At 74.3% G+C, this 56,000-nt stretch carries 51 protein-coding genes (1 of these 51 running past the window's edge); 23 read left to right on the plus strand and 28 right to left on the minus strand.

Annotated features, from left to right (window positions below; all coding sequences use genetic code 11):
- Nucleotides 1-626: hypothetical protein (locus tag ACFWIC_RS16255; protein WP_380519078.1), on the minus strand; the 626-nt coding region annotated here is incomplete at its 3' end.
- Nucleotides 627-964: 338 nt separating this feature from the next.
- Between ACFWIC_RS16255 and ACFWIC_RS16260 the strand changes: the two genes are divergently transcribed.
- From ACFWIC_RS16260 to ACFWIC_RS16275, 4 genes are all read left to right on the plus strand, one after another.
- Complete coding sequence (locus ACFWIC_RS16260; protein ID WP_380362828.1) at nt 965-1,690, plus strand: NUDIX hydrolase; 726 nt, start codon at nt 965-967, stop codon at nt 1,688-1,690.
- Nucleotides 1,691-1,804: 114 nt separating this feature from the next.
- Nucleotides 1,805-2,200 (plus strand): hypothetical protein, encoded by a 396-nt coding sequence (locus tag ACFWIC_RS16265; RefSeq protein ID WP_380519081.1) that lies wholly within the window; start codon nt 1,805-1,807, stop codon nt 2,198-2,200.
- An 83-nt stretch (nt 2,201-2,283) separates the two neighbouring features.
- On the plus strand, nt 2,284-2,853 hold the full coding sequence (locus ACFWIC_RS16270; protein WP_380519084.1) for a hypothetical protein: 570 nt from the start codon (nt 2,284-2,286) through the stop codon (nt 2,851-2,853).
- A 99-nt stretch (nt 2,854-2,952) separates the two neighbouring features.
- Nucleotides 2,953-3,282: a trypco2 family protein gene (locus ACFWIC_RS16275; protein ID WP_380519087.1), complete on the plus strand. Its 330-nt coding sequence runs from the start codon at nt 2,953-2,955 to the stop codon at nt 3,280-3,282.
- 58 nt (nt 3,283-3,340) lie between these two features.
- On the opposite strand, the gene ACFWIC_RS16280 is transcribed toward ACFWIC_RS16275, so the two are convergent.
- The 4 genes from ACFWIC_RS16280 to ACFWIC_RS16295 form a co-directional block, all read right to left on the minus strand.
- A complete protein-coding gene (locus tag ACFWIC_RS16280) occupies nt 3,341-4,216 on the minus strand; it encodes a hypothetical protein (RefSeq protein WP_380519090.1) in 876 nt (291 codons plus the stop codon).
- A 155-nt stretch (nt 4,217-4,371) separates the two neighbouring features.
- Nucleotides 4,372-5,409 carry a TolB-like translocation protein gene (locus tag ACFWIC_RS16285; RefSeq protein ID WP_355399899.1) on the minus strand — a complete coding sequence of 346 codons (1,038 nt, stop codon included), beginning with the start codon at nt 5,407-5,409 and terminating at the stop codon, nt 4,372-4,374.
- A complete protein-coding gene (locus tag ACFWIC_RS16290; protein WP_380519092.1) occupies nt 5,406-6,959 on the minus strand; it encodes an MFS transporter in 1,554 nt (517 codons plus the stop codon). The genes ACFWIC_RS16285 and ACFWIC_RS16290 overlap by 4 nt, the downstream gene beginning before the upstream one ends.
- Nucleotides 6,960-6,964: 5 nt before the next feature.
- Nucleotides 6,965-7,852: an alkaline phosphatase family protein gene (locus ACFWIC_RS16295; protein WP_380519095.1), complete on the minus strand. Its 888-nt coding sequence runs from the start codon at nt 7,850-7,852 to the stop codon at nt 6,965-6,967.
- Nucleotides 7,853-8,517: 665 nt separating this feature from the next.
- On the opposite strand from ACFWIC_RS16295, the gene cobC reads away from it, so the two are divergent.
- Nucleotides 8,518-10,131 (plus strand): Rv2231c family pyridoxal phosphate-dependent protein CobC, encoded by a 1,614-nt coding sequence (gene cobC / locus ACFWIC_RS16300; protein ID WP_380519097.1) that lies wholly within the window; start codon nt 8,518-8,520, stop codon nt 10,129-10,131.
- 110 nt (nt 10,132-10,241) lie between these two features.
- Here cobC and ACFWIC_RS16305 read toward each other — a convergent pair whose 3' ends face one another.
- Nucleotides 10,242-10,724: an SRPBCC family protein gene (locus tag ACFWIC_RS16305; protein ID WP_329948674.1), complete on the minus strand. Its 483-nt coding sequence runs from the start codon at nt 10,722-10,724 to the stop codon at nt 10,242-10,244.
- A gap of 156 nt (nt 10,725-10,880) precedes the next feature.
- On the opposite strand from ACFWIC_RS16305, the gene ACFWIC_RS16310 reads away from it, so the two are divergent.
- Nucleotides 10,881-11,354 carry a carboxymuconolactone decarboxylase family protein gene (locus tag ACFWIC_RS16310; RefSeq protein WP_329880745.1) on the plus strand — a complete coding sequence of 158 codons (474 nt, stop codon included), beginning with the start codon at nt 10,881-10,883 and terminating at the stop codon, nt 11,352-11,354.
- A 129-nt stretch (nt 11,355-11,483) separates the two neighbouring features.
- Here ACFWIC_RS16310 and ACFWIC_RS16315 read toward each other — a convergent pair whose 3' ends face one another.
- The 3 genes from ACFWIC_RS16315 to ACFWIC_RS16325 all read right to left on the minus strand — a co-directional run bounded on the left by ACFWIC_RS16315 (nt 11,484) and on the right by ACFWIC_RS16325 (nt 13,779).
- On the minus strand, nt 11,484-12,629 hold the full coding sequence (locus tag ACFWIC_RS16315) for an RNA polymerase sigma factor (RefSeq protein ID WP_380519173.1): 1,146 nt from the start codon (nt 12,627-12,629) through the stop codon (nt 11,484-11,486).
- Nucleotides 12,630-12,637: 8 nt separating this feature from the next.
- The gene (locus ACFWIC_RS16320; protein ID WP_329948673.1) at nt 12,638-13,045 is read right to left on the minus strand and encodes a YciI family protein; all 408 of its coding nucleotides are present in this window, start codon (nt 13,043-13,045) and stop codon (nt 12,638-12,640) included.
- 197 nt (nt 13,046-13,242) lie between these two features.
- Nucleotides 13,243-13,779: a hypothetical protein gene (locus ACFWIC_RS16325; protein ID WP_380519100.1), complete on the minus strand. Its 537-nt coding sequence runs from the start codon at nt 13,777-13,779 to the stop codon at nt 13,243-13,245.
- A gap of 247 nt (nt 13,780-14,026) precedes the next feature.
- On the opposite strand from ACFWIC_RS16325, the gene ACFWIC_RS16330 reads away from it, so the two are divergent.
- A complete protein-coding gene (locus ACFWIC_RS16330) occupies nt 14,027-14,689 on the plus strand; it encodes a hypothetical protein (protein ID WP_380519102.1) in 663 nt (220 codons plus the stop codon).
- A gap of 149 nt (nt 14,690-14,838) precedes the next feature.
- Here ACFWIC_RS16330 and ACFWIC_RS16335 read toward each other — a convergent pair whose 3' ends face one another.
- Nucleotides 14,839-16,440: a hypothetical protein gene (locus ACFWIC_RS16335; RefSeq protein ID WP_380519104.1), complete on the minus strand. Its 1,602-nt coding sequence runs from the start codon at nt 16,438-16,440 to the stop codon at nt 14,839-14,841.
- A gap of 350 nt (nt 16,441-16,790) precedes the next feature.
- On the minus strand, nt 16,791-17,657 hold the full coding sequence (locus ACFWIC_RS16340) for a helix-turn-helix transcriptional regulator (RefSeq protein WP_380519106.1): 867 nt from the start codon (nt 17,655-17,657) through the stop codon (nt 16,791-16,793).
- Between the two features lie 122 nt (nt 17,658-17,779).
- Between ACFWIC_RS16340 and ACFWIC_RS16345 the strand changes: the two genes are divergently transcribed.
- The 3 genes from ACFWIC_RS16345 (at nt 17,780) to ACFWIC_RS16355 (ending at nt 19,964) form a co-directional block, all read left to right on the plus strand.
- Complete coding sequence (locus tag ACFWIC_RS16345; protein ID WP_380519108.1) at nt 17,780-18,814, plus strand: hypothetical protein; 1,035 nt, start codon at nt 17,780-17,782, stop codon at nt 18,812-18,814.
- Nucleotides 18,815-19,025: 211 nt separating this feature from the next.
- A complete protein-coding gene (locus ACFWIC_RS16350) occupies nt 19,026-19,436 on the plus strand; it encodes a phage tail protein (RefSeq protein WP_329948697.1) in 411 nt (136 codons plus the stop codon).
- Between the two features lie 96 nt (nt 19,437-19,532).
- Nucleotides 19,533-19,964 carry a GNAT family N-acetyltransferase gene (locus ACFWIC_RS16355; protein WP_329883478.1) on the plus strand — a complete coding sequence of 144 codons (432 nt, stop codon included), beginning with the start codon at nt 19,533-19,535 and terminating at the stop codon, nt 19,962-19,964.
- Nucleotides 19,965-20,094: 130 nt separating this feature from the next.
- Here the strand turns inward: ACFWIC_RS16355 and ACFWIC_RS16360 are convergent, their stop codons facing one another.
- The 7 genes from ACFWIC_RS16360 to ACFWIC_RS16390 all read right to left on the minus strand — a co-directional run bounded on the left by ACFWIC_RS16360 (nt 20,095) and on the right by ACFWIC_RS16390 (nt 29,357).
- Nucleotides 20,095-21,807: an alpha/beta fold hydrolase gene (locus tag ACFWIC_RS16360; protein ID WP_380519111.1), complete on the minus strand. Its 1,713-nt coding sequence runs from the start codon at nt 21,805-21,807 to the stop codon at nt 20,095-20,097.
- The gene (locus tag ACFWIC_RS16365) at nt 21,804-23,102 is read right to left on the minus strand and encodes a serine hydrolase domain-containing protein (RefSeq protein WP_380519113.1); all 1,299 of its coding nucleotides are present in this window, start codon (nt 23,100-23,102) and stop codon (nt 21,804-21,806) included. The genes ACFWIC_RS16360 and ACFWIC_RS16365 overlap by 4 nt, the downstream gene beginning before the upstream one ends.
- 187 nt (nt 23,103-23,289) lie before the next feature.
- Nucleotides 23,290-24,390, minus strand: coding sequence for an LLM class flavin-dependent oxidoreductase (locus tag ACFWIC_RS16370; RefSeq protein WP_329883479.1), 1,101 nt, complete (start codon nt 24,388-24,390; stop codon nt 23,290-23,292).
- A gap of 486 nt (nt 24,391-24,876) precedes the next feature.
- Nucleotides 24,877-25,899, minus strand: a complete 1,023-nt coding sequence (gene glnII, locus ACFWIC_RS16375) for a glutamine synthetase GlnII (RefSeq protein WP_329876257.1) — start codon at nt 25,897-25,899, stop codon at nt 24,877-24,879.
- A 169-nt stretch (nt 25,900-26,068) separates the two neighbouring features.
- Nucleotides 26,069-27,190: an SCO1860 family LAETG-anchored protein gene (locus tag ACFWIC_RS16380; RefSeq protein WP_380519115.1), complete on the minus strand. Its 1,122-nt coding sequence runs from the start codon at nt 27,188-27,190 to the stop codon at nt 26,069-26,071.
- Nucleotides 27,191-27,471: 281 nt separating this feature from the next.
- Complete coding sequence (locus ACFWIC_RS16385) at nt 27,472-28,149, minus strand: uracil-DNA glycosylase (RefSeq protein WP_329876261.1); 678 nt, start codon at nt 28,147-28,149, stop codon at nt 27,472-27,474.
- Between the two features lie 116 nt (nt 28,150-28,265).
- Complete coding sequence (locus ACFWIC_RS16390) at nt 28,266-29,357, minus strand: amidohydrolase family protein (protein ID WP_380519118.1); 1,092 nt, start codon at nt 29,355-29,357, stop codon at nt 28,266-28,268.
- Between the two features lie 96 nt (nt 29,358-29,453).
- On the opposite strand from ACFWIC_RS16390, the gene ACFWIC_RS16395 reads away from it, so the two are divergent.
- The gene (locus tag ACFWIC_RS16395) at nt 29,454-30,554 is read left to right on the plus strand and encodes a pyridoxal-phosphate-dependent aminotransferase family protein (RefSeq protein WP_380361603.1); all 1,101 of its coding nucleotides are present in this window, start codon (nt 29,454-29,456) and stop codon (nt 30,552-30,554) included.
- Between the two features lie 185 nt (nt 30,555-30,739).
- Complete coding sequence (locus tag ACFWIC_RS16400; RefSeq protein ID WP_380519121.1) at nt 30,740-32,383, plus strand: phosphonate degradation HD-domain oxygenase; 1,644 nt, start codon at nt 30,740-30,742, stop codon at nt 32,381-32,383.
- A 109-nt stretch (nt 32,384-32,492) separates the two neighbouring features.
- On the opposite strand, the gene ACFWIC_RS16405 is transcribed toward ACFWIC_RS16400, so the two are convergent.
- Nucleotides 32,493-33,278, minus strand: a complete 786-nt coding sequence (locus tag ACFWIC_RS16405) for a GntR family transcriptional regulator (protein ID WP_329876269.1) — start codon at nt 33,276-33,278, stop codon at nt 32,493-32,495.
- A gap of 340 nt (nt 33,279-33,618) precedes the next feature.
- On the opposite strand from ACFWIC_RS16405, the gene ACFWIC_RS16410 reads away from it, so the two are divergent.
- From ACFWIC_RS16410 to ACFWIC_RS16435, 6 genes are read left to right on the plus strand one after another with little or no spacing between them, the layout of a single operon-like run.
- Entirely contained in the window at nt 33,619-34,788 is a 1,170-nt protein-coding gene (locus ACFWIC_RS16410) for an ABC transporter substrate-binding protein (RefSeq protein WP_355399863.1), read from the plus strand.
- A gap of 52 nt (nt 34,789-34,840) precedes the next feature.
- Nucleotides 34,841-35,821, plus strand: a complete 981-nt coding sequence (locus ACFWIC_RS16415) for an ABC transporter permease subunit (RefSeq protein WP_355399861.1) — start codon at nt 34,841-34,843, stop codon at nt 35,819-35,821.
- Nucleotides 35,809-36,648, plus strand: coding sequence for an ABC transporter permease subunit (locus ACFWIC_RS16420; protein WP_329948660.1), 840 nt, complete (start codon nt 35,809-35,811; stop codon nt 36,646-36,648). Before ACFWIC_RS16415 ends, ACFWIC_RS16420 begins: the two co-directional genes overlap by 13 nt.
- A gap of 47 nt (nt 36,649-36,695) precedes the next feature.
- Complete coding sequence (locus ACFWIC_RS16425; RefSeq protein WP_380519125.1) at nt 36,696-37,775, plus strand: ABC transporter ATP-binding protein; 1,080 nt, start codon at nt 36,696-36,698, stop codon at nt 37,773-37,775.
- Between the two features lie 41 nt (nt 37,776-37,816).
- Entirely contained in the window at nt 37,817-38,563 is a 747-nt protein-coding gene (locus ACFWIC_RS16430) for an HAD family hydrolase (RefSeq protein ID WP_380519127.1), read from the plus strand.
- Between the two features lie 6 nt (nt 38,564-38,569).
- Complete coding sequence (locus ACFWIC_RS16435) at nt 38,570-38,890, plus strand: DMT family transporter (protein WP_380363690.1); 321 nt, start codon at nt 38,570-38,572, stop codon at nt 38,888-38,890.
- A gap of 123 nt (nt 38,891-39,013) precedes the next feature.
- Here ACFWIC_RS16435 and ACFWIC_RS16440 read toward each other — a convergent pair whose 3' ends face one another.
- Nucleotides 39,014-39,367, minus strand: coding sequence for a hypothetical protein (locus ACFWIC_RS16440; RefSeq protein ID WP_329876283.1), 354 nt, complete (start codon nt 39,365-39,367; stop codon nt 39,014-39,016).
- Nucleotides 39,368-39,662: 295 nt separating this feature from the next.
- Here ACFWIC_RS16440 and ACFWIC_RS16445 point away from each other — a divergent pair, with 295 nt between their 5' ends.
- Complete coding sequence (locus tag ACFWIC_RS16445; protein ID WP_380519129.1) at nt 39,663-40,655, plus strand: AraC family transcriptional regulator; 993 nt, start codon at nt 39,663-39,665, stop codon at nt 40,653-40,655.
- 377 nt (nt 40,656-41,032) lie between these two features.
- On the opposite strand, the gene ACFWIC_RS16450 is transcribed toward ACFWIC_RS16445, so the two are convergent.
- Nucleotides 41,033-43,033, minus strand: a complete 2,001-nt coding sequence (locus ACFWIC_RS16450; RefSeq protein ID WP_380519175.1) for an ice-binding family protein — start codon at nt 43,031-43,033, stop codon at nt 41,033-41,035.
- Between the two features lie 525 nt (nt 43,034-43,558).
- On the opposite strand from ACFWIC_RS16450, the gene ACFWIC_RS16455 reads away from it, so the two are divergent.
- Nucleotides 43,559-43,990, plus strand: coding sequence for a hypothetical protein (locus ACFWIC_RS16455; RefSeq protein ID WP_329876294.1), 432 nt, complete (start codon nt 43,559-43,561; stop codon nt 43,988-43,990).
- A 93-nt stretch (nt 43,991-44,083) separates the two neighbouring features.
- Here ACFWIC_RS16455 and ACFWIC_RS16460 read toward each other — a convergent pair whose 3' ends face one another.
- Nucleotides 44,084-45,058, minus strand: a complete 975-nt coding sequence (locus tag ACFWIC_RS16460) for a formylglycine-generating enzyme family protein (protein ID WP_380364563.1) — start codon at nt 45,056-45,058, stop codon at nt 44,084-44,086.
- Nucleotides 45,059-45,161: 103 nt separating this feature from the next.
- Complete coding sequence (locus ACFWIC_RS16465) at nt 45,162-46,622, minus strand: sulfatase (RefSeq protein ID WP_380364561.1); 1,461 nt, start codon at nt 46,620-46,622, stop codon at nt 45,162-45,164.
- A gap of 551 nt (nt 46,623-47,173) precedes the next feature.
- On the opposite strand from ACFWIC_RS16465, the gene ACFWIC_RS16470 reads away from it, so the two are divergent.
- Entirely contained in the window at nt 47,174-47,869 is a 696-nt protein-coding gene (locus ACFWIC_RS16470; protein WP_380364559.1) for an HAD family hydrolase, read from the plus strand.
- Between the two features lie 215 nt (nt 47,870-48,084).
- Here ACFWIC_RS16470 and ACFWIC_RS16475 read toward each other — a convergent pair whose 3' ends face one another.
- From ACFWIC_RS16475 to ACFWIC_RS16490, 4 genes are all read right to left on the minus strand, one after another.
- Nucleotides 48,085-48,768, minus strand: coding sequence for a phosphonatase-like hydrolase (locus ACFWIC_RS16475; protein WP_329876300.1), 684 nt, complete (start codon nt 48,766-48,768; stop codon nt 48,085-48,087).
- 11 nt (nt 48,769-48,779) lie between these two features.
- Nucleotides 48,780-49,901: a TIGR03364 family FAD-dependent oxidoreductase gene (locus ACFWIC_RS16480; RefSeq protein WP_329948653.1), complete on the minus strand. Its 1,122-nt coding sequence runs from the start codon at nt 49,899-49,901 to the stop codon at nt 48,780-48,782.
- Nucleotides 49,902-50,117: 216 nt separating this feature from the next.
- Entirely contained in the window at nt 50,118-50,630 is a 513-nt protein-coding gene (locus ACFWIC_RS16485; protein WP_329876304.1) for a pyridoxamine 5'-phosphate oxidase family protein, read from the minus strand.
- A 153-nt stretch (nt 50,631-50,783) separates the two neighbouring features.
- Nucleotides 50,784-51,479: a phosphatase PAP2 family protein gene (locus ACFWIC_RS16490; RefSeq protein WP_380361239.1), complete on the minus strand. Its 696-nt coding sequence runs from the start codon at nt 51,477-51,479 to the stop codon at nt 50,784-50,786.
- Nucleotides 51,480-52,124: 645 nt separating this feature from the next.
- Here ACFWIC_RS16490 and ACFWIC_RS16495 point away from each other — a divergent pair.
- A complete protein-coding gene (locus tag ACFWIC_RS16495) occupies nt 52,125-53,861 on the plus strand; it encodes a GAF domain-containing protein (protein ID WP_329948652.1) in 1,737 nt (578 codons plus the stop codon).
- Here the strand turns inward: ACFWIC_RS16495 and ACFWIC_RS16500 are convergent.
- Nucleotides 53,813-54,313: an SsgA family sporulation/cell division regulator gene (locus tag ACFWIC_RS16500; protein ID WP_329876308.1), complete on the minus strand. Its 501-nt coding sequence runs from the start codon at nt 54,311-54,313 to the stop codon at nt 53,813-53,815. The two genes, ACFWIC_RS16495 and ACFWIC_RS16500, sit on opposite strands and share 49 nt — an antisense overlap.
- Before the next feature lie 407 nt (nt 54,314-54,720).
- Between ACFWIC_RS16500 and ACFWIC_RS16505 the strand changes: the two genes are divergently transcribed.
- Nucleotides 54,721-56,000 carry the 5' portion of a hypothetical protein gene (locus ACFWIC_RS16505; RefSeq protein ID WP_380519133.1) on the plus strand. 193 nt of this gene lie beyond the right edge of the window, so only the first 1,280 of its 1,473 coding nucleotides appear in the window; its start codon is at nt 54,721-54,723; its stop codon lies beyond the right edge, outside the window.

A 56,000-nucleotide genomic window follows, 5' to 3' on the forward strand; every position in this document is an offset into this window, starting at 1 on the left:
CTGTACGAACTCGTGATCACCCAACCCGCCGGAATCGGCGACATCGAACACACCGTCGCGTTCGTCTGGTTGGCGACATTGGCGATCGAGTACGCATAGCCGGTGCCCGCGCACCCGCCACTGCTGTACGAACTCGTGATCACCCAACCCGCCGGAATCGGCGACATCGAACACACCGTCGCGTTCGTCTGGTTGGCGACATTGGCGATCGAGTACGCGTAACCGGTGCCCGCGCACCCGCCACTGCTGTACGAACTCGTGATCACCCAACCCGCCGGAATCGGCGAGAAGGAGCACACGGTGGCGTAGGTCTGCGTGGTGATCTTGGCGATCGAGTACGCGTAACCGGTGCCCACACAGCCACCGCTGCCGTACGAACTCGTGATCACCCAACCCGCCGGAATCGGCGACATCGAACACACCGTCGCGTTCGTCAGCCCGGTCGTATCGGCGATGGTGTACGCGACGCCGGTACCCGGACAGCCGCTGCTGCTGTACGAGCTCGTGATGACCCACCCCGTCGGGATGGGGGAGTTGGAGCACACGGTCGCGCTGCCGGCGAGCCGCTGCGGGGCCGCCTGGGCCTGCGCGGTCGCGGCGGTCATCAGGCCCAGCAGGAGCAGCACGGCCGTCACCAGATTCGGGACGTGAGTGCGTAAGGTCTTCATGGTCGGCCTCGGATCTACTCGACGCTCTACGGCTACGTTGATGCAGCTGAGATGAACCATTCGCGCACTGCCCGTTCATCTCGGCCGAAATGGTGTCAGAGTCGATCCGGCGGCACCAGAGCGCCTCGGACGGCCTCCGAGGGCGGCGGTCCCCGCTCCCGCCCGCTCCCGCCGGCTCCTGCGGCAACAGGAGCGGCGCGGGGCGGCCAGGGCGCCCCGCACCGTGTCGTGTCGGTCGTCGCGCCATGTCGTGTCGTGCGGTCCGGCGTCCCCGGGGCGCCTGGCACGATGGCCGGATGGGCGATCCGCTGCCACCCGCTCCCGCCGAAGTCCTGGACGTCCACCGGCTGCGCCTGGTCGAAGTCCCGTCCCCCCGGCTCTCCCCCGCGGAACAGCAGGCCCGGGACCGCGCCTGGGACGAGGCCGTCCGGCGGAACCCGACGCTGTTCGACGGTCCGGTGGTGGCCTGCGAGGGCGTCCGCTGGGACGCCCCCGGCGAACCCGTCCTCTCCTGGTCCCGGGTGACGTACCGGCACTACGCGCTCCGGTGGGTGCCCGGTGCGGTCCGGCCGGCCTCGCTGTCGGTCGTCCTCCTCCAGCCCACGGACGACGGCAGGCTCCTGCTGGGCCGGATGTCCGCGTCCACGGCCGCCCCCGGGAAGTGGCAGCCGCCCGGCGGGTCCGTCGAGCCGCCGGGCCCGGGCGAGCCGCTCGACACGGCCGCGCTGCGGCGAAACGCCGCCCGGGAGTTGGCCGAGGAGACCGGTGTCGTGGTGGCGCCCGGGGAGCTGGTGCTCCGGGCGATCACGCGCGGGCAGTACGGGAGCGTCGGGACGGTGTTCCTCGCACCCCCGCTGCCGGAGGTACGGCTGCGCGAGCGGTTCGCCACGCTGGCGGCGTCGGAGCGCGAGCTGGTCGAGATCGTGTTCGTCGGCGCTCCGGCCGAGTTGGCGGACCTCCGCGGGCCGCACGCGGACTTCCTGGAGCCGGCCGTGCGACGGTTCGGGCGCCGGGAGGGGTAGCCGTCGTCGTCGCGCGGCGGGCAGCCGGCGGCGGTCCGGTTCCGGAGCCGCCGGGGCGGGCAGGAACCCGGCGGGCGGGTGGGGTTCAGAGGTGGGCGGAGATCGGGGGCGCCGATGATGTTCGGATATTCGGACGAATGGTGGGTCCTGCTGTTCGTCCCGGTGGTGCTGTGGGTGCCGCTCGGCCCTTTCGCCATGGCCGCCACGGGCGTGTGGTGCGCCCGCCGGCCCGGGCGGCGGGCACCACGCCTCTGGTCGCTGCTGCTCCCGGCGGTGCCCGTCGCGGTCTCAGCGACCGCCATGGTCCTGCCCACCGACACCTGGAACGAACCGGGCCGGCTGGACGACCTCCTCGGCTACCTCGCCGTCTACGTCGGCGCCCTCACTGTGCTTCCCTGGCTGCTCGGCTACGGCCTCACACGGCTGGCACGCGCGGTGCGCGCGGGCCGGCGCGAGAACCGGGGTGCGGACCGGGGTGCGGACCGACCCGAGGGCCGGACCGGGGCCTAGGAACCCTGTGAAACAAGCCTGTTGGCGGGGATCGCACGTACTCCCACTGTTCCGATCGATGGCCACGGCATAGTGTGCGTGGTGTGAGCGAACTGATCTTCCGGGGGAGAGACCGGTACCGTCCGGCGCGGTCGCATCTTCTCCTGGCCATCGTCGTTTTCGTCTTCGAGGGCACCTTCGCCTCCGTCACACTCGGGCCCGTGTGGGCCTTCTGGCTGATCGGCGGCACCATCGCCGTGCTGGCCCCGGTCGCCTACTGCGCGTTCAGGAGCTGGTCCAGGGTCGGGCCCGCCGGGGTCACCATCTGCTGGGGCATCGGGCGCGGCCGCACCTACGCCTGGCAGGAGGTCCAGTGGATCGACACCCGTGAGACCGACAGCCGGTACGGGTCGTCGACCGTGGCCCGGATGTTCCTCGTGGGCGGCCGGCGGCGCTCACTGCCCGGGCTCCAGCACAGCGACATGTACCCCGACCCCGAGTTCGGCGCCGACTACCGGCGCGTCGTCGACTGGTGGGAGCTGAGCACCGACCAGGGCGCACGGGTCCGACCGCCGAGGAGCCTCCGGGACCGGATCTCGCCGGTGATGCTCGGCTTCATCCTCGCGGTCGTCTTCGCGGTGGTCGCCGCGGCCGTCATGATCCTCGTCGGCTAGGTCCGCGCCACCGGCCCGCGTCCTGCCCGTCGTACGGGAACTCGCCACCCCGGCAGTCTCGTTGATCCGACGCACGGACGGTTGGAACAAGGGGGCCCGATGGACATTCCGCTGGTGGACGCGGTCGCGGCGGTACGCGACGAACTGCTGGAGGCGGTGGCGCGCGGGGCGGGACAGGACGTGGTGTTCGCCGTCGGCCCCGTGGAGATGGAGTTCGAGGTCGAGCTGAGGGCCGACGCCAGGGCGAAGGCGGGCTTCAGGCTGTGGGCGGTCGGTGCGGAGACCGAGGCCGGGGTGTCGCGCGGCCGTACGCACCGGGTGTCGTTCACGCTGACGCCGCGCGCGGCCCACGGCGGGGACCTGCTGGTCAGCGGATCCGCCGACCGTCCCGACGGGCCCGGTCACACGGGCGACCGCATCCCGGACTGAACGCGGCGGGTCCGAACGCGGCGGCACCGGGCGGCGCGGGGGGCCGGGCGCCGCCGGCTCAGCCCGTCGTGGCGCGGACGTAGATGTCGGCGGCCCCCGGGAGCCCGCCCGGCACGGTGGCGACGTAGATCCGGCGGACCGTGGAGGGGCGCGCCGGGGTGGCGGTCGCGGCCGGGCCGGTCGGCGACTGCTCGGGAGCCGGGGTCGGGGACGGCTCGGACGTCGGGGACGGTTCGGTCGAGGGGGACGGCGTCCCCTGGGCCGGGTCGGGCACGTCGGCCGGGAAGGCCGGGGCGAAGCCGTCCTCGCCCTCCGGGCCGGCGGCGAGGCCGGCCTCGACGGTGACCTCGGATGCGGGCGTCTCGGTGGGCACACCCGTGGGAACCGGCCCGGTGCCGTCGGAGGTGTGGACCGGCGCCGGGGCGGGGGTCGTCCCGGCGGACACCGGGGCGGACGACCCGGCGGACGGGTCCGCGGACGGATCGGCGGGCACCGTCACGAACGGCTCGAAGAGTTCGGCGGCGAGGTCCGGCTCGTCGCCGCCCAGCGCCTCCGTGAGGTCCGGGGGCAGCGCGGTCGTCGGCCCGGGGGCGGGCAGGTCGTAGGTGCGCAGGAAGTCGCCGACGCCGACCTCGCGCCCCCCGCCGAGCCGGTAGTGCAGGTACGCGACGGGGACGCCGTCCGGCGTGTGCGTGTACACCGCGCCGACGGGCACGTAGTAGCGCCCGGCACCGGGGTGCTGCGAGGGGTGCAGGCCGGCGAGCAGCTCGGCGCGGTCCCGGTCGGTCTCGACGACACCGCGACCGAGGGTGAGGGCGTTGACGCCGCGGACGGCGAGGGCCGCCATCACCGCGACGAACAGGACGAGGCCCATCGCGATCGTCCGGCGCAGCACGGGGCGGCCGTGCAGCGCCGGCCACGAGTCGCTGGACATGCGCTGCTCCGGCGACAGCCCGCGGTCGGGCCCTCGTTGGCTCACTTTTCCTGCTCCCCCGGTCCGTCGGCGTGGCGTCGCGGCGTCGCGTCGCCACTCGTATTGCTCGACGTGGACCCTACGCTCGAAGTTCCGAGTCGGACCAACCAGCCTGATCAGCCCAGATATGCCGGGGCCACCGCCGCGTCGAGCAGACGCCGGGCGGCGCCCGTGCCGTCGGCGGGGGCGGTCCACAGATCGGCGCCGAAGTCTCCGGGGAGGGCGTAGAGGAGGTTCCCGTCGTCGGCCCAGACGGCCTGGTCGTCGATGCTGCGCTGCTCGGCGGTGGCGGTCTCGGTCATGGTGGCGAGGTCGAGGACGTAGAGCCGCCAGGGGGCGTCCTCGGACACGCCCGGGACACGCTTCTTGTAGGCGATCCGGGTGCCGTCCGGGGAGAGCGAGGGGCACTCGACGTTCTGGTGGAGGGTGGTGAGGGTGCGGGCGCCGAGGTCGCCGCGGACCAGGTACGTCCGGCCGCCGGTGGCGACGGTCGCGTAGAAGGCCGTGTCGTCGGCGAAGGTCACGCCCCAGACGTTGACGTCGGCGGCGCGGTACGGCTTGCCGTCCTTGATCACGTCGAAGGTCTCCAGGTTGTCCCGGAGGTTCCCGTCGCGGACGTCGACGATCGCCGTGCGGGTGGAGAAGTCGGTGCCCGCGTAGGAGTCGCCGCTGACGAAGACCGTCCAGGCGACGAGGTGGCCGGACGGCGACACCCGGGAGCGGGTCGGGATCCCGGCGGCGGGGAACGAGCGCAGCTCCCGGAGGTGGTCGTCGAGGACGACGGCCCGGTAGGTGTCCTGGAGTGCCCCGCGCTCCGCCTGGAGGCAGATGCCGGTGCCGGCGGCGGCGTGGAAGCGCAGGCACTGGACGCCGGAGGCGGTGCGGGGGCCGTCCGGGCGGTCGGCGGGGACGGTGGCGATCTCGTCGCGGTGGGGGCCCCAGGCCATGTTGCGGAAGGCGAGCTGCCGGGAGGCGGGCGTCCGGAGGGAGACGTCGCCGCGGGTGACGACCGGGCCGTCGGGCCGGGCCCGGTCGCGCTCGGCGGAGCGGTCGGCGGCGTAGCGGACGGCGCCGGTGCCGACCGCGCCGAGGAGGACGACGGCGGCCAGCAGGATCAGCACCCTGGTGCGGTTGCGGAGCGGGGTGGTGGTCACGAGGGCACCTCGGGGTCGGTGGCGGCGGGAGCGGGGGTCGGGGCGGGGCCGGGGACCGGGGTGTGGCCGGGGGCCGGGGCCGGACCGGCGGGGCCGCTCGGCGGTTCGCGGAGGACGAAGGCCGCACCGGCCGCACAGCAGGCCAGCGCACCCGCCGACCAGGCCAGCGCGGCGGTGCCGCCGACCACGCCCCAGAGCGCGCCGAACGCCAGCGAGCAGGCGAACCGGGCGAGCGCCTGGCCCGTACCGACCAGGGCGAGCCCCGCACCGCGCTGCCCGGGCGGGACGGCGTCGGCCGCGGCGGCGGCGAGCACGCCGTCCGTCGAGGCGTAGAACGCGCCGTGCAGCACCAGCACGCAGACCACCGCCGGCAGCCCGCCCAGCGGCGAGAGCAGCAGCCCGTACGCGAGCAGCAGGACGCCGTGACCCGCCAGGAAGAGCCGGCGGCGGCCGATCCGGTCCGCGAGCGCGCCGAGCGGGACGGCGAGGAGGAGGAACGCGGCGGCGGTCCCGAGCGGGAGCAGCGGGAAGTACTCCGTGGCCAGGCCGAGGCGGCGCTGCACGAGCAGGTAGAGGAAGGAGTCGCTGACCGTGGTGAGGCCGAGGAGCACCGCGCAGAGGGTGAGCCGCCGCAGGTCGGGCCTGCGGAGCAGCGCGAGGCCGTCCCGGAGTCCCGGGGAGCCGGACTGCGGCCCGGACGGCCCGGACGGCGGCCCGGCGGCGTCGGGGCGGTGCGGCACGAAGAGCAGCAGGATCAGCACGCCCAGCACCGCGACGCAGGCGCTGACCGCGAACACCGCCTGGTAGCCCCGCTGCCGGCCGCCGTCGGCGAGCAGCGGACCGCCGGCCGTCCGGAGCACCAGGAAGGCGGTGAGCGGTCCGAGCAGCGCACCGGCCGTGTCCATCGCCCGGTGGACGCCGAACGCCCTTCCGCGGTGGGCCGGTTCGGTGGCCAGCGAGATCATCGCGTCGCGCGGCGCGGTGCGCAGGCCCTTTCCGGTGCGGTCGACGGCGAGCACGGCGCCGATCAGCGGCACGGTGTGGACGAGCAGCAGGAGCGGCTTGCAGAGCGCCGACAGCCCGTACCCGAGCGCGGCGACCGCCTTGTGCCGGGGTGCGCCGTCCCGGCCGCGCCGGTCGGCGAGGTGGCCGCCGGCCAGGCGGACGAGCGCGCTGAAGCCGTTCTGGATGCCGTCCAGCAGGCCGAAGCCGAGCGGGGAGAGGCCGAGCCCGGTGAGGAGGTAGAGCGGGAGGACGGCGCTGACCATCTCGGAGGACACGTCGGTGACCAGGCTGACGGTGCCCAGCGCCAGCACGGTGCCGGGCACGGCGGCCCGGGCCGCCCGGCCGGGGAGGTGGGGGCGGCCTACGGCGTCGGCGGCATCAGCGGTGTCGGCGGTGTCGGTGCCGTGGGCCGCGCCGGTGTCCGGGCCGGTGGCGGTGTCGGCGGCGGTGTCGGCGGCGGTGTCGGCGGCGGCCTCCCGCCGCCCCGGCCGGGTGGCGGCCGGGGCGACGGGGGCCTTGGAGCTGCGGGAGTCCGCGACGTACACGGGTGTCAGTTCCAGATGCCGGTGATGGTGGCGGCGGTGGCGGCGTTGCCCGCGTGGGTGGTCAGCCCGGCGAGGTCCTCCAGCGTGCGCAGCACGCTGTAGTGGTTGTAGGTGGTGGCGGTCGAGGAGCCCGGGGTGACGTGGGCGCCGTAGAAGATGGTGGGGATGCGGTTGCCGGAGAGGCGGTTGTCCTCGTCGAAGGTGACGACGAGGATGCTGTTGTTGCTCTTGGCCCAGGTGGCGTAGGCGCCGAGCTTGTTCTTGATCCAGGTGTCGCCGGTCGAGACCGAGCAGTCGTGCATGTCGTTGCAGAGGTCCGGCACGACGAAGGAGACCTTCGGCAGGCTCGCGAAGTTCGTCGGGAACTGCGTCATCGTGTAGGCGGTGTTGGTCGGCACGTTGCTGAAGCCGAACCACGGGTTGTGCTTCTGCGCGTACTTGCCGCTGGAGCAGACGGTCGAGCCCTGGCTCGGCAGGCCCTCGTTGTAGCTGCCCCAGGTCTTGCCGGCGGCGATCAGCTCGGAGGCGAGGTTGGCCTTGTTGATCGAGCCGACCGGCACGCAGCTGTCGTCCGTGCGGCCCTGGTTGGAGCCGGAGAACAGCTGGTAGTAGTTGGGCTCGCTGGGGTGGGTGAGCCCGAACGACTGGGTCAGGTTGGCGCCGCCGGCCTTCAGGGTGTTGTTGATGTACGGCGCGCCGGAGCTTCCGATGATCTGCGAGTAGGCGTGGTTCTCCAGGACGACGACCACCACGTGGTCCGGGGCCGGGAGGGCGGCGGCGTGCGCGGCCGTCCCGATGGCGACCCAGAGGCCGAGGGAGCCGGCGACCAGGCCGAGGCCGGCGCCCAGGGCGGTCAGGGTGCGGCGGCGGGATCTCTCGTGGGTTGCGTTCATGACAAGTGTCTCGGGGGTCCGGGGCGTCTCGGACATGGGTGTCCTCCGTACGTCGGGGGCGGCCGGGCCGGGGAGGTGGCCCGGCCGCGAGGGGGAACCGGCGGGGAATACCCGATGGGAAATCACCGGGCCTGAGCGCCGCAAACAGTAGGAGCGGGACGGTGGCGCGGGCTCCGGCCGCGACATGAAGAGCAGGCGAACAGCGATCGCGCCCCACAGCCGAAGGTCAAGCGCAGGTCACAGCCCCGCCGATTGACCCGTCCGTGACGGCCGTGGTGGGATTTCCGCAGCCCCCATCGCCCTGACGTGGGCGTTCGGGCCGCCGACGGCCGGACGTTCACCGACCGCCACGGGTGGTCGCGGACCGTCGCCGGCCCGCACGGGGCCCGGATCGGCCCGCGCCGCCCCGGATCGGCTCGCAGCGGCCGGCGGACGGGTGTCGGGCGGATGACGCGGAGAAGTCGGACGTGAGCAGGGCGTGAGATGGACGTGAGCCGGTCGTGAGCGGTCCGGTCGGGAACGGTTCGGGCGTGGGTGCTTCCGGGGCGCGCGCGGAGCCGCCCTCCCGCGCGCCTGCCTGCGCGTGCGCGGGGGCGTGCGCGCCGGACGCGGGCGCACCGACCCCAGGCGCACCGGGCGCGGGCCCACCGGACGCGGGCGCGCACGTGTCCGACGCGCCTGGCGCCGGAGAGGCACGCCCGGGAGTCACCGCCGCCGGGCCGGGAGCCCTGGTCGTCGGCGTGGGCGCGCGCGGCTCGGCCACGGCGGCGGAGCTGCTCGGGCTGATCCGCCGGGCACTGGCCGAGGCAGGGCCGCCCGGCACGCCCGTCGCCCTGATCGCCACCCTCACCGGCAAGGCCGCCCACCCGGCCGTCCGCCGGGCCGCCGCCGCACTCGGCGTCCCGGTCGCCGAACACCCGGCCGACGCCCTGGCGACCGTCCCCGTACCGCACCCGTCCGCCGTCGTCGGCGCGGCGGTGGGTACGGCCGGCGTGGCCGAGGCGGCAGCACTGGCGAGCGCGCCAGGCGGGGAACTCGTCGTGCCCAAGCGGAAGTCCCCGGCCGCGACGGTCGCCGTCGCCCGCCTGCCGCGCCACCCCGCTCCCCCGCCAGCCCCCGCAGGAGATCCGCCCATGACCCCCGCATCCGGCTCCACCCCCGGGCCGCACACCCCCTCCGCCGCCGAGCCCTCCCCCGCCGGAGCCGCCGAGGCCGCCAAGGCCGCCGAACCCGATCTCCGCCACCACGGGGACGCCGAGGTGCGCGCCGCCGGACCCGACCTGGTCGACCTCGCCGTCAACGTCCGCACCGGCACGCCCCCGCAGTGGCTGCGCGAGCACCTGGCCGCCACCCTCGCCGACCTCGCCGCCTACCCCGACGGCACGTCCGCGCATGCCGCCGTCGCCGCCCGGCACGGCCGCCCGGTCGACGAGGTGCTGCTCACCTCGGGCGCCGCCGAGGCGTTCGTCCTGCTGGCCCGCACCCTGACGGCGCGTCACATCGTCGTCGTGCACCCGCAGTTCACCGAGCCGGAAGCCGCGCTACGGGATGCCGGACACGCCGTGCACCGCGTCCTGCTCTCCCCCGCCGACGGCTTCCGGCTCACTCCGGACGCCGTCCCCGAGGCCGCCGACCTGGTCGTGCTCGGCAACCCCACCAACCCGACGTCCGTCCTCCACCCGGCCGCCGCCGTCGCCGCCCTCGCCCGCCCCGGACGCACCCTGGTGATCGACGAGGCGTTCATGGACACCGTGCCCGGCGAGACCGAGTCCCTGGCCTCGTCGGCCCGCGAGCTGCCCGGCCGGGTGGTCGTCCTCCGCAGCCTCACCAAGACCTGGGGCCTGGCCGGCCTGCGGATCGGATACGCGCTCGGTCCGGCCCCGCTGATCGCCGGCCTCGCCGCCGCCCAGCCGCTCTGGCCGGTCTCCACCCCCGCCCTGGCCGCCGCCGAGGTCTGCTCCACTCCGGCCGCCCTCGCGGAGGCCGAGGAGGCGTCGCACGAACTGGCCCTCCGGCGCGACCACCTGCTCAAGGGCCTCTCCGCCCTGCCCGCCGTCCGGGTGCACGGCGAGCCGGCGGCGTCGTTCGTCCTGATCGAACTGCCCGGGGCCGACACCGTCCGGACCGCGCTGCGCGAGCGCGGCTTCGCCGTCCGCCGGGGCGACACCTTCCCCGGCCTCGGCCCGGACTGGCTGCGCATCGCCGTCCGGGACGAGCCGACCACGGACCGATTCCTCGCGGCACTCGAAGCGGCACTCGAAGCGGTGACCGGCCGCTGACCGGGCGCTGAGCTGGCTCTGAGCCCGCGGCCGAGCGGAGCGGCGACCGGGCAGTGATCGGGTCGCGAGCGGGCGGAGGCGGGCGGGGGCGGGCGGGCGGGGGCGGGCGACTACCGGTCCGGTCCGCCCCCGGGCGTGCGTTCCACCGAGGCCGCCACGTCCGCCAGGTCCTTGGCGATCGCCTTCGCCGCCGCCTTGGCGCCGATCCCGCCCAGCAGCCGCGCCAGGAACGGCAGCTTGTCGCCGTGCCGGGGCCGGGCCGAGAAGGTCATCGTGACGGTCGTCCGCCCGGGCGTGCGCTCCACGAGCCGGAACTCCGACACGTAGTGCATGCCCGCGTTGTCCGCCTCCGCGACGTACCGGACCGGGGCGTCGCACACCGTCACCCACATCTCCTCGGTGGCCGACTTGCCCAGCATCCGCCGGGTCTCCCGCCAGCGCGTCCCCACGCCGAACGGGCCCGGCGTGAGGACCTCCACCGAGTCGACGCCGCTCAGCACCTGCGGCATCGACTCCAGGTCGGTCATCGACCGCCAGACCCGGTCCGCCGGGGCCGCCATCTCGCGCGCCACCGAAACATCACGCTGTCCCATGCTTCGCAGTCTCCCCCCGGACGCGCCGGCCCGCGCGGCGTCGCCCGCCGGGCCCGCCGGCGGGGAGTGACCACCGTCACAACGGGCGCGTGTCACAACCCGCCGGGCTGTCCCGTCAAAGGTGTGTCCCGACAGACGACGGCAACGGAGAACACCATGGAAGCCCGCCTCAACCCCTTCACCAGCCCGGTCCTCGGCAAGGTCTTCAAGCACATCATCGCCGCGGGCAAGGTGCTGGAGGACTCGACCCTCCCCGCCACGACCCAGGAGCTGGTGAAGCTCCGTGCCAGCCAGATCAACAGCTGCGCCTTCTGCACCGACATGCACTTCAAGGACGCCGTGCACGCCGGGGAGTCCGCGGAGCGCCTCAACCTCGTCGCGGTGTGGCGGGAGGCCACGGTGTTCACCGAGGCCGAGCGCGCGGCGCTGGAGCTGACCGAGGAGGCCACCCGCATCGCCGACGCGGCCGGCGGCGTCCCGGACGAGGTCTGGGAGAACGCCGCCAAGCACTACGACGAGGAGCAGCTCGCCGCCCTCGTCGGCGCCATCGCGATCATCAACGCCTTCAACCGCGCGAACGTCCTGCTCAAGACGCCGGCCGGCGACTACCGGCCCGGCCAGTTCAACTGACCGGTACCGCCGCCCACCGGCCGCCGGCCGGGCCGCGCCCTCGTCCTGCCTCCGGGGTGTCCCCGGGTGCACGCGGAATCACCCGCGGGCACCCGGGAGCCACCCGCGAGGCACCCGGGGAGCGGCCCGTCAGCGACGCAGGCGGGCGTTGAGCCGGGCGGCCCGCCGGGTCAGGTGGTCGCGTTCGGCGAGGTCGGGCGCCTCCCGGGCCGCCTCGGCGTACAGCCGCGCCGCCGTCGCCAGGTCACCGTCCCGCTCGCGGAGGTACGCGGCCACCGCCGTGTGGCGGGGCAGGGAGTCGTCCAGCTCCGCGAGGGCCGCCAGACCGGCGCGCGGCCCGTCGGCCTCGCCGACGGCCACCGCGCGGTTCAGCCGGACGACCGGGCTGTCGGTCAGGCGCACGAGCTCGTCGTACCACCCGACGATCTGCACCCAGTCCGTCTCTCCGGCCGTGGGCGCGTCGGCGTGGAGTGCCGCGATGGCGGCCTGGGCCTGGAACTCGCCCAGCCGGTCCCGGGCCAGGGCCGCCTGGAGGATCGCGACGCCCTCGGCGATCGCCCCGGTGTCCCACCGGGTGCGGTCCTGCTCGGCGAGCGGCACCAGGCTGCCGTCGGGTGCGGTCCGGCCGGCACGCCGCGCGTGGTGGAGCAGCATCAGCGCGAGCAGACCCGCCACCTCGGGGTGATCGATCCGGGCCCCGAGCTGCCGCGTGAGCCGGATCGCCTCGGCGGCGAGGTCGACGTCCCCGGAGTAGCCCTCGTTGAAGACCAGGTAGAGGACGCGCAGCACGGTGGCGACGTCCCCGGGCCGGTCGAACCGCACGCCGGAGACGGTGCGCTTGGCCCGGCTGATGCGCTGCGCCACGGTCGCCTCGGGCACCAGGTAGGCCCGGGCGATCTGGCGGGTGGTGAGCCCGCCGACGGCGCGCAACGTGAGCGCGACCGCGGACGAGGGCGTCAGCGACGGGTGGGCGCACAGGAAGTACAGCCGGAGCGTGTCGTCCAGCGCGGGCGCGGGCCCCGGCTCCGGCTCCTCGTCGACGAGTTCCTCCCGCCGGCGGCGGGCCGTGTCCGCCCGGGTCGCGTCGAGGAACTTGCGCCAGGCCACGGTAACCAGCCAGCCCTTCGGGTCCGCCGGCGGCCGGGCGGGCCAGCCGCGGACCGCCTCGACCAGCGCCTCCTGCACGGCGTCCTCGGCCGCCGCGAAGTCGGCTCCGCGCCGGACGAGGATCGCGAGCACGCCAGGGGTGAGGTTCCGGAGCAGGTCCTCGTCCACCGGGGAGGTCACTCCGTGACGGTCGGCGGCGCGGACAGGAAGGGGCGCAGTTCGAGCCACTCGTGGATCGGCTTCCCGCCCGCCCCGGGGGCTGCGGACAGCTCACCGGCCAGCTCGACGGCGCGCTCGTAGCTGTCGACGTCGATCACCATCCAGCCGGCCACGAGGTCCTTCGTCTCGGCGAACGGGCCGTCGGTCACCGGCGGGCGGCCCTCGCCGTCGTAGCGCACCCACGCGCCCCCGGGGGCGAGCGCCTGGCTGTCGACGAACTCGCCGGACTCCTCCAGGCGGGCCGCGAAGTCGCGCATGTACTGCACGTGCGCCGAGATCTCCTCCGGCGTCCAGTGCTCCATGGACACGAAGTCGTCCGGGACCGGAGCTCCGCGGTAGTGCTTGAGCAGCAGGTACTTGGCCATGACGTCTCTCCTCGGTGCTGTGCGACCCATTGTGGCCGCGTCCGCCCCTGGGACGGAGCCGGCCACGGGTTCTCGACATCGCCGACGGAAATTTCTCCGGGTTCTTCCGGGCACGCCCCGGCCGCACCCGGCCGCACCCGGCCGCACCCGCGCCTCGGCACGGCCCGGGTGGCGCGCGGCGCCAGCCGGTCCGCGGCTCACGCGCCGGCCGCCCACTCCCGGAGGGTGGCGAAGTCGCCGCCCCGCAGGCCGAGCTTCGGATCGACGTGGAGGGCGAGGGCCCGTCCGGGGTGGTGGTCGGCTATCCACGCGGCGTCCTGCGGTCCCAGCTCGTCGTCCACCCAGACGAACGGGCGGCCGGCGGCCCACGCCACCAGTGCGCGGGTCTTCCAGTGCAGGCCGTCCGGGTCCTCCTGGTGGAGCTGCGGCCAGGCGACGTAGGGGAGTTCGGGCAGGCCGAGGAGCGGGGCGATCCAGGTGTTGGCCTCCGCCATCCAGGTCGTCGCCCAGACCAACTCGTAGGGGAGGGAGAGGAGTTCGGGGCCGTGGTCGGGGTTGATCCAGAGCCGCAGCGGCCGGACGTACTCGGCGGGCCGCTGCGGGAACCGGGCCACCCACGAGTCCGGCTTGACGCGGTGGGTGCCGTACCCGGCAGGCCGCTGGTGGGGCTTGGCGGCGTACGGGTTCAACGGCCCGTCGACGTCGAGGAGAAGCAGCGGGAGCGGCGTCGTCATGACGGCATCGTCGCGCACGGAGGACGAGTTGACGACCCGTGTCACCGGCGGGCGTCACGGGTCGCCCGGCCCCGGAGCGGGGGCGTCGGCCACGCGCCCCGGGCTCCCCGGCCCCTTCCGCCCGGCATCCGGGCTCCGCGGCTTCTGGGACAGGATCGGGATATTGCGCGGACCGGGCCGTGAACGGCCCGGACCTACGGTGGTCGCACCGGTGAACCGCACCGGTGGACCGACCCGGGAGCCCCGTATGCGTACGCGCCGCCTCGCCCTCACTGCCGCCGCCGTCGCGGTGCTCGCCGCTGCCGCCACCGCCTGCGGACCGGAGAACGGCGACGGGGGTTCCGCCGCGGCGAGCCCGGTGGCCACGGCCGCCGCCACGGCGGCGGCCACGACGACCGCCCCCGCCGCCGCGCCCTCGAAGGCGACCTCGCCGTCCGGCAGTGCGTCCGCCTCCACAGCGACCTCCGCCTCCGCCGCTGCCTCCGCGCCCGGGACGAAGTCCGGCTCCCCGGGGCAGAACTGCGCCACGAAGGACCTCACGTTCACCACCAGGACCGAGTCCCAGGCCGGCGGGTTCATCCTGATCACCGCCAAGGCCAAGCCTGGCGTCAGCTGCACACTCCCTGGCCCGCACGCGACCATCGCGTTCGGCTCGGGCGGTATCGAGGCCGCCAACGCCGAGCAGGCCGTCGGCACGCCGATCACCCTCGGCGGGGACAAGGTGGCGTACGCGGGCGTCAACCCCAAGAGCACCAAGGGGAACCAGGAGATCGAGTTCACCGACGTCATCGTCGCCGTCGGCAAGGCCGACCCGGACCCGGTCAGCCTCCCGGTCGGTCCGACCAAGGTGGACAAGCCGGTGGTCACCAACTGGCACACCGTTCCGAAGGACGCCGTTCCCGGTATCTGACGGTGGCCCGCACACCGCTCTCGCCCGGCCCGCCCGGGTCGACAGACTCGACCGGGTCGACCGGGTCGTAGGACGCGGTGCCGAACGCCAGGTGCCCCGACCGTGGGGGCGGGGCACCTGGTCACGCTGCGGTCGTCGCGCCGATGTGACTACTCGGCGGCGCGACGGCGGCGGGAGACGGCCACCAGGGCCGCACCGGCGGCGACGGCCGCGGCGGCGCCGCCGGCCTCCCAGCGGACACTTTCGTCCACACCGGTGGCGGCGAGCGGGCCGGAGGTCTCGGCCGCGGTGCCGGTGGTCGCGGTGGTGCCGGTGACCTTCGCGAGTGCCACGGCGGGCACCACGGCCGGGGCCGGGTTCGCGACGGTGCCCGCGCCGCTGGCGGTCTGACCGGCGTTCTGCCCCTGGACCGGCGAGGTCGGCCTGGCGGCGGCCGCGTTCGCCTCGTCCTCGGCGCGGGCCTTGGACCAGCCCTCCTTGAGGAACGCGAGGACGTCCGCGTAGCTGCCCTCCAGGGCGGCGCCCGCGGCCTTCTTGACCGCCGGCCCGCCGGTCTCAAGGGCCTGGGAGACCTTCACGCGGTTGTCGCTCTCGCGCAGGCCCGCCAGGTCGACCTCAAGGAAGCGGCGCAGGTCGGCGGGCGTGCCGCCGAGGGCCTTCTGGGCCCCCGCGAAGACGCGCGGGCCGACCTCCTTGTCGGCGATGAGGATGAGGATCTCGACCCGGTCGTCCTCGGCGCGGGCCGTGTGCTGGCCCTCGGTGAGGAACTTGCGCACCGCCTCGGGGCTGCCGGTCCTGAGGGCCGCCTCGGCCGCCGCCTTCACCGCACGGCCGCCGACGGCGAGGACCTGGAAAGCCTTGACGCGGTCGTCGACGGCCCGCGCGTTCGGGAGGCCGACCTCCATGAACTGGCGCAGCTCGGCCGCCGTGCCGTTGACGACCTTCGCGGCGGCCTCGTGGACGCTGATGCCCGCGTCCTTGTCGGCCAGGATCCGCTGGACCTCGGCCCGGTCGTCCTCGGCGCGGGCCGTGTGCTGACCCTCGGCGAGGAACTTGCGGACCGCCTCGGGGCTGTTGGAGCTCATGGCCTTGTTGGCCGCCGCCTGCACGGCAGGGCCACCGGCGGAGAGGATCTGGGCGGTCTTGACCAGGTCGTCGATGGACCGCGCACGCGGGAGGCCGACCTCCAGGAACTGGCGCAGCTCGGCCGCCGTGCCGTCGACGACCTTCGCGGCGAACTCGTGGACGCTGATGCCCGCGTCCTTGTCGGCCAGGATCCGCCGGACCTCGGCCCGGTCGTCGTCCTCGGCGCGGGCCACGAACTGGCCCTCGGTGAGGAACTTGCGGACCGCCTCGGGGCTGCCGGACTTGAGGGCCTTCTCGGCCGCCGCCTTCACGGCAGGGCCGCCGACGGAGAGGAACTGGGCGGCCTTGACGCGGTCGTCGATGATCCGCGCGTTCGGGAGGCCGACCTCCATGAACTGACGCAGTTCGGCCGCCGTGCCGTCGACGACCTTCGCGGCGGCCTCGTGGACGCTGATGCCCGCGTCCTTGTCGGCCAGGATCCGCCGGACCTCGGCCCGGTCCGCCGCCTCCTGGGAGCCGCCGTCCTCCGTGGTGTCGGCCGCCGTGTCCGGACCGCTGACTCCGACGGGCTTCGGCTGCTCGGCAGCGGACGCCATCGACGGGAACAGGACGGTCGGAGCGAGTGCAGCCGCGGCAAGGACGGCGGACACCTTGGGCAACTTCATCAAGCAGACCTGTTTCTCGAGCGAAGAACACGGGGAGAAGTCGTGAGCCCGGTCAGCATAAGTCCTGTTGCATGGTTGTCATATCACCATTATTTAGCGGACGCGCTTCACGGCCGAGGCGCCGACTCTTCGCACACAGGCAATTCCGGACGTATGAGGACAGTCCCCCTCCCGGAGGAACCCCGAGGCCGGAGTTCCGGGCGGATGAACGGATGAACGTCTCTCCAACTCCCCCCGGCAGCCAGGTGACCCCGGCCGGAATCCCGTGTCCGGCGTCGGCGGAACGATCGCGGTCGACCGGTCGTCCGGACGACGGGCGGGGCCGGGCGGCGGTCAGGCCCGGGCGGCGGTCAGGCCCGGACGGCGGACGGGGCGAGGCCACGCAGGCGGTCGCCGGTCTCCGCGTCACGCGCCGTCAGCACCACCAACTGCAGCCCGCCGGACGCCTGCAGCACCACCTGGTCGATCCGCAGCATCCCCAACTCCTCGTGCAGCAGGTCCTTCTCCGCCCCGGCGCGCTCCAGCACCTGGTGCTCGTCCAGCCAGCGGTCCGCCTCCGGGTACGCCGCCCGCAGCCGCCTGATCAACCGGGCCAGCGGCCGCGCTGCCGGCGCACCGTCGCCGCCGCGCTCGGCGTAGGCGGAGCGCAGCTGCGCCAGGGTCCGGCGGGCATGGTGCTCCCAGTCCACCGTCCGGGCGCGGTGCAGGGGGCTGGCGAACACCACCCAGGCCAGGTTGCAGTCCTCCGGCTCCCGGCCGGACAGCCCGAACAGCGCCTCCGCGCCCGGATTCCAGGCCCGGACGGCCCAGTCCGCGTCCATCACGAACGCCGGCGCCGGCCACTGGGCGTGCATCAGCCGCAGCAGCGGCGCCGGCACGTCTCCCGCCGCCTCGGACCCCACCGCCCCGGGCGCTCCGGCCGCCCCCGGATGGCTCCCCGCCAACCGGAACAGGTACGCCGTCTCCGCCCGGTCCAGCCGCAACGTCCGGGCCAGGCTCGCCAGCACCTCCGGCGACGGGTTGATCGCCCGCCCCTGCTCCAGCCACGTGTACCAGGTCACCCCGACACCCGCGAGCAGCGCCAACTCCTCGCGCCGCAGCCCGGGGGTGCGCCGCCGCACCCCCGGCGCCATCCCGACGTCCTCCGGCGTCAGCCGGGCACGCCGGCTGCGCAGGAAGCTCGACAGCGCGTTCCGCCGCGTCTCCGCGTCGTCCATCCCCCCGCCCGTCCCTTCCCTGGTAGTCGCACTGCCAGTATCCACAGACACTGCCGCCCTCCGGACCGCCCCGCGAGGCTGAGGGCACCAGCCGGACGCACCACCTCGCAGGGAGACTTCCGATGACCCGTCACCTCCTCCGCACCGCCGCCGTCACCGCTGCGGCGGCCGGCCTCCTGCTCGGCACCGCCGGGGCTCTGCCGGCCTCCGCCCACGGCGGCCACGAGAGCCGGGGCCCGGCCGTGATCGCGGGCCACGCCCCGACCCTCGTCCCGGAGGGAGCCACCTGGGACCAGGACCGTCAGCGCTTCCTGGTCGGATCGCTGCGCCACGGCACGGTCTCGGTCGTCCGCCCGGGCGGCGGTGTCCGCACGCTGATCGACGAACCGGACACGCTGGTCTCGGTGATCGGCCTGCACGTCGACCGGGCCCGCGGCCGGGTCCTGCTGGCCAACGGCGACAACGGCCTCGGCACGCGCACCTCCGCCGCGACCGCCGGGCGGCTGGCCGGCCTCGGCGCCTACGACCTGGAGACCGGCCGGCGACTGTTCTACGCGGACCTGGCCGCGGTGGCGGGCGACGGCGGCCCGCACTTCGCCAACGACGTGGCCTTCGGACCGGACGGGACCGCGTACGTCACCGACTCGCTCGCCCCGGTGGTGTACCGGATCGGCACGGACGGCACGGCCTCGGTCCTGGTCCGCGACGCCCGGCTGACCCCGGCGCCCGGCGGCTACGGCCTGAACGGCATCGCCCTCCGGGACGGCCGGCTGATCATCGGCAAGTGGGACGACGGCACGCTCTGGCAGGTGCCGGTGCACCGGCCGGCGGACCTCCGCCCGATCCCGGTCACGGGAGGCCCCGGCACGGGCGGGCCGGGCGCGCTGCTGCACCTGGACGGGTTGCTCGGCCGCCCCGACGGCAGCATCGTCGGCGTGACCAACGACCTGGCCGGCGCGGGCCGCGACGCCTCGGTCGAGCTCCGCTCCACCGACGGCTGGCGCACCGCCCGGCTCACCTCCGTCCGCCCCTCGGCCGACCTCTCGCCGACGGCCGTCACGCCCGGCCCCGGCGGCGGCGTGTACGCGCTCTCCGGCCGGCTGGACCTGGCGTTCGCCGGCACGCCGGGCGACACCTTCTCCCTGCGGCGGATCTGAGCGGGGCGGGCGGAGCCGGGGCGGCCGGAGTCGGGGCGGGTCGGGGCGGAGCCGGGGCGGAGTCGGGCGGGGGCCCGCCGGATCCGCCGCGGCGCGTCTCGCCCGCACGGGTTACGGAGAACCGGAACTGACGCTCCGTGGCATAGATTCGCCCGTTACGAGCAGCAGTCCGCGCCGCGCCGTGCGGCCGACCCCGGGAGCGTCCGTGTCGATGCCCGTCTACCGCTACAAGCTCTCCGTCGACGGACGGGACCACCTCTTCCACGACGTCTCCGGGCTGGAGACGTCCTACGAGGTCATCGAGCACAGGGACGGCTCGGGAACCACCCACCTGATGCCCGGACAGCGGAGGACGGCCACGGTCTCCCTGCGCCGGGGCTCGGCCGACGGCTACCAGGCCCTGTGCGACTGGATCGACACGATCGGCCTCAACACGGTCGACCGGAAGGACGTCACGGTCTCGCTGCTGAACGGCCCCCGCACCCCGGCGGTGAGCTGGACGGTCACCGACGCGTTCCCGAGCACCCTCACCTCCCTGGTCCACGGCGACGGCGCCGACCGGCCCGTCATCGGAGAACTCGTCCTGCGGTCCCCCCTGGTCGTCCCGCGGTTCGGGGCCTGAACTCCCGACCCGCGGCCCCGGGCGAGGAGGCACGGCCGCCCCGGGGCCTGCGGATATCCGGTGGATCGGCGCGGGAGCCTCTGGTTGGATCCCGCCATGACCAGTGACCTCCCCGACAGCTACGAGATCTCCACCGACCCCGGGCGCCTCGACGGCGCGCTGATCCACCGGTGGCTGTCGGAGGACTCCTACTGGGCCCGGGGCCGCCCCCGCGAGAAGCAGGACTCCGCCGTCGCGGGATCGCTCAACTTCGGTGTCTACGACCGCGCCGCCGGCACCCAGCTCGGCTACGCCCGTGTCGTCACCGACCTGGCCACCTTCGCCTGGCTCTGCGACGTGTACATCGCCCCCGCCGCGCGCGGCAAGGGCCTGGGCACCGCGCTGGCCGCCGCCGTCCGCGACCACCTCGCCCCCTACGGCCTGCGCCGCGTCCTGCTCGCCACGGCGGACGCCCACGAGGTCTACGCCAAGGTCGGGTTCACACCGCTGGAGACACCGGAGAAGTGGATGGCCCTCGGCGAGCAGTGAACCGGCGGGCCGTGAGCCCGCGGGCAGTGCGCCCGCGGGCCGCCACGGCCGGGCGGAGGCACCGGCCCGGCCCGAGACACGGGTCACGGGTCACGGGTCACGGGTCACGGGTCACGGCCGGAGCGTACGGCTACTTGGTGCAGGTCCGGTCCCCCTTCGGCAGCCTGCCACTGGCCAGGTACGCGTTGACCGTGTCGTCCACGCACGCGTTGCCGTACATCCCGTAGAGCGCGTGCCGGTTGGCGCCCTTGAGCGTCAGCAGGCGGGAGCCGGGCAGCAGCCCGTGCAGCGCGACGCTGTCCCGGTAGGTGGTGCGCGGGTCCCCGGTGGCGGCGACGATCAGCACCTCGGCGTCGCTCCGCACCTCGGTGCGCGCCTCGCGCGGGCGGTCCCAGAAGGCACACGGGTTGATGTTGTTGAGAATCGGACCGAGCAGCGGGTGTTCGGCCCGGGTGCGCTCGACGCCCCGCCAGTACGACTCGGGGTCACGCGGCGCGGTGCCGTCCGCGCACATGATCGCCTGCTGGGAGCTGCCGGTCGCCGACCCCTCCGCGCCGAACGCGAACCGCAACACGGCGGCGAACGCCTCCGACGGCCGGGCCGGCCGGCCCGCCGCGGCCTCGGCCAGCACGACCATCTCTTCGGCGAGGTCCGCGCGCGCCTCGTCCGTGTCGTCCGCGATCCCGGCGAAGAGCAGGAACGGCACCCGGGTGTCGTCGACCAGGAAGGTGCCGGTGCCGCTGCCGACGGCCAACGGCGCGCGCGCCGACGCCTCGACGGTCCGCCGGATCCCGGCGATCACCTCCTCCCCGGTCCGGCCGAGCCCGTAGGTGTCGTGGCGGGCCGCCGCCCAGGCGGCCCAGTCGGCGAGCGCCTGCTCGTTCTCCGCCAGCAGGCCCGGGAACAGGCGGGGCCCGTACGTGCGCGGGTCGAGCGCCCCGTCGAGGACCACCCGGTCGTAGCGGCCGGGGAACATCTGGGTGTAGACGGTGCCCAGGTAGGTGCCGTACGAGACGCCCAGGTAGGAGATCCTCCGCTCACCGAGCGCGCCCCGGACGACGTCCATGTCGCGGGCCGTGTTGCGGGTGCTCGCGTGCGGCAGCAACGACCCTGCCGCGGCACGGCACTTGGCGGCCAGGTCCTTCTGGAAGGCGACCTGCCGGTCGAAGCTCGCCCGGCCGAGGCCCGCCGAGGCGATGCTGGTTCCGACCGGCCAGCCGCAGTCCAGCGGGGTGCTGCGCCCCACGAAGCGCGGGTCCATGCCGATGATGTCGTAACGTGCGGCGGTCTCCTTGAGCGCCGCCTGCACGCGCGGCGGAGTGCCGAGGGTCTCGCCGCCCGGGCCGCCGTCGTTGAGCAGCATCGCGCCGATCCGGTGGCGGGTGTCGGTGCCCTTGATCCGGGAGATCGCGACGGTGATGGTGCGGCCCCGGGGGTCGCCGTAGTCGAGCGGGACGGTCACGTCCGCGCAGCGCGCGCCCGCCTGCTCCAGGGCCGCGCCGTCCTTGTCGTCCGGCCCCTTGACGCAACTGCGCCAGTCGAGACGCTGGTTGTAGTAGCGGTCCAGCCCGCGGGGGGCGGAGGTCGCGGACGCGGAGGCGCCGGACGCGGAGGCGTCGGCGGACGCGGCCTGGGCGGGGCCGGTCGCTGCGGACACCACCGCCACGCAGGCCGCGAAGGCGAGGCCCGCCGCCGTGGCCCGGCGGACGGCCGTCGACGCCCCGGTTCCGGCCGGGCGCCGCCCGCCGGCACGACGGGGGCGGGCGGCCCGGCTCCCGGTGGAACGGCCGGCGGCGGAGCGGGCCTCGCCGGAACGGGCCTCGGCGGTACGGCGGTCGCTCATGACGTCTCCTCGGTCGCATCGGATCCGCCACCGACCGGCGCGCAGAACGCGGCGGTCGCGACGGCACGGAAGTCCTGCTCGGCCTGCTCGGTGCGGGGGACCTCGGTGAGGGCGAGGGCGAGACTGCGGCCGCCCGGCCCGACCGCGGCGAGCGTCCGGTGCCCGCCCGGCATCGTCCCGCCGTGGCCCCACCACCAGCCGCCGCACTCCAGCGGGCTCGCGATCAGCCCGAGCCCGTACCGGGCACCGAGCCAGAGGCGGTCCGGGTCGGCGGGCACGGTGCGCTTCATCTCGTCGAGCCAGCGCGCGGGCAGCAGCCGGCCGCCGAGCAGCGCCCGGAAGAACCGGTCCACGTCGGCGGGCGTGGACACCAGCGCGCCGCCCGCGCCGCCGAAGCTCGCGTTCCACTCGGTGCCGTCGATGCGCGGGGCGCCCTCGGGTGCGGCGTGGTCGACGTAGTAGCTGCGCGAGTGCGGGCCCCGGATGCGGAGCTCGTCGCCCGGCCAGTAGGTGTCCCGCAGGCCCAGCGGGCCGATGATCCGGCGTTGCAGCTCCGCCTCGAAGGGGCGGCCGGTGACCTTCTCGACCAGGAGGCCGGCGATCACGGAGTTGGTGGTCGAGTAGGACCACGCCTTCTCCGGGCGCGGCAGGGTGAGCCCGATCGCGACCAGCTCGCGCGGCTCGAAGTGGCGGAACCGCCACGCGTCCACGGGCAGTCCGACCAGCGCCTCGGTGTAGTCGGGGAGTCCGCTGGTGTGCTGGAGCAGTTGGCGGACGGTGATCCGGCCGCCGTCGTGGCCGTTGCCCCGGACCAGTCCGGGCAGGTGGCGTTCGACGGTGTCGTCCAGGCCGATCCGGCCCTCGGCGGCGAGTTGGACGACGAGCGTGGCGGTGAACGTCTTGGTGACGCTGCCGATCCGCAGCCGGTCCTCCGCCCGCATCCGGCGGCCGGTCGCCAGGTCGGCGACGCCGCGGGCGGCGGTCCGGCGCCCGCAGCGGGGGTCGGTGAACTCGGCGGCCGCGCCGGGGACTCCGTCGCCTCCGACCAGGGTGTCCAGGGCCGCTCCGACGGCCGCACGGGTCGCCGCGCACGCACCCGGCACGGCAGCGGCGGCCCCGGCCCCGGCCTCGGCCCCGACGGAAGCGGAAACGGGAGCCGAGGAGCCGGCGGCCGACGCGGCGGGGGTGCCCGCGAGCGCCGAGGCGGCCAGGGCGGCGGCGAGCACGGGCCCCCACCGCGCCGGCCGTCGCGCACCCCGGAGGGTTCCCCGGAGCATCATGTGATGGTGTGTCATGTCGTCAACGCTAGGAACCGGGCGCCCGGAGTTCACGACGGCACGCCCCCGGATCCGACCGGGGGACATCCCCACCCTTCACGTTCCCTTTCGGGCAGAACGGACCGGACGGCCGGCCCCGCGCACCCGCCCCACCCGACCCAGGCCGGGCCCCGGCCCCGGACCTGGCGGGCCGGCCCCGCCGGAGCTACTCCGGCCGCCGCCACAGGTTGCGCCGCGCGAGGAGCGGCAGCACGCCCTCCCCGAACCAGTACGCCTCCTCCAGGTGCGGCATCCCGCTGAGCACGAACTCCTCGATGCCCAGCTCGTGGTACTCCGTGATCAGGTCGGCCACCTCCCGGTGGCTGCCGACCAGCGCCGTCCCCGCGCCGCCCCGCAGCAGCCCGATGCCCGCCCAGAGCCCCGGGTGGACCTCCAACCGCGCCGCCGAACCGCCGTGCAGGGCCAGCATCCGGCGCTGCCCCTCGGACTCGCTCTCCGCGAGCGCGCGCTGGGTCTCCCGGATCCGCACCGGGTCCATCGCCGCCAGCAGCCGCTCGGTCTCCGCCCACGCCTGCGCCGAGGTGTCCCGGGTGATCACGTGCAGCCGGATCCCGAACCGCACCACCCGGCCCTGCGCGGCGGCCAGTTCGCGGATCCAGGTGATCTTCTCCCGCACCTGCGCGGGCGGCTCCCCCCAGGTGAGGTAGACGTCCGCGTACCGGGCGGCCACGTCGCCCGCCGCCGGCGACGAACCACCGAAGTACACGGGCGGCACCTGGTCCGGCAACCGGTTCAACACGGCCCGCTCCACGCGGAGATGGGGCCCCTCGTGGTCGACAGTCTCGCCCGCCCAGAGCCTGCGCGTGATCGACAGGAACTCGCCGGTCCGCGCGTACCGCGCGTCCTTGTCGAGGAAGTCACCGTACGCGCGCTGCTCCGCCGACTCACCGCCCGTCACCACGTTGAGCAGCAGCCGGCCGCCGGACTGCCGCTGGTACGTCGCCGCCATCTGCGCGGCCAGCGTCGGACTGATCTGCCCCGGCCGGAACGCCACCAGGTACTTGAGCCGCTCCGTCACCTGGGTGAGCATCGCCGTCGTCAGCCAGGCGTCCTCGCACCAGGCGCCGGTCGGCGTCAGCGCCCCCTCGAACCCCAACTGCTCCGCGCTGCGGGCGATCTGACCCAGGTAGGCGACGGACGGCGGCCGGTCCGCCCCGGCGGTCCCGGGCGTCGAACCGTGCCCGCCGCCGACGACGTGCCGGCTGTCGCCGTTGGTGGGCAGGAACCAGTGGAAGGTCAGGGACATGAACACACACTCCGGTGCCGAGAACGCCTGCGGGGAGGGGAGGGAGCAGCACTCACCGACGACAGGCGGCCGCGCACACCCGCACCAGGTCCACGTGCAGGCGCCGCACGAGGCACCCGGAGGCAGCGGCGGAGGCGGCGGAGGCGGTCATGCGGGCGATTATCCGCCCACGACCGGCACGGATCAAGAGACCGCGGCACCGCCGTCAGCACCAGCACAGCGCTTCGAGTGGAGCGAGCGTGGCACGCAGGCGCCTCGTGCACGTCCTGCCGGGCATCGGCGGCAGCGTCCTGGAACGTCCGGGGGCGGGCGGCCGGGAACGGCCGTCCGGGACGCGGGATTCGGTGACCTCGCCGCTCTCGCCCGTGAACTGGCGGACGTCATCCACTCCGGCTGACCCCGACCACGCGAAAGGCCCGCCGGGCCTCCCCCATGCAGCAGGGGGAGGCCCGGCGGGCGCTTCAGCTGTTACCGGTGAGCGGTGGCTCAGACCTGGCCGGCCTTCTCCAGGGCGGCGCAGCAGGTCTTGATCAGCAGGCGGGTGACCACGTACGGGTCGACGTTGGCGTTCGGACGGCGGTCCTCGATGTAGCCCTTCTGGTCCACCTCGACCTGCCACGGGATGCGGACCGACGCGCCGCGGTTGGAGACGCCGTAGGAGTAGACGTTCCACGGGGCGGTCTCGTGCTTGCCGGTCAGGCGGGACTGGATGTCGTCGCCGTACTGGCTGACGTGCTCCAGCACGATCTCCTGGGAGGCGCCGAGCGACTCGCAGGCGGTGATGATCGCGTCGTAGCCCTCGCGCATCGCCCGGGTGGAGAAGTTGGTGTGCGCACCCGCGCCGTTCCAGTCTCCCCTGGCCGGCTTGGCGTCGAGGGTGGCGTCGATGCCGAACTCCTCGGCGGTGCGGTAGAGCAGGTAGCGGGCGATCCACATGTCGTCGGAGGCGGTCAGGGCGTCGACCGGGCCGATCTGGAACTCCCACTGGCCGGGCATGACCTCGGCGTTGATGCCGCAGATGGCGAGGCCGGCGTCCATGCAGCGGTCGAGGTGCAGCTCGACGATCTCGCGGCCGAAGACCTCCTCGGCGCCGACGCCGCAGTAGTAGCCGCCCTGCGGGGCCGGGAAGCCGCCCTCGGGGAAGCCGAGCGGGCGGGAGCCCTTGAAGAAGGTGTACTCCTGCTCGATGCCGAAGATCGAGTCCTGCGCCGCGTACTGCTCGGCGACGGTGCGCAGCAGGGCGCGGGTGTTCGACTCGTGCGGGGTGCCGTCGGTCTCGTGGACCTCGCAGAGGACGAGGATGTTGTCGCCGCCGCGGATCGGGTCCTTGGTGACCTTGACCGGCTCCAGCACTCGGTCCGAGGCGTGGCCTTCGGCCTGGTTGGTCGAGGAACCGTCGAAGCCCCAGGTGGGGATCTTGTCGGCGTTCGGCAGGACCCGAGTCTTGGAGCGGAGCTTGGCGGTCGGCTTGGTGCCGTCGATCCAGATGTACTCGGCCTTGATTGCCACGGCGATGTCCCTCGCAAACTGAGTGGTGGGTGCCCGCGTAGCGTCGCAAGCCGCCGTTTCCCGGTTGTTCCTCTCATGTAACGCCCATGTGAACCAACCGTCCGCGTCGGCACCGTCACCGTGCGGGAGTGCCGCAGATGGCACTCCCGCACGGGATCCGGGGCGGGTTTCAGCGCCTGCGGGCGTGGGCGGCGACAGCGGCCCGGCGACGGCGGGTGGCCCAGAGGGCGCAGGCGCCGGCGGCGACCAGGGCGGCGGCTCCGGCGGCGAGCGGGGCGGTGGAGTCACTGCCGCCGGTGGCGGCGAGGTGGTCCGCCGGGGCCGGGGCCGGGGCGGCGGAGGCCGGACGGCGGGCGGCCTGCGTACCGGTGGCGGACGGCGGGGCGGCAGCGGCCCGGCCGGTACCGGCGGCGCCGGTGGGAGTGCCGTCCCCCACCGGCCGGGCTGCGGGCACCTCGGCGGGCGGGGCCACGGCCGGGGCGGTGGCGGGCGCCGGGGCGGAGGGCGTCGGCACCGGCTTCTCGCAGCTCACCGAGGCGACCGTGACGGTCCCGGTCACCTTGGCGACGTTGAGGCTGAGCGGGTTGACCTCCACCCGCACCTCCAGGGCCGAGGCGGCGGCCGTCGTCGAGGTGGTGGTCTTCTTGGAGAACTCGACCGAGACGCTGCCGACCAGCGGGACCTCCACCCTGGTCGGCCCGTACAGGCTGACGGTGACGGGCTTGCCGAGGAGGGTCAGCTTCGCGGGGGCCACCACGTCGGCGGTCGGCCGCCCGTCGACCGGACAGGTGGCGGTGGCGCTGAGCGCCTCCAGGCCGAGCAGGGTGGTGGCGGGGAGGCCGGGGGCGTGGACGTCCGCGTTGACCAGCTGGACGGCGGCGGAGGCGCCCTTGGCGTCGACCTTGGTCACCGACTTTCCGAGGTCGGCCCTGACCAGGGTGACCGGGCCCTGCTGGTCGACGCCTTCGACGACGGCGGTGAGGACGGACCCCTCCCTCTGCGCGGGGGTCTCGACCTTGTTGAGTGCGATGTTCACCGGAACGTCCACGGTCTTGTTCAACAGGCTGACGTCCAGGTCGAGTTCGGCGGTGACGGCGCGCGCCTTGCCGGCGGAGGGCGCCGGGGAGGCCCCCGCGGAGGCCGCCGGTGCGGCCGGTGTCGCCGGGGACGCCCCCGGTGCACCCGGTGCGGTGGCGTGGGCGACGGACGGCACGACGGACGCCGGGACTATCAGCGCCGCCACCGCGAGGGCGGCGACGGTGACGGCGGGAACGGAACGGTACGAGGACATGGCGGTACCCCCACGGGTGGTGACGAGGAGGAGCGCACCTCCGACATCACCCGCCCGCGGGGGCGGGGCCAAGGGGCTGGCGCTCCGAACGACGAGCCGCCAGTCTTCTCGAACAATCCGTCACATGAGTCACACAGAACGTCATTTCACTCGTTCGGGTGAGGTTGACGCCCAGGAACACCACGGCCCGCCGCAACGGCCTCCGGCCACGACCACCGGCACGGCAGCCGGACACGGCAGCGGGCACGGCAGGCCACGGCAGCCGGGCGACGGCGGCCCGGCTACGGCAGGCGCCAGTCCACCGGCTGCGCACCCTGCCGCGCCAGCAGTTCGTTGGCCCGGCTGAACGGGCGCGAGCCGAAGAAGCCGCCGTTCGCCGAGTAGGGGCTCGGGTGCGCGGACTCGATCGCCGGGATCTCCCCCAGCAACGGACGCAGGTTGCGCGCGTCACGGCCCCAGAGAACCGCCACCAGCGGGCCGCCGCGCGACGCGAGCGCGCGGATCGCCTGCTCGGTGACCTCCTCCCACCCCTTGCCCCGGTGCGCGGCGGGTTTGCGCGGCGCGGTGGTGAGGGCGCGGTTCAGCAGCAGGACGCCCTGCTGCGTCCAGGGGGTGAGGTCCCCGTTCGAGGGCTGCGGGAGACCGAGGTCGTTCCCGTACTCCTGGAAGATGTTGATCAGACTGGCCGGGATCGGGCGGACGTCCGCCCCCACCGAGAAGCTGAGGCCGACGGCGTGGCCGGGGGTGGGGTACGGGTCCTGCCCGACGATCAGCACCCGCACATCGGCGAAGGGCTGTTGGAAGGCGCGCAGCACGTTCGGACCGGAGGGCAGGTACGTACGGCCGGCCGCCAGTTCGGCGCGGAGGAAGTCGCCCATGGCGGCGACCCGCCCGGCCACCGGCTCCAGCGCGGTGGCCCACCCGGGCTCGACGATCTCATTCAGTGGACGCGGTGCCATGGGCGTAACCCTATCGGCCTACAACGACAGCCCGTTCACCCGGATGATCTTCGGCCCGCCCGGCCGCCGACGGCCGCGCGCCGCCCCCGTGCCGCCCCCGCGCCGTCCGCCCGGCCTCACCCCACCGGACTCCCGCGCAGCACCACCTGGCGCGGGTCGGCGAGCACCCGGACGTCCGCCCGCGGGTCCTCCGCGTACACCACGAAGTCGGCCGACGCCCCCTCCTCCAGGCCCGGACGGCCCAGCCACTCCCGCGCCGACCAGGTGGCCGCCGAGAGCGCCTCCGCCGGGCTCAGCCCGGCCTTGACCAGCTCGGCCACCTCGTCGGCGACCAGGCCGTGGGCGATCGAGCCGCCCGCGTCCGTCCCGACGAAGATCGGGATGCCCGCGTCGTGCGCGGCGCCCACGGTGTCGTAGCGGCGGGCGTGCAACCGCCGCATGTGGGCGGACCAGGCCGGGAACCTGAGGTCGCCGCCGAGCGCCAGGCGCGGGAAGGTGGCGATGTTGACGAGCGTCGGGACGATCGCGACGCCGCGCTCGGCGAAGGCCGGGATCAGTTCCTCGGTCAGGCCGGTGGCGTGCTCGACGCAGTCGATGCCGGCCGCCAGCAGGTCGGGCAGCGATTCGGCGGCGAAGCAGTGCGCGGTGACCCGCGCACCCTCCTCGTGCGCCGCCGCGATCGCCTCGGCCAGGGCGTCGCCGGGCCAGCAGGCGGCGAGGTCGCCGCGCTCCCGGTCGATCCAGTCGCCGACCAGCTTCACCCAGCCGTCCCCGCGGCGCGCCTCGGCCCGGACGTAGGCGGTGAGGTCGCCGGGCTCGATCTCGTGCGCGTAGTTGCGGATGTAGCGACGGGTGCGGGCGATGTGCCGGCCGGCCCGGATGATCCGGGGCAGGTCCTCGCGCTCGTCGATCCACCGGGTGTCGGCGGCCGAACCGGCGTCACGGATCAGCAGCGTGCCGGCGTCGCGGTCGGTGAGCGCCTGCTTCTCGCTGGTGGCGGCGTCGACGGCGCCGTGCGCGTCCAGGCCGACGTGGCAGTGCGCGTCCACCAGACCGGGCAGCACCCAGCCGTCCACCGTCCGGACGTCACCGGCCGCCACGGGGCGGTCGAAGGTCACCCGGCCGTCCACCACCCAGAGTTCGTCGCGGACGTCCTCCGGACCGACCAGCACCCGACCCCGGACGTGCAGCACCGTGCCATCGCTCATGGCCCGCACTCTACCGACGACGGCATTCCCTGTAAGGACCGCCGATGGGGCAGACTCGTTCCGGTCACCGTTCCCCCACGTGAGAGGCCCGACCCCGTGACCCCCTACCTCGACCTGCCCCCGTTCAGCGCCGCCGACTTCGCGGCCGTCGAGGACCAGGTGGCCGCGCTGCTGCACACCACCGCCGACGTGATCGTCACCCAGGGCGAGGCCCTGCTGCCGCTGGAGGCCGCGATCCGGGGCGCCGCGCACCCGGGGTCGACCGCGCTCAACATCGTCACCGGACCGTACGGGCAGACCTTCGGCGGCTGGCTGCGCGACTGCGGGGCGAACGTCGTCGACCTCGCCGTGCCGTTCGACACCGCCGTCACCGCCGGGCAGGTGGCCGAGGCGCTCGCCGCGCACCCGGAGGTCGACTTCGTCTCCCTGGTGCATGCCGAGGCCGCCACGGGCAACACCAACCCGGTCGCCGAGATCGCCGCCGTCGTGCGCGCGCACGGGGCGCTGCTGATGCTGGACGCGGTCGCCTCGGTGGCCGCCGAACCGCTGCTCACCGACGCCTGGGGCGTCGACCTGTGCGTGATCGGCGGCCAGAAGGCGATGGGCGGGCCGGCCGGGGTCTCCGCCGTCTCCGTCTCCGCGCGGGCCTGGGAGCGGATCACCGCCAACCCGGCCGCCCCGCGCCGCTCCTACCTCTCCCTCCTGGACTGGAAGGAGCGCTGGACGGACGCCGGACGGACGGTCCTGCCGCACGCGCCGGCCCAGCTGGAGATGCTCGCGCTCGGCGCCTGCCTGGACCGGATCGAGGCGGACGGGCTGCCCGCGGTGATCGCCCGCCACGGCGCGGCGTCCGCCGCCGTCCGGGCCGGCGTCCGCACCCTCGGCACCCTCGCCCCGTTCGTCCCGGACGACGCCCACGCCGCCCCGGTGGCCACCACCCTGCGCACCCCGGTCGGCCTGGACGCCGCCGCACTGGCCGCCGAGCTCCGCCGCCTCGACCCGACCCTCCCCGTCCAGGCCGGTGGCGGCGCACTCGCCGCCGGGATGCTCCGCGTCAACCACTACGGCCCGGCCGCCTCCCCCGGGACGGTCCGCGCCACCCTCACCGCCCTGGCCACCGCCACCGGCACCGACGCCACCTCCGCCCTCAAGGCGGCGGAGGCCGCCTGGGAGGCGGTCGGCCCCTCCTTCGGGTGACCGAACCCCCCGCCCGGCCGGGCCACGCCTGACCCGGCCGGGCCACGCCTCACCACCCCTCGGGAGCTTCTGTTCCCGAGGGGTTCATCGTTTCGCCACGCGGATCTCACCGGCGCCCGAGAGGCTCCTCGCAACGCAAAGTTGGCTATACAACTTCACCCGTGAGACCGCCCAGGAGGAACCCCATGCCCGAGCTTCCGCCGTACTGGCTGCGCGACAACTGCCCCTGCGCCGAATGCCGCGACCCGCGGAACGGGCAGAAGCTGTTCCAGATCACCGACCTGCCGGACGACCTCGCGATCGCCGCGCAGACCGAGCAGGGCACACAGACCGAGCAGAACGGGCAGGGCGGGCAGGGCGGGCACCTGGAGGTGCTCTGGTCGGACGGGCACCGGTCCCGCTACCCGCTGGAGTGGCTGGCCGGGGCGGCGCCCGACGGCGGGGCCGGCGGCACCGTCGACGGTGACGGGCGGACGGAGGCCGACAAGCGCCTCTGGACGGCGGCGGACTTCGCGGACGGCCTCCCGGAGGCGGAGTGGACGGCCTACCTGGCCGACCCGGCGGAGCGCGCCGCCGTCCTGGCCGCCGTACGCCGGTCCGGCTTCGCCGTGCTGCGCGGGGTGCCTGCGGTGGAACGGCAGGTGCTCGCCGTCGCCGGGACCTTCGGGTACGTGCGGGTCACCAACTACGGCGAGCTGTTCGACGTCCGGGTCGAGCCGGACCCGAACAACCTGGCCTTCACCAGCGCGGCGATCACCCCGCACACCGACAACCCGTACCGCGACCCGGTCCCCACCCTCCAGCTGCTGCACTGCCTGGAGAACTCGGCGACCGGCGGGGACTCCGGCCTGGTGGACGGGTTCAAGGCCGCCGCGGTCCTGCGCGAGGAGGCTCCGGAGGCCTTCGCGATGCTGACCCGCACGCCCGTCCCGTTCGTCTTCCGCGACCGGGACACCGAACTGCGGGCCGACCGGCCGCTGATCGGGGTGGATCCGCTCGGCCGGATCCGCGAGGTGCGGTTCAACAACCGCTCGATCGGCACGCTGCGCGGGACCGCCCGGGAGCTGGACGCGTTCTACGACGCCTACCGCCGGTTCGCCGCGATCACCCTCCGCCCCGAGCTGCAGCTGGAGTTCCGGCTGGACCGGGGCGACTGCCTGATCTTCGACAACGTCCGCCTGATGCACGCCCGGACGGCCTTCGAGAAGGACGGCCACCGCCACCTCCAGGGCTGCTACGCCGACCTGGACTCGCTGGCCAGCACCCTCGCCGTACTGGACCGCCGGGCAGCCGCGCTGGACGCGATCGCCGAGCTGTTCGCGGGCGAGGGCGCCGGCGAGTACCTGGGCGAGGCGGTGACCATGGCCGAGCACATGCTCCAGGCCGGCGCGCTGGCGGAGGCGGCCGGGGCGGCCCCGCACCTGGTCGCGGCGGCGCTGCTGCACGACGTCGGCCACTTCCAGGGGGCTCTGCACGGACGGGATCTGATGGAGGGTCAGGACAATCGGCACAGCGACACGGGTGCGGACTGGCTGGCCCGCTGGTTCGGCCCGGAGGTCACCGACCCGGTCCGCCTGCACGTGGCCGCCAAGCGCTACCTGTGCGCGGTCGAGCCGGGCTACCGGGCGCGGCTGTCCGAGGCCTCCGAGTACACGCTCCGGGTGCAGGGCGGCCCGATGTCCGAGGAGCAGGCCGCGGCCTTCGCCGCGCACCCGGGCGCCGAGGACGCGGTGGCGGTCCGCCGCTGGGACGAGCAGGCCAAGGAGGCCGACGCGGACACCCCGGGCTTCGCGCACTTCCGCCCGCTGCTGGCCGCGTTGATGCGCTGAACCTCCGGAGGGCGGACGGGAACGGGGTGGTGGGCCGACCGGCCCACCACCCCGCCGCGCGCTCCGGCCCCCGAGCCGCGAACGCCGTCCGCATCCCCCCGCCGAAGGTTCAGTCCACTTCCCGGGCGTGCCGGGAGAGCGCCGACGCGGCCAGCGAGTTGTGCACGCTGAACGCCACCGTGCCGGGCAGGTAGCGGTCCTGGGACCACTCCACGGGGGTGCCGGTCGGGTCGGTGGTCCGCCGCCGCTCGCGCAGCAGCGGGCCGCCGCGGCGGCAGCCGAGCAGCCGGGCATCGTCCGCGTTGGCCACGACGATGTCGATGGTGTGGTCGGCGTCGGTGAACAGGATGCCGTGCTCGCGCAGGACCTCGGTGTGCGAGACGACGTCCGGCGGCAGTTCGGCGACGATCTCGCCGACCCGGGGCGGGTAGACCGTCCGCTCCACCATCACCGGCTTGCCGGAGAGGGTGCGCAGCCGGACCGTCACGTAGACGTCCGCGCCCTGCTCCAGGCGGAGCTGCTCGCGTTCGGCGGCGTCGGCCGGGCGGCGGACCAGCGAGTCGAGTATGCCGCCGGGCTCCTCCCCCATCGAGTACGCCCAGTGCGTGAAGCTGAGCAGTTCGGAGAAGCTCTGCACGCGGGCCGTTCCCAGCACCACCCGGCGGGTGCCCCGCCGCGAGGTGACCAGCCCGTCCGAGCGGAGCACGGCGAGCGCCTGGCGGACGGTGCCGCGCGAGACGCCGTACTGCTCGGCGAGCGCGCCCTCGGCGGGAAGCCGGCCGGCCTCGCCGAACGCGCCGGTGGTGATCGCCTCGCGCAGGTCGGCGGCGACCTTGCGGTAGAGCGCGCCGGTGGCGCGGTCCTCGGCGGCCGGACGGCCCGACTCCACTGCCACGTCAGTCAATGTCCCTCCAGGGGCGGTGTCCTGCACAGCCGTACCGGCGCGGACAGCCCGACCTTATCCCGCTGCGCCACCGAAGCATCGCACTCCGGCGATCATCCGCCGGCGACCTGATTCGACCGTTCCCGCAGCCGACCCCGGGACTGGGCCATCCGTTCACCTTCCCGTCATCGGGCTCCGGCGTACTTACCCCCGTCAGCGAAGTTGGCTAGTCAACTCGGGCGCCGAACAACCGGCCGCTCACCCCGGCCCGGCCGCCCCGGCCACCCCACTCGCCCGACGAATCCCCGCGAAACGCACCCCTCGCAGTACGCCCTGATCAGGAGACTGACCCGTGACCGTGCACCGTGCCCGCGCCGCCGCTTTCGCGGCCGTACTGACCGCCGCCGCGCTCTCCCTCACCGCCTGCGGCTCCGCCGGTTCGACCGCCAAGGCCGGCGACGCCGCCAAGGCCGGCACCAAGGACGCCAAGGAGGCCACCTCCGCGGCCGACCTCGGCGGCATCGACGGCCTGATCGCCGCCGCCAAGAAGGAGGGCAAGCTGCACGTCATCACGCTGCCCCGGGACTGGGCGAACTACGGCAAGATCATCGACGGCTTCAAGGCCAAGTACGGCCTGGAGGTCGAGGAGGAGAACCCGGACGGCTCCAGCCAGGACGAGATCAACGCGATCACCTCCCGCAAGGGCCAGGACCGCGCCCCCGACGTCGTCGACCTCGGCAGCGCGTTCGCGCTCCAGGCGGTCAAGGACGGCCTGCTCGCCCCCTACAAGGTCGCGACCTTCGACAAGGTCCCGGCCTCCCAGAAGGACGCGGCCGGCGCCGCCGTCAACGACTACGGCGGCTACATCTCGATCGGCTGCGACGCCAAGAAGATCGCCAGCTGCCCGAAGACCTTCGCCGACCTGCTCAAGCCCGAGTACAAGGGCCAGGTCGCCCTCAACGGCAACCCGACCAAGTCCGGCTCGGCGTTCGGCGGCGTCTACGCGGCCGCGCTCGCCAACGGCGGCTCGCTGGACAACATCCAGCCCGGCATCGACTTCTTCGGCAAGCTCAAGCAGTCCGGCAACTTCAACCCGGTCGAGTCGACCCCCGCCACCATCGAGAAGGGCGAGACCCCGATCTCGATCGACTGGTCCTACCTGAACGCCGGTTACAGCGACCAGTTCAAGGACAAGGGCGTCGACTGGAAGGTCTCCATCCCCTCCGACGGCAGCTACGCCCAGTTCTACAACCAGGGCATCAACAAGTGGGCCCCGCACCCCGCCGCCGCGCGCCTGTGGCAGGAGTACCTGTTCAGCGCCGAGGGCCAGAACCTCTTCCTCGGCGGCTACGCCACCCCGTCCACCTTCGACGCCCTGAAGAAGGAGGGCACCCTCGACGCCACGGCCGCCGCCAAGCTGCCGACCGTCGAGAAGCCCTTCACCACCTTCCCGACCCAGGACCAGATCACGGCCGCCAAGAAGGTCGTGACCGAGAACTGGACCAAGGCGATCGCGGGCTGACACTCCCGCCCCGCACCGCACTTCGGGCCGACTCCACCGCGAAAAGGCACTCATGACCACGGCTCCCACCCCGGTGCCGACCACCCCCGCCGCCACCGACCTCGGTGGCGGCGCGGGGGCGTCCGGAACCGCCACGACGTCCACCCCCACGACCACCGTCCCCGCCCCCCGGCGGCGACCGCTCGCCCGGCTCGGCGGCGCCTCCTGGCTCGCCACCGTCCCGCTCCTGCTCTTCTTCCTCGTCGGCTTCGGCCTGCCGGCCGTCGCCATCGTGATCGGCGCGTTCACCACCTCCACCGACGCGGAGGGCGGCGGCGGCCAGTTCACGTTCGACAACATCACCGCCTCCGTCCAGGGCGCCTACTGGACGGCCATGCTGAGCAGCCTCAAGCTCTCCGCGCTGACCGCCCTGCTCGCCACCCTGATCGGCCTGCCGATCGCCCAGGCCGTGGTCACCTCCCGGCACACCTGGCTGCGCCAGGCCGTGCTGACCGCCTCCGGCGTGCTCGCCAACTTCGGCGGCCTGCCGCTCGCGTTCGCGTTCGTCGCCACCCTCGGCAACGCCGGCGAGGTCACCCAGCTGCTCCACCTCACCGACCACGGCTGGACGCTCTACTCGTTCACCGGACTCACCATCGTGTACCTGTACTTCCTCATCCCGCTGATGGTGCTCACCATCACGCCGGCCCTGGACGGCCTGCGGGTGCAGTGGCGCGAGGCGGCCCAGAACAACCGGGCCACCACCGTCCAGTACTGGCGGCACGTCGCCCTGCCGATCCTGCTGCCCTCCCTGCTCGGCGGCTTCGTCCTGCTGTTCGGCAGCGCCTTCGCCGCGTACGCCACCGCCGCCGCGATGGTCGGTGCGACCGTCCCGCTGGTCAGCCGCTCGATCGCCGACGCGCTCTCCGGCAACGTGCTGGTCGGCCAGGGCAACCTCGCCCTCGCCCTCAGCCTCAACATGATCGTCGTGGCCGTCCTCGTGATGGCCGTGTACCTCCCCCTCCAGCGCCGGAGCGCCCGATGGCTCAGCTGACCCCCACCCGTACCGGCCGCACCAAGGTGCGCTGGTGGCGCGGCGCCGTCCTGGGAATCGCCGGAATCTACTTCGTCGTCCCGCTCGCCGCCGCCGGCTACTTCTCGATCGACGAGCCCCAGGGCTACTCCTTCGAGGCGTACACCGGGCTGCTCTCCGCGCCCGGCTTCCTCGACAGCCTCTGGCTCACCCTCGGGCTCGCCGTCGTCACCGTCCTGGTGCTGCTGCTCCTGCTGGTCCCCGCCCTGATCGCGGTCCGGCTCGGCGCGCCGAAGCTGCGCCCGGTGATCGACGTGCTCTGCACCCTGCCGCTGGTCGTCCCGCCCGTCGCCCTCACCGCCGGCCTGATCGGCGTGCTGCGCTGGGGCCCGGACTACCTGATGGACACGCCGTTCTTCCAGACCTTCGTGTTCGTCCAGGACCCGGACTTCCCGCTGGTCCTGGTCATCGCCTACGTGCTGATGGGCCTGCCGCTCGCCTACCGCGCGCTGGACGCCGGCCTGCGCGCCGTGGACGTCCGCACCCTGGTCGAGGCCGCCCGCAACTGCGGCGCGAGCTGGCCGCGTGCGGTGTTCACCGTCGTCCTGCCCAACCTGCGCGGGGCGCTGCTGAACGCCTCCTTCCTCACCCTGGCCCTGGTGCTCGGCGAGTTCACCGCCGCCTCGATCCTCGGCTACCAGCCCTTCCCGGTCTGGATCTACACGGTCGGCAACAGCCAGGCCCACATGTCGGTCGCGGTCTCCATCCTGAGCCTGCTGATCACCTGGCTGCTCCTGCTCCTGCTGGCCACCCTCGGCCGCGAGCGCCACGCCAAGACCACGTCCTGACCTCCCTGACCGCACGCCGGCCTCCCCCGCACCTCCGGAGAACTCCCTTGACCTCCCTCGCCGTTGAGAAGACCGCCACCCGATCGGGCGGCGCGACCGTCGAATTCCGCTCGCTGCGCCGCACCTTCGGCGCCACCACCGCGCTCGACGGCCTCGACCTGACCGTGCAGCCCGGCGAACTCCTCGCCCTGCTCGGCCCGTCCGGCTGCGGCAAGACCACCGCGCTGCGCATCCTCGCCGGCTTCGAGCAGCACGACTCCGGCCAGGTGCTGGTCGACGGCGAGGACATCACCGCGATCCCCGCCCACAAGCGCGACGCCGGCATGGTGTTCCAGTCGTACAGCCTCTTCCCGCACCTGACCGCAGCCGACAACGTCGCCTTCGGCCTGCGGATGCGCGGCGCCGGCAAGGCCGAACGCCTCAACCGGGCCAAGGAGCTGCTGGAGCTCGTCGGCCTGCCCCAGCACGCCGACCGCTACCCGCACCAGCTGTCCGGCGGCCAGCAGCAGCGCATCGCGCTCGCCCGCGCGCTCGCCCTCCAGCCCCGCGTCCTGCTGCTCGACGAGCCGCTCTCCGCACTCGACGCCAAGGTGCGGCTGTCGCTGCGCGAGGAGATCCGGCGCCTCCAGCAGGAGCTGGGGATCACCACGCTGTTCGTCACCCACGACCAGGAGGAGGCGCTCTCGATGGCCGACCGGGTCGCGGTGCTGCGCGCCGGCCGGCTGGAGCAGTGCGCCGCGCCCGCCGAGCTCTACGCCCGCCCGGCCACCGCCTTCGTCGCCGAGTTCGTCGGCACCATGAGCCGCATCCCGTGCGTCCGGGCCGGCGACGGCGTCGAGGTTCTCGGCCGCCGGCACGCCGTGGACGGCGAGCTGCCCGCGGACGGCCCGCTGGACGTGCTCGTGCGGCCGGAGAACGTCGCGCTGGCCCCGGCGGCGGACGGCCCGGCCCAGGTGGTCTCCGCGTCCTTCCTGGGCGCCGTCACCCGGCTCACCGTCCGGCTCGGCGACGGCACCGAGGTCAAGGCCGACCTGCCGACCGAGACCGCCACCGCACTGCCCGTCGGCTCGCACGCCGCGCTGACCCTGCCGGAGCGCCCGGTGCTGGTCGACCGCCGTACGGTCTGACCCGTCCGCCCTCCTCCTGATGAACCACCGAAGGTACCGCCATGCCTGCATCCGCTGAATCCGCCGTTCCTGCTGTTCCTGCTGTCCCCGCCGCACCGGTGTCGCCGGCCGCACCCGCCGCGACCGTGACGCCCGCCGCCGTCCTCTTCGACATGGACGGCACGCTGGTCGACACCGAGCACCTCTGGTGGCAGGCCGCCGCCGAACTCGCCGACGAACTCCACCACTCGCTCACCGACTCCGACGTCCCCGAGGTGCTCGGCCAGGCCGTCGAGCACACCGCCGCCCACCTCCACCGGGTCAGCGGGACGTCGCTGAGCGAGGCCGAACTCGCCGACCGGCTCGGCGACTCGTTCGCCGGCAAGGTCGCCGCCGAGACCGTCCCCCGGCCGGGCGCGCTCGCCCTGCTCGCCGAACTGCGCGACGCCCGCGTGCCCACCGCACTGGTGTCGGCCTCGCCGCGCCGCGTCGTCGACATGGTGCTCGGCACCATCGGCCGCGACTGGTTCGCCGTCACGCTGGCCGCCGAGGACACCCCGCGCACCAAGCCCGCGCCCGACCCCTACCTCGCCGCCGCCGCACGCCTCGGCCTCGACCCGGCCGCGTGCGTCGCCGTCGAGGACACCCCGACCGGCGTCGCCTCCGCCACCGCGGCCGGCTGCGCGGTGCTCGCCGTCCCGTCCGGCGACACCCGGATCCCGGGCGGTTCGCGGGTGACGCTGCTCGACAGCCTGGAGCACGCCGACGTCGCGCTGCTGGGGAAGCTCACCGCCGCGCCCGGGGTCTGACCTCCCGTGCCCTACGTACTCCTGGCCCTGGCGATCCTCAGCGAGATCTGCGCCACCAGCTGCCTGAAGCTCACCGACGGCTTCAGCCGGCTCTGGCCGAGCGTGGGGGTGGCGATCGGCTACGTCCTCTCGTTCTACCTGCTCGGCAAGGCGCTGAAGCACATCCCGGTGTCGGTCGCGTACGCGGTCTGGTCGGGAGCGGGGACGGCGGCGGTCGCCGGCATCGGCGTGGTGGCCTTCGGCGAGTCGCTGGGGCGGTTGCAGTGGCTGGGGCTCGCCCTGGTCGTCGTCGGCGTGGTGGTGCTCAACCTGAAGGGCAGCCACTGACGCACGACCGCCCACGGAGCAGGAAGTCGGCCGCCCCGACTTCCTGCTCCGTTCCGCTGCCCTCGCCGGCCCGCCGGCCCGCCGGACGGCGGGCGTCAGAGGTCAGGGTTCAGGGGCCAGGGGTCAGTTCCAGACCTCGCCGTAGAACTGGTTGCCGGTGCCACGCAGGTAGTAGTGGGCCCCGTACAGGCCGCCGGTGCACGCCTGCTGCCACCGGAACGGGTTGGTCGCTATGGAGCCGACCATCACGCCGGTGTCGGCGTCCCACAGCTCGGCACGACCCCAGTAGGACAGCGCGGTGTGCTGCCCCCCGAAGCACACCTGGTGGTTGCCGTTCGCCGGGATGCTGCTACTGGTGCAGACCCCGCCCCCACTCGAACACGATGCGGACGCCGCGCTCGCCGGGGACGCCGCGAAGAGTCCGAAGACGGCCATCGCCGACGTCGCCACGACTGTCCGGACGATTCTCTTCCTCATGGTGCTTCCTCATCTGTCGACCGATGTTGCCGGGGAGCGCCCGTGGGAGCCGGCCCCGGAGGCGTGCCCCCGGGTGCGTCGGCGTCGCCCTCCGGGCCGCTCGATCCGCCGCTCACTCTTCCAAGACCCGGCGCACCGGTCATCGGCGGTGAGTGCACCGGATCTTGACGGACAGTCGACTCGGCCGGCCGCACCCGGCACCGGACACCGGACACCGGAGCGGTCGCCGGCGGAGCGGCCCGGAGCCCGGGGAATTCCTTGCGCGGTCCGCCCCGGCCGGTGTAGACCCGTGATCATGCTGCCCGAGAGGACGTTCCGCAGTGCCGACCTGCCGCCCGCCGACCGGTTCGAATGCTGGCGGGCGCTCATGTCGGAGACGCACGCACCCATGGACATGTGGAGCGATCACGCTGCCGACTTCTGGGTGAACCAGCGGACCATCGCACTCGGCGAGATCACCGTCTATCCCCTGGAATGCCAACCCCTCACCTTCCGTCGCACACGGAAGCTGATAGGGAGGTCGGACCCCGACGCCCTCCACATCTCGCTGGTCAAGCGCGGGTCGGGAGTGGTCACCCAGGGCAGGGACAGCGTCGCCCGCAAGGAGTTCGAGTACCACACCACCGACACCTCGCTCCCGTTCGTCAGCGCACTCCAGGAGCCGTTCAAGATCATCGGGGTCGAGGTGCCCAAGGCCCTCCTTCCGCTGCCTGCGGGCACCGCCCGACGGATCGTCGGAAGGAACATCTCGGCCCGAGGCGGAATGGGAGCCCTGCTGGCCACGTTCCTCGACCAGGTGACGAGGGAGAGCCACTCCTACCAGCCGGCCGACGCCCCGCGCCTGAGCACGGTGCTGACCGACCTCGTGGCCGCGCTCTTCGCCGGTGTCCTCGACGCCGACCGGTCGCTGACCCCGGAGACCCGCCAACGCACCTTGGCGCTCCGCATCATGGCCTTCGTGCGGAACAACGCCGACGACCCGCAGCTGGACATCCGCGCGATCGCCGCCGCGCACCACATATCCGTCAGCTATCTCCACCGTCTGTTCCAGCGAGAGGGGAACGGAGCCACGGTCGCGAGCTTCCTGCAACACCAGCGGCTCGCGCGAGCGCGGCAGGACCTGGCCGACCCCGCGCACCGGGGGGTGCCGGTGCACGTCATCGCCGCGCGGCGGGGCTTCAGCCACGCGTCGGCGTTCGGCCGGGCGTTCCGCGAGGCCTACGGTGTTCCCCCCGGCGCCTTCCGCCGGCAGTCCCCGGCCTCGGACGCCGCACCAGGGACGGAGTGACGGAGCGTCCGATCGCGGGCAGGCGCGCGCTGCCCGATCGGCAGCGGACTCGTCCTGCCGCCCGGAAACGGCCTGGAGACTGCGGGGAAGCCATGGGGAAGCCGGCACGACGCGGTCGCGGCCGACCGGTCGGGAACCGGTCGGCCGCGGTCACTGCACGACGTCAGTGGGAGAACGCCCACTGCTGGGTCGGAATGCCGACGTAGGACCGCTGCTGGGCCGCGGCGCCGTCCGACGTGCGGCGGTGGTCTGCCCACCGCCGCACGCGGACCGGATCGGCCGGCGACAGCGGCTCGATCCGGTCCCCCTACCGCTTCACTGATCACCAACCGGACAGAAGCATCCGATCGGCGACTCAGCCCACAACGAGATGCGCCTCAGTGCCGACGGCGGGCTGCGGCCCGTCCGCTTCGCCTCACGAGGAGGACGAGTGCACCTCCCAGGACGATGGCGGCCACCGAGCCGACCACGACGCCGATCGATCCGCCCGCACCGGTCGCGGCGAGCGCCTGCCCCGACTCGTTCAGGTGTTGGACGGGGCCGCCCTGCACGTTGCTTCCGTGGACGGGAGCGCCCTGAACGTTACCGGCCTGAACGGGAGCGCCCTGCACGTTGCCTCCATGGACGGGAACACCCTGGACGTTGCCGCCCTGAACGTTGCTTCCATGGACGGGAACACCCTGAACGTTGCCGCCCTGAACGTTGCCTCCATGGACGGGGCCACCCGGCACGTCGCCGTGGTTGTCGTGGCCATTCCCGTGATCGCCCTGTGCAGGACCACCATGCCCGTGACCGCCATGACCGCTTGGAGACTGGGATGGGCCTGCGGGGCCTGCGGGGCCTGCCGGGCCGGCCGGGCCTGCCGGGCCTGCCGGACCTGATGCGCCGGGAGAGCCATTCGCACCCGGCGAACCGTTGCCGCCAGGAAGCCCGTTGGCACCGGGCGAACCGTTAGCACCGGGAAGCCCGTTGGCACCGGGAGAGCCATTCGCACCCGGCGAACCGTTGCCGCCAGGAAGCCCGTTGGCACCGGGCGAACCGTTCGCACCGGGAAGCCCGTTGGCGCCGGGAGAGCCATTCGCACCTGGCGAACCGTTGGCACCGGGAAGCCCGTTGGCACCGGGCGAACCGTTGGCCCCCGGAGCTCCTGGGGCGCCGTTGGGGCCGGGAGCACCCGGAGAGCCGGGCGCGCCGGGCACGCCGGGAGCACCGTTGGGACCAGGAGCACCCGGAACACCGGGGGCACCAGGGGCACCGTCAGGGCCGGGAGCACCCGGAACACCCGGAGCTCCTGGGGCGCCGTTGGGGCCGGGAGCACCCGGAGAGCCGGGCGCGCCGGGCACGCCGGGAGCACCGTTGGGACCAGGAGCACCAGGGGCACCGTCAGGGCCGGGAGCACCCGGAGAGCCGGGCGCGCCGGGCACGCCGGGAGCACCGTTGGGACCAGGAGCACCCGGAGCACCGGGAGAGCCCGCCGGACCGGGAGCACCGTTGGGACCGGGGGCACCCGGCGAGCCGGCGGGACCGGCAGGACCGGCAGGACCGCTGGGGCCGGCAGACCCGCTCGGACCCGCCGGACCGCTCGGACCCGCCGGACCGCTCGGACCGGGCGGTCCGACCGTGCAGGCCGCCCTCGTGATGGTGTTGTCGTCCAGCGTGACGGCCCCCGTGCGCGCCAGGGCACGGCCTTCGATCACCGAGGCGTGGTTCACGGTGATCGACGTCATGGCCAGGATGTTGCCCTTGAAGAAGGAGCTGACGTCGATGGTGGCGGAGCTGCCCACCTGCCAGAACACATTGCAGGGCTGCGCCCCGTTGACCAGGCTGACGACGCTCGACGGGGCCGTGATCAGGGTGGAGCCGATCTGGAAGATGAAGACGGCACTGGGATCGCCCAGGGCGTCCAGGGTGACGGTCCCGGTCAGGTTCAGTGAGGACGTCGCTTTGTAGACGCCGGGCGTCAGCGTGAGTCCACCGATGTCGCCCGGAGACGTCAGGCTGGCCGTGGGGGCCCGGCCTGCGGCGTCGTTGTAGGCGATGACCAGGTCGGACTGAGCCTGTGCGGCCTGGGCGTCGTTGACGTGCTGGACTCCGTTCACGATCCCGGGCGGAAAGCCCGTCACACTGGTGCCCGGGCTGAGGCCCAGGTCCCCGTTGATCACGCTGGGACCGGTATTGGTGACCGTAGATGCGCCCAGCACCGCATAGCTGGCGTCGGTACCCAGCATCACCGGTGCCTCCGCAGCGTGCGCGGGACTGGTGATCAGGCCCGCCGTGGCAAGCAGCGTCAGTCCGGACAACAGGGCGAGCGCCCCCGTGAGTCGGGAGCGTCTGCGCCGTCTCTCCGGTAGGGCGGGCGGAATGGCATCGACTGCCATAGGACAAGACCCTTTCTTGTCGCCGTTGAGCTCCGTCACCCGAAAAGAGGATTTCGGAGCGCCGATGGTGAGTTCTGGTCGGACCACAAGCCCTCGTGCACGCGCCGAGGCGCCACGGGCGCCACCCCGGGAGAGCCGCAGAGCGGCGCCCACCAGGGATGGTGATGCACAGTCACCAACTCAGTACACCGTGCAACAGCAACATAAAAAGGAAAGAATAATAAAGATGCAATCGAGTGACGTGTCGACGCGAACAGGGCATCCAACCCCCATCACCGGCGTGTCGTTTGTCCACGCACTCAATGTCGTGGGCAGGGCCTCCGCCTTCCGCTGCGCCCGAGCCACTCGGATTCGGCCGTACCCGCGGAGCCCGACATCGCGCTCGGCGGAGCCCGTCCACCCGACCGCCACCACGGCCCCTCGCCGGTCACCGTCACGGCCCTGGGCAGTACCGTTTCTTCTCTTGGCCGCGTCCAGGCTGGTGAAATGACGTATCGCTCGGGGGATGGAGTCGTTGGCCCGGGCATGAACGACCCAACGTATCCGCAAGGCGGGGTCCTCGCGGCGGCCGAAGGCAACGCCGCTACCGTGGCCGAGCGCTGCCGTCTCGCAGGTGGCCTGCTCAGAGTCACGCTCGGCGACCTGCGCGAGGAGCTCGGCTACCGAAGACTCGGCAAGTACGTCCTGGACGAGGTGGCCGACACCCTGACCGAGGAGGGGCTCGGCTGGTTTCCGGCCGGACGGCTCTCACCCCGGGAGAACGGCGAACCTCGCAAGGAGCAGGAAGTATGGGTGTTCCTCCGGGACGATGGCCTACGGTGCCAGGTCATCGACGCCATCCAGGCGCCCGAGGGCTCCGACGTCCCCACCGTCCTGAACGGGCTGCTCGCCGACCGCCCCCAGGACCTCTCCCCCGAACGGAAACTCGGCCTCATCCGCGAGATCCTCGGGCTCTGAGTCGCCGAGGCCGCGGGCACCGCTTCCGGGAGGCCCGTGCCTCCCGGAAGGACACGGCGGTTCGGCCGCCGTCGAGCGCCCCCACCCCGCCCGTCAACCGGCCACCCCACCGTCCACGGCGTCGGCCGCCACCCGGAATCCGATGTTGCCGGCCGAACTGTCCGGCGTGTTCGAGCTGCGCGCCGCCACCCGGTAGCGGTTGCAGTACGACTCGTGGCACATGTGGGAGCCCCCGCGCATCACCCGCGCCGAGCCGTCCGGCGGCCCGGCCGGGTCGTGGCCCGGCCCCGTGCGGTGGAAGCCGGGGCTGAACCAGTCGGCGCACCACTCCCAGACGTTGCCGACGGTGTTGTACAGCCCGAAGCCGTTCGGCCGGAACGCGGTCACCGGGGCGGTGCCCCGGTGACCGTCCGCCGCCGTGTTCAGCGTCGGGAAGACGCCCTGCCAGATGTTGCACAGGTGCCGTCCCCCCGGCATCAGCTCGTCGCCCCACGGGTAGCGCCGCTGCTCCAGCCCGCCCCGGGCGGCGTACTCCCACTCGGCCTCGGTCGGCAGCCGGGTGCCGGACCAGGCGCAGTACGCCTGCGCGTCGTTCCACGAGACGTGGACGACGGGGTGGTTCTGACGCGTCGTGACGGAGGAGCCCGGCCCCTCCGGCGACCTCCAGGCCGCCCCGGCGACCGCCCGCCACCACGGCACGGCGGCCACCGCGGGCGAGGCGGCGGCGAGCTCCCCGGGCAGGAAGCCCTCGAAGACGTAGGAGAAGCCGAAGGTCTCCGCCTCGGTGCGGTGGCCGGTCGCCTTCACGAAGGTCGCGAACGCGGCGTTGGTCACCGTGGTCGGCGCGATCCGGAACGGGCTCAGCTCGACCGGTCGGACGGGCCCCTCGCCGTCGGCCGGGTAGCCCTCCCGGTCGTCCGTCCCCATCAGGAACCGCCCGCCGGGCAGGCCGGTCAGCTGCCGCGCGACACGCAGCGCCCGCGGGTCGGCGAGCGGCAGCACGGTGGCGGTGGTCCCGCCGGTGTCCGTGCCGCGTCCGGGGGTGCAGCAGGGCTTGGTGGTCGGCACGGGGTTCCTCGTTCCGGGTGGTCGGTGCGGGGCCGGCGCCCCGCACCGGGCGAACCGGGTGCGGGGCGCCGACCACCGGTGGTCGAGCGGTCGGGCGGCCCGGTCAGGCGACCCGGTCGGCGGCCAGCTGCGCCGCCAGCGCCGGGACACCGAGCGCCTGCTCCTCCTGCGGCGTCGCCTGGTACAGCAGGTTGGTCAGCTGGTACGGATCGGCCGCCAGATCGTAGTACTCGCGGAACTTCACCTCTCCGGTGCCGGACACCGTGCCGTTCGCGTCGGTGTGCAGCGCGTAGTACTCGGTGTACTGCCGGTCCTTCGCGACGTACGAGGACCAGGTGGGCGGGCCGCCCGCCGCCGTGCCCTGCTTCCACCACTCGACCAGCAGGTGGTCCCTGCTGTAGGTGCCGAGCAGCGAGTGGCCGTCCTGCGGGGTGCCGGGCGTGATGCCGGCGGCGTCGAGGATGGTCGGGGCGATGTCGATGTTGGCGACGATCCGGTTGTCGACGGTGCCCGCGCCGAGCCCACCGGCCGGCCAGGACAGGTAGAACGGCACCTCGTGGGCCGGGGAGTAGGGCACCGACTTCTTGAGCCAGCCGTGGTCGGCCCAGGTGTACCCGTTGTCACCGACGTAGATGACCAGGGTGTTGTCCAGCTGGCCGAGCGCCACCAGCTTGTCGTGGATCGCCTGGACGGCGTCGTCGACCGAGAGCAGGCTGCGCAGCTGCCGGGTCCGCAGCGCCTGGGCGTCGGCGAGCGTGGAGGTGGCGTTCTTGATGTAGCCGGGCTTGTCGCTGCGGTCGGCCTCGGGCACGGAGGGGCGGCCGTTCCACGGCGGCACCACCGTGTCGGCGTACTTGGCGGCCGGGACGTTGGGTTCGTGCGAGGCGTAGGGGGTGACGTAGGCGAACCAGGGGCGGGTGTCGGTGGCGGCCTTGTCCAGGAAGGCCAGCGTGCGGTTCTTGATGATGTTGGTGGTGTACCCGGTGAGCGTCTGGACGGTGCCGTCGATGTTCCAGTTGGCGTTGTTGAAGGCGGGCTGGAGCAGCGCCCACTCCTCGAAGTGCGGCGGGTTGTCGGCCAGCGCCCAGGAGTTGAGGTACTTGCCGAAGAGACCGGTGCGGTAGCCGGCCTGCCGGAGGTGGCGCTGCACGGTGGTGTTCTGGTCGAGACTGTGCGACGCACCGTTGTTGCGCACGCCGTGGTTGTGGGCGTAGCGGCCGGAGAACACCGACGAGCGCGACGGCGCGCAGAGCGGTGTGCTCACGTGGCCGTGGCTGAACCGGACGCCCTGGCCGGCGATCCAGTCCACGGTCTTCTGGATCGCCCACTCGGTGTGCTTGGGCTGGTCGTCGGTGACGATCAGCAGGATGTTCGGCCGGGCGGCGGCGCCGGCGGCGGCCGCGGGCCGGGCGGCGGCGAGCTGGAGTGCGGCGGGGGCCGCCGCGGTGGCCGCCACGGCGGCGGCGCCCGTGAGGAACCCCCGCCGGCCGACGGCCGGCGTCCGGCCGTCCCCGACCGGGCCGTCGGTCGAATTGCCGGTCGAATCTCCCGTGGAATCGCTCATTCGAATTCCCTCCGTGCTTTTCGGTGATCCCGGCAGGCCGCTCACGGGAAATCCCGGTTCGGCATTGCCGGAAATCGGTGCCGGGAAGCGGAACTCCGGCCCGCGACTCGTCCGCACCCGCACCCAGGAGGGCGTCCACGGGCACGGCGAGTCGCCGGCAGTCCGCCTGAAAGGAACCGGGGCGCCTCGTCTACCTGCACGAACGGTGCGAGTGCGAGCCACCCCGAGGAATCGCGACGCGGGTCGGCCGGTTCCCGTCCGTCCTTCGGGGAACCGCCGCCCGACTCACGCCGAGTGGGCTGTACAGAGGGCGCTCGCCAGCCGTCCGAAATCGACATGCCGACGAGCAGCCAGGAAATCGCCAGCTGCCATGCGAGCGACTGTAGGAGTTGCGGGGAGTCGCTGGCAATACCCGGGGAGAATTGTTGCGGCGCCATGACGGATATCGGGACCCATGTTTCCGCCGGTATCCTCCCGCCGGTCCCCTCCCGCCGACGGACGGCCCTGGCGCGGCCCGTCGGCGGTCGGGCGCCCCCCTATGCTGTCCGGTCATGATCACTTCACCGGCGCCCTCACCGGCGCTCCCGTCGGCACCCTCACCGGACCCGATACGGCTCGTCATCTTCGACTGCGACGGGGTCCTCGTGGACAGCGAGCGGATCGCCGCCCGCGTCCAGGTCGCGCTCAGTGCCGAACTCGGCTGGCCGCTCACCGAGGCCGACGTGGTGGAGCGCTTCATCGGCCGCTCCCAGGCCTCGATCCACGAACAGATCGCCGCCCGGCTCGGTGAGGAGGCCGCCGGAGCGTGGTGGGAGGCGTTCGTCCGGCGGCACGCCGAGGAGGTGGACGCCGGACTCGCCGCCGTCGACGGCCTGCCGGAGGCGCTGGACGCGATCACCCTGCCGACCTGCGTCGCCTCCAGCGGTTCGCACGAGAAGATGGCGCACACCCTCGGCCGCACCGGGCTCCACCACCGCTTCGCCGGCCGGATCTTCAGCGCCACCGAGGTCGCCCGCGGCAAGCCGGCCCCCGACCTCTTCCTGTACGCGGCGCAGCGGATGGGCGTGCCGCCGTCCGCCTGCGCCGTCGTCGAGGACAGCGAGCCCGGCGTCCGGGCCGCCCGCGCCGCCGGCATGCGCGCCTTCGGCTACGCCGGGGGTCTCACCGCCGCCGACCGGCTGGCGGGCCCCGGGACCGTCGTCTTCGACGACATGCGGGAACTCCCCGCCCTGCTCGCCGCCGGATAGCCGTCGCGCGGCGGCCGGCCCGGGCAGCGGCCCCCGACCGGCGCCCGACCGGTGCAGCCCCCCGGCCCCGGTCCCCCCGGCCCCGGCCCACGCGCGTACGGCCGACCGGCCGCCCCCCTCGCGGCCGTCGGCGGACCGCCCGGCACCGCGCTCGACCCACACCGGAGCGGGGTACCGGGCGGGCGCGCCCTCCGCCGCGCCCGCCCGGCACGGGATCAGCCCACCGGACCGAGCAGCCCCGGCAGTTCGACGACGGACGTCAGCACGTGCGTCGCCCCGTCGGCCCGCAGCCGCTCCTCGCCGTGGGCGCCGGTGAGCACCCCGGCCACCACGGACGCCCCGGCGCGCGCGCCGGTCAGCATGTCGTAGCCGGTGTCGCCGGCCACCGCGATCTGCCGCACGGACTCGGTCCCGGTGCGCAGCAGCGCGGTGAGCGCGAGGTCGGGGTACGGGCGGCCTCGGCCCGCCTCGGCGGGGCAGAGCGTGAGGTCGGCGATCGACTGCCAGCCGAGCGCGGTGAGGATGCGGTCCTGGGTGGCCCGGGAGAAGCCGGTGGTGAGGACCACCGTCCGCCCCTGGCCGCGGAGTTCGGCGATCGCCTCGGCCGCGCCGGGCAGTGCCGCGCAGTGACCGGCGTCGACCAGGTCGTGGTAGGCGGCCTCGAAGGCGGTGTTCGCCCGCTGGGCCTTCTCCTCCTCGCCGAACAGGTGCCGGAAGACGGAGATCTTGGACTCGCCCATGGTGGCGCGGACGTGCTCCAGCATGCGGGCGTGCTCGGGGCTGCCGGCCTCGACGCCGAGGGTGCCGGCGGCGGCCTGGAAGGCCCGCTCGACGAGGCCGTCGTCGGCCACGGTGGTGCCGGCCATGTCCAGGACGACCAGGCGGATGTCGTACGACATTTCAGTTCCTCTTACAGGTTGGCGAGTTCGGCGGTGGTTTCGGCGATGGCGGGCGAGCAGGTCATGCCCCGGCCGCCCGGGCCGGTGACCAGCCAGACGCCGTCGCGGACGCGCTCGCGATGAACGACCCGGGTGGTGTCGACGCACTGCGCGTACACCCCGGCCCAGCGGCGCCGGACCCGGGGCAGCGGGCGGCCGAGCAGTTCCTCGGCCACGCCGACCAGGTGGTCGTACGGGTCCTCGACCACGTCGAAGCCGAACGGCTGGTCGTACTCGTGGGTGTCGCCGATGGTCAGACCGCCGTCCCGGCGCTGCACCATCAGCAGCTGCATCTTGTGCTCGGCGGCGACCGGCGGCTGCGGCTGAACGGCCTTGAGGTGCTCCAGCGCACCGCCGGCGAAGGCGGGGTAGTAGCGGAAGGAGTCGCCGTCGGCGACGGAGGTGGTGAGCGGTTCACCCAGCGGGTCGGTCTGCATCATCTGCAACCGCACCTTGCGGACGGGCAGTTCGGGGGCGAGCTCGCGGACCAGGCCGCCCAGCCAGGCGCCGGTGCAGAGCACGACGAGGTCGCCGGTGTGGGTGTCGCCGTGGTCGTCGCGGACGGCGTTCTCGCCGATGACGTCGCGGACCTCGCGCCCGGGCAGGAAGGTGTACCGGCCGGTGGCCAGCAGGGCGGCGCGCAGCGCGGGCTGGGCGGTGCGCGGCTCGACGGCGGCGTCCCGGTCGCACTGCAGGGCGCCGAGCAGCTTGCCGCGCAGGGCCGGGTTGGCGGCCCGGGCCTGTGCCGCGTCGAGCAGCCGGTAGCCGCGCGCCGCGGCGTCCGGAAGGGTCAACGCCTGCTCGGCGACGGCGAGTTCGGCCTCGGTGCGGATCGCGGTGAGCGAGCCGTTGGCCCGGAAGCCGAGGTCGGGCACCTGGCCGCCGATCCGCTCCCAGAGCTCGCGGGCACGCAGCGCGGTGTCCAGTTCCTCGCCCTGGGCCCGGCCGCTGACCCAGACCAGGCCGAAGTTGCGCACCGAGGCGCCACGCGCCTCGGTCTCCCGCTCCAGGTGGACGACCTCGTGGCCGCGTTCCACGGCGTGCCAGGCGTGCATGGTGCCGAGCACGCCTGCTCCTACGACGATGACTCTCATGCGGCCAGGGTGGTGCCGCCAGGTGACCGAGGGGCGTCGGAGCGGCGGCCCGCAGATGAACCGACCGAAAAGTTGTACAGCCAACCTGGGGCGAGGGTCGCGACTCGGGCCCGAGGCCGGGGCGCGAGGCCCGGGGCACCCGCCCCGAACCCCGCCCGGCCCGCCCCGGCAGCTCGCCCGGGTGCCCCGCGCCGGGAACCCGCGCCGGGAACCCCGCTACCGTCGCACCGTCGCCCGCAGGTAGTTCCGCCGGCCGAACTTCGGCTCGTCCACCGCCGTCAGCTCCTCCACCTGGAACCGGTACAGCGCCGCCGCACCGCCCCCGGTGAGGAACTGCCGCCGGATCTCCGCGTCCTGCGCGAAGGCGGGGTACCGACCCTGGTAGGCGGCCAGCGCCGACTCGGCCTGCCGCCCCCACGCCTCCCCCGCGCTGCCGGTCAGCTGGAGGCCGCGCAGTTGCTCGCCGAAGACCGGCGGCGGCAGGAAGACGGTCGCCGCCGCCCGGGCCTCCTCGGCCAGGTGGTGGCTGTGCCGGGTGGCACGCTCGCTGACGAAGTAGAGGACGAGGTCCTCGTCGTACGCGAAGAAGGCGAGGTTGGCGTGCGGGCCGTGCTCGTGGCCGGCGGTCGCGAGCGTGAGCACCATCGCCTCGGCCAGCAGCCCCTCGACCCCCTTGCCGAGCTCCTCGGCCGGCCAGTCCCCCTGGGTGATGTCGAGTCCGTACGGCATGGGCAGCACTTCCCTCCACTGGCACGCCCGGCGCCCGTGGCGCCCGGGCACGACTGAGCCGGGCGGGCGCCGCGTCCACAGGGGCCCCACGCCCGGCTCACATGCTCTCCCCGCCACCCCGGTCACACAAGGGTCGGACGGCACCCGTCCCGCTCAGCCCCGCCGCATCGTCGCCGGCGGTCGGCCACCGGCCGGCGCGGGCAGCCCGGCGCCGAGGAGCGGGCGCAGCGGACCGCTCCGCACGCGGTCGACCAGCGGCGCGGCCCGGCCCGCCACCGACGCGAGCGGAAGCGCCACCAGTACGCCGACCACCGCACCGGCCAGCACGTCGTGCGGGTAGTGCACGCCCACCCACACCCGGGAGGCACCCATCAGGACGGCGGCGACCCCGGCGATCCACCCGATCCGCCGGTCGGCGAACCAGAGCGCGGCGGCGGCGGCGAACGCGACCACCGTGTGGTTGCTCGGGAACGACCAGTCGCCGGGTCCGGGGCAGGTCTCCAGGGTGTCGCGCACCCCGAGCTGGGCGCAGGGCCGGACCTCCTCCACCACTCCCTTGAACACCGAGTTCACCGCGTACGCGACGACCACGATCAGCGGCGAGGCGAGTACTCGCGCTATCACCACGGACCCGGCCCCCCGCGCACGCCACCACGCGGCGAGCATGAGCAGCGCGAAGAGCGCCAGGCCGAGCGCGGACCAGAGCGCGACCAGCCGGTCCAGCCAGTGCGGCGCGGCGTCGGCCCAGCCGACCACCCGGGTGTACAGGCCGCCGTCGACGCCGCTGCCGTCGTAGGCGGCCTGCGGGCCGGCCGCGTACGACGCGGGCGCGGGGGCGGGGACGGTCACGGCCGCCGCCGTCGGCAGCAGGACGGTCACCGGCGGGCCCTTCCGGGGCGGAACACTTCGAGAACAAACGGGAGCATGGAGACAACTACTACCAGAACAGTGGTCGCCACCGGATACCGATCGATTCCGGGCACGCCCGGCGGGCCCTCCTCGGGCGGCCTCGCAGGTCGGCGGCCGGCCCCGCCGCGCTCGCCGCCTCCGGACGCTCCGGCGGCGGCCCCGTGACCGGCATCCGGACATGCGCCCCCGACGCGCCTCCGTGCGCCCGACGCGCATCCGTCACGACCGCCGCGACTCCGCCCCACTCCGGCCCGCAGCGCCCCGCCGCAGCCCCGTTCCCGGCCCGCGCCGGACCCGCCGCACCCCCGCCCCACCACCCGGCACGACACCGCGACCCGGCGCGGGACCGCGCCCCGGAAGGCCGCCCGCCCGCCTCGCCGCACCCCGCCTCCGGCCACGCACCACCCGCCCCCGCAGCCACACCGGACCCGACGCCCGGCGGTCATAACTCATTGGCATGTTCACTCTCATACCCCGTGGTATTCCGACTTGGCAGACCCCATCCCCAGGAACCGGCAGCGCCCGTACTCTTTCGTCAACGCGTCAACCCGGCGCGCCCTCGAACGGCGGCGAGGAGCAAACGGAGTGCGGCAGACCGGACGGCAGACCCGACGACCCGAACGTCGAACTCCGCAGACCGCTGCGGAGCTGGCCAAGGTCCACGAGCGCGCCCTCGCCGAGGCCGCCGCCCGCAGCGCCGCCCGGGACGCCGCCCCCGACGACGACCAGTCGCGCCTCGAACCCCGTCCCGAGATCGGCGACTCCTGGGCCCGCCTGCGCCGGCTCGGCCTCGACCCGGACTCCGGCGCCGCCGCCGTCCACCTCGGCCCCGCCGAAATCGAACACCGCCGCCGCACCAGCGGCCTCGACCCGGTGCTCCCGGTCCTGCGCGACACGCTGCTCGAACCGGTCGGCCAGGCGCCGCTGATCCTGGCCATCGCCGACGCCGACGGCCACATCCTCTGGCAGGAGGGCGAACGCGGCCTGCGCCGCAGCGCCGACCGGATCGGCTTCCTCACCGGCGCCCGCTGGGTCGAGGAGAGCGTCGGCACCAACGGCATCGCCGCCGCGCTCCGCGCGCAGCGCCCGATGCACGTCCACTCCGCCGAGCACTACCTCCGCAGCCACCACTCCTGGACCTGCGTCGCCGCGCCCGTCCACGACCCGGGAACCGGGCGGCTGATCGGTGCGATCAACCTGAGCGGACCGGCCCACACGGTCCGCCCGTACCTCCTGCAACTGACCGCCACCGCCGCCAGACTGGCCGAGACCGAGCTGCGCGCCCGGCGGCTGGAGTCACTGCACCACCTGCGCACCCTGGCGGCCCCGCTGCTGGCCCGGGTGAACGGTCCGGCCCTGGTCGTGGACGCCGCCGGCTGGACCGCCGCCGCCGCCGGATTCCCCCCGCCCGCGCGGCTGCGGCTGCCCGCCGGCGGCTGGGGCTCGGCGGCCGTGCACTGGCTGCCGAGCCTGGGTGAGTGCGTGATCGAGCCGCTGGCCGACGGCTGGCTGGTCCGCCCGGTCCGCCCCCAGGACGACGACCCGACCGCGACCGGCGGTCCGGACGGCCGGCCCGACGAGGGGCTGCTCGCCGAGCAGGCCGAGGGCGCCCGGCTCCGGCTCGACCTGCGCCGGCCGGACCGCGCCGAGCTCTCGGTGCACGGCGCCGCCGGCAGCTGGTCCCACGGGCTCAGCCCGCGCCACGCCGAACTGCTCCTCCTGCTCGCCACCGAGCGGGACGGCCACACCGCGGCCCAGCTGGCCGACGGCCTGTTCGGCGACCCGGCCCGGACGGTGACGGTCCGGGCCGAACTGTCCCGGCTCCGCCGCTACCTGGGCGGCCTGCTGGCCCACCGACCGTACCGGTTCGCCGAGTCGGTGCTGGTCAGCGTGCTCGGCCCGGAGGACCCGTACGACCTGCTGCCGAGCTCGTCGGCACCGGCCGTACGCCGGCTCCGGACGGGGTTGGCCGACGGCACGGCCCGGCTCCCCGGCCCCCCGCCGTTACCGGGCCCGCGCGGCCCCGGCGACGCGGCCGTGCCACGAGCCCTGCCCGCACACCCGTCCCGACCCCGCGCACACCACCGGAACGCGCAGCCCGTCTCCGGACAACCCGTCTCCGTGCAGATCGTTTCCGTACAGCCCGCCTCCGCGCAGCCCGTCGGCACGCAGCCGGTCCGCTCGCAGCTCCCGGGCGCACACCTGCCCCCGCCGTCGCCCGCCGGCCCGCAACCCTCGCGCGCCCAGCCTCCGGGCCCACGGCCCGTCCGGCCTCAGCCGCCCGTCAGCAGCTCGGACAGCTGGGCGTCGGTCGGCCCGTAGGCGCGCTCCGCCTCCTCCGAGACCAGCGCGTACGTGCGGTCCAGCCAGGCCCGGACCTTCGGTTTGGAGACCTCCAGCAGGGCGCTGCCGTGCGGCGATTCCAGCGCCAGGTGCAACGTCGAGCCGTGGCACGGACAGTACGCCGGCCACAGCTTGACGTCGCCCTGACCGCTCAACGAGCGCAGGCCGTCGCGCAGAAGTTCACGCGAGAACACCCAGTCGGCCTCGTCCGGCCGGCCCAGGTGGAACGTCAGCAGCACCTCGTACGGGCGGTCGGCGTCGAACCGGAACCGCGTGCGGACCTCGCCGACCACCTCCTCGCCCAACGAGATCCGCAGGGTCAGCACCTCCTCCACCGCCGCCGGAGCGGCGGTGGAGCCTGCCTCATCGCCGCCCGTGGGGGTAGCGGCGAGAGGGGCACTGGAGGGTGCTGACAGCGGGTCGGGCGGCATGACGATCTCTCCGGGACGGCGTGGGATGGCATCAGCCTGCGCCACTGGTCACCGGGCGGCAAGGGTTGCAAGGAGGTTGCAATAATCCCTGCCCGACCGGGCAGATCCTTACCGATCCTGTCAGACGGACCGTCAACTTCCGCTATCCGAAGGGTTGTCCACGGATCGGATCGGTTCCGTCCGAGGGCTGGCCACCCCCGGGCCGCCCGCTGGTACGCTCGTCCCCCTGCCGGCGCGCGCCCGCGCGCGAGTCACCGGTGGACCCCGCACGCGCAGCCCCGGACGAGACCTCGCCGGACCGGCCGGCCAGGCGGCCGTCCGCCCGGTCCGGCAGCACCGGCGCCGCCGTCGGTACGTGGGAGAATGCGACGACCGCAACGGCGACTTCAGGGGAGGGAGGGGGCCCGGTGACTCTGTCCGAGGACGCCGGTCAGGACGCGGCGTACCCGCACGACCGACACCGCGAACGCCACGGCCGGAACGGTCGGCACGGTCGGCCGAAGCCGTTCGGCGGGCGCCTCCGGCTGCCCACGCTGCGGTTCTCCGGTGCCGCGATGGCGATGTCCACCGTGGTCGGCATCAGCATCGCCACCACCTTCCTGCTCAACGAGCAGCAGGGCGTGGGCCGGCGCGCCGGGGTCGCCCGGGTCGGATCCAGCGGGCCGCCCAGTCCGGTCTCCCCCGACGCCAACGGGCCCTCCTCCGACCCGACCGCCACCGGGCCCGCGGGCCGCGCACCGGCCGTCCCTCCGCAGGCCGGCGGAACCGGCGCGCCGGGACCGGCCGCGGGGACGCACTCCCCCGGCCCGTTCGCGTCGGGCGCGCCGCGCCCCGGGAGTTCCGCGTCCGGCCGGCCGCTCGCCGAAGGTCCGGCCGCCTCGCGCGGCCCGGCCACCTCGCACGGCCTCACCGGCGAACCCTCCGCCCAGGCACTCGGCGGGAACGGGCCCGGCGGCAACGAGGCCCTGGGCGGCGATCCGAGACCCGGCCCGAGGGCCGCCGACGGCCGGCAGCCCGGCGCCGACCCGGCGGGCACCGACGGACCGCAGGCCGACGGGTACCCGGCCGCCGAGCGGCCCCCCGCCGGAGAGCCCGCCGACGGCACGTCACCGTCCGGACCGTCACCGTCGGCCCCCGCGCCCTCCGTTCCGCGGCCGCTCGTCCCGTCGCCGGGCGGCGCCGCGCCCCGCCCGCCCGTCGCGCCCCCGGGCCCGGGCGGCCTGACCTCCGAGGAGACCGGAGGCAGGGAGACCGGAGGACGGGAGACCGGCAACGAGAACCCGACCGCCGGGACCGAGAGCGGCACCAAAACCGGCGACACCGACGACACCGACCACACCGACCGGGCGCTCACCGGCGCCGCCCTGGTCCAGTCCCTCGGCCGCGACGGCACCCGGCACCTGCTCGCCCTGACCGTCACCGAGCCTCTCACCGCGCTGCAGACCGAGTTCCGGCTCGCCCCCGGCGCCCTGGCGCCCGGTTCCGGCACCGCCTGGACCGACCTGGCGGGCGCCGTGACCACCACCCACCACGAACGCGGCGCACTCGTCTACCGCTTCACCACGCCGCCCGGCACCGACGTCCGCCCCGGCCGGTACGTCTTCGGCGTCCTCGGCAGCCGCTCCACCGCGGCCACCGCCGCACCGGGCGCGGGACCCGCGCCGACGGCCCCCTCCGCAGCGCCCGC

The sequence above is a fragment of the Kitasatospora sp. NPDC127035 genome, assembly GCF_042726075.1.
In the GTDB taxonomy this organism is placed as follows: Bacteria; Actinomycetota; Actinomycetes; order Streptomycetales; family Streptomycetaceae; genus Kitasatospora.

What these genes read in the sequence shown, in the direction of transcription:
- ACFWIC_RS16345 (WP_380519108.1), top strand. Translation starts at nt 17,780, where the DNA reads ATGACCCGTCACCTCCTCCGCACCGCCGCCGTCACCGCTGCGGCGGCC.
- ACFWIC_RS16280 (WP_380519090.1), bottom strand. Translation starts at nt 4,216, where the DNA reads ATGTCCAGCGACTCGTGGCCGGCGCTGCACGGCCGCCCCGTGCTGCGC.
- ACFWIC_RS16330 (WP_380519102.1), top strand. Translation starts at nt 14,027, where the DNA reads ATGCGTACGCGCCGCCTCGCCCTCACTGCCGCCGCCGTCGCGGTGCTC.
- ACFWIC_RS16390 (WP_380519118.1), bottom strand. Translation starts at nt 29,357, where the DNA reads ATGAGCGATGGCACGGTGCTGCACGTCCGGGGTCGGGTGCTGGTCGGT.
- ACFWIC_RS16445 (WP_380519129.1), top strand. Translation starts at nt 39,663, where the DNA reads ATGCTGCCCGAGAGGACGTTCCGCAGTGCCGACCTGCCGCCCGCCGAC.
- ACFWIC_RS16350 (WP_329948697.1), top strand. Translation starts at nt 19,026, where the DNA reads ATGCCCGTCTACCGCTACAAGCTCTCCGTCGACGGACGGGACCACCTC.
- ACFWIC_RS16340 (WP_380519106.1), bottom strand. Translation starts at nt 17,657, where the DNA reads ATGGACGACGCGGAGACGCGGCGGAACGCGCTGTCGAGCTTCCTGCGC.
- ACFWIC_RS16440 (WP_329876283.1), bottom strand. Translation starts at nt 39,367, where the DNA reads ATGAGGAAGAGAATCGTCCGGACAGTCGTGGCGACGTCGGCGATGGCC.
- ACFWIC_RS16265 (WP_380519081.1), top strand. Translation starts at nt 1,805, where the DNA reads ATGATGTTCGGATATTCGGACGAATGGTGGGTCCTGCTGTTCGTCCCG.
- ACFWIC_RS16480 (WP_329948653.1), bottom strand. Translation starts at nt 49,901, where the DNA reads ATGAGAGTCATCGTCGTAGGAGCAGGCGTGCTCGGCACCATGCACGCC.
- ACFWIC_RS16475 (WP_329876300.1), bottom strand. Translation starts at nt 48,768, where the DNA reads ATGTCGTACGACATCCGCCTGGTCGTCCTGGACATGGCCGGCACCACC.
- ACFWIC_RS16485 (WP_329876304.1), bottom strand. Translation starts at nt 50,630, where the DNA reads ATGCCGTACGGACTCGACATCACCCAGGGGGACTGGCCGGCCGAGGAG.
- ACFWIC_RS16370 (WP_329883479.1), bottom strand. Translation starts at nt 24,390, where the DNA reads ATGTCCCTGACCTTCCACTGGTTCCTGCCCACCAACGGCGACAGCCGG.
- ACFWIC_RS16305 (WP_329948674.1), bottom strand. Translation starts at nt 10,724, where the DNA reads ATGGGACAGCGTGATGTTTCGGTGGCGCGCGAGATGGCGGCCCCGGCG.
- ACFWIC_RS16430 (WP_380519127.1), top strand. Translation starts at nt 37,817, where the DNA reads ATGCCTGCATCCGCTGAATCCGCCGTTCCTGCTGTTCCTGCTGTCCCC.
- ACFWIC_RS16275 (WP_380519087.1), top strand. Translation starts at nt 2,953, where the DNA reads ATGGACATTCCGCTGGTGGACGCGGTCGCGGCGGTACGCGACGAACTG.
- ACFWIC_RS16295 (WP_380519095.1), bottom strand. Translation starts at nt 7,852, where the DNA reads ATGAACGCAACCCACGAGAGATCCCGCCGCCGCACCCTGACCGCCCTG.
- ACFWIC_RS16400 (WP_380519121.1), top strand. Translation starts at nt 30,740, where the DNA reads ATGCCCGAGCTTCCGCCGTACTGGCTGCGCGACAACTGCCCCTGCGCC.
- ACFWIC_RS16380 (WP_380519115.1), bottom strand. Translation starts at nt 27,190, where the DNA reads ATGTCCTCGTACCGTTCCGTTCCCGCCGTCACCGTCGCCGCCCTCGCG.
- ACFWIC_RS16360 (WP_380519111.1), bottom strand. Translation starts at nt 21,807, where the DNA reads ATGAGCGACCGCCGTACCGCCGAGGCCCGTTCCGGCGAGGCCCGCTCC.
- ACFWIC_RS16365 (WP_380519113.1), bottom strand. Translation starts at nt 23,102, where the DNA reads ATGACACACCATCACATGATGCTCCGGGGAACCCTCCGGGGTGCGCGA.
- ACFWIC_RS16385 (WP_329876261.1), bottom strand. Translation starts at nt 28,149, where the DNA reads ATGGCACCGCGTCCACTGAATGAGATCGTCGAGCCCGGGTGGGCCACC.
- ACFWIC_RS16500 (WP_329876308.1), bottom strand. Translation starts at nt 54,313, where the DNA reads ATGCCGCCCGACCCGCTGTCAGCACCCTCCAGTGCCCCTCTCGCCGCT.
- ACFWIC_RS16415 (WP_355399861.1), top strand. Translation starts at nt 34,841, where the DNA reads ATGACCACGGCTCCCACCCCGGTGCCGACCACCCCCGCCGCCACCGAC.
- ACFWIC_RS16320 (WP_329948673.1), bottom strand. Translation starts at nt 13,045, where the DNA reads ATGGCCAAGTACCTGCTGCTCAAGCACTACCGCGGAGCTCCGGTCCCG.
- ACFWIC_RS16335 (WP_380519104.1), bottom strand. Translation starts at nt 16,440, where the DNA reads ATGAAGTTGCCCAAGGTGTCCGCCGTCCTTGCCGCGGCTGCACTCGCT.
- ACFWIC_RS16310 (WP_329880745.1), top strand. Translation starts at nt 10,881, where the DNA reads ATGGAAGCCCGCCTCAACCCCTTCACCAGCCCGGTCCTCGGCAAGGTC.
- ACFWIC_RS16450 (WP_380519175.1), bottom strand. Translation starts at nt 43,033, where the DNA reads ATGGCAGTCGATGCCATTCCGCCCGCCCTACCGGAGAGACGGCGCAGA.
- ACFWIC_RS16465 (WP_380364561.1), bottom strand. Translation starts at nt 46,622, where the DNA reads ATGAGCGATTCCACGGGAGATTCGACCGGCAATTCGACCGACGGCCCG.
- ACFWIC_RS16470 (WP_380364559.1), top strand. Translation starts at nt 47,174, where the DNA reads ATGATCACTTCACCGGCGCCCTCACCGGCGCTCCCGTCGGCACCCTCA.
- ACFWIC_RS16325 (WP_380519100.1), bottom strand. Translation starts at nt 13,779, where the DNA reads ATGACGACGCCGCTCCCGCTGCTTCTCCTCGACGTCGACGGGCCGTTG.
- ACFWIC_RS16355 (WP_329883478.1), top strand. Translation starts at nt 19,533, where the DNA reads ATGACCAGTGACCTCCCCGACAGCTACGAGATCTCCACCGACCCCGGG.
- ACFWIC_RS16455 (WP_329876294.1), top strand. Translation starts at nt 43,559, where the DNA reads ATGAACGACCCAACGTATCCGCAAGGCGGGGTCCTCGCGGCGGCCGAA.
- ACFWIC_RS16420 (WP_329948660.1), top strand. Translation starts at nt 35,809, where the DNA reads ATGGCTCAGCTGACCCCCACCCGTACCGGCCGCACCAAGGTGCGCTGG.
- ACFWIC_RS16260 (WP_380362828.1), top strand. Translation starts at nt 965, where the DNA reads ATGGGCGATCCGCTGCCACCCGCTCCCGCCGAAGTCCTGGACGTCCAC.